Below are 55,821 nucleotides of genomic sequence, written 5' to 3' on the forward strand. Positions count from 1 at the left end.
GGCCCAGGGTTCATTGGAAGAGATCTTTGGGACAACGGAGTCGGTAGCGGAGATGATGCAGATGATTCGTCATGCCGCAGAGGAGCAGTCACAGGGGATCCGTCAGGTGAACCAGGCGTTGGAGGAGTTGAACCAGATGACGATGGAGAATGCGCAGTTTTCAGAGGTGAACGCGAAGTCGAGTTCACAGTTATCCCAGCAAGCCGAAGAGTTGTTGGAGGTGGTACACCAGTTTCGTTTGTGGGAGGGAGAAGAGGAAGAAGAAAGTGAAAGTCCAGCTGCCTTGCCCAAGCCTGAAGAATTAGAAGCTATGGAAACAGCACCGGTAAACTAGACCTTCCTGAACACCACCACCGCTAATCGACCCGACCCATTGAAAATCCTCGAGTGAGATGACGACGTACCAGGATGACAATCAGAATTCCTGGAATCAACGTCAAGACGCCGGCTGCTGAGAGAATCGGCACGTTTGCAGTAAAAACACTGGACACCCGCGACATGATTGCCCCGATTGGCTTGACATCAATTGTTGTCAGCGCGTTGGAGAGAATGACTTCGGTCCAGGAAAACAAGAAGCAGAAGAAGGCAGTGACAGCAATTCCTGGGGCTATTTCAGGCAGTAGAATCTTTCGAAAATACGTGGCCAGATTGTAGCCATCAATGCGCGCCAATTCATCCAACTCAGCTGGCACGGATGAGATGAATCCTTCAAGAATCCAGATTGCAATCGGTAGATTAAAGAAACAGTGGGCTAGTGCCACTGCGATGTAGGTGTCGATAAGATTGAGATCAGAAAAAATCTGGACGATTGGAATCAGTAGAATCGCCGGGGACATCATCCGGAAGGCAAGCAGGCCAAAGAAGAGAGAACGACTACCAAAGAAACGGTAGCGAGAGAAAGCATAGGCCGCTGGAATGGCAGCTACCAGGCAGATGGCAACATTCATCAGTACATAGACCGTTGCATTGAGATAGCCCAGGTACCAGCTCGAATCACTGAAGATGACTTGGTAGTGATCCAGAGTTGGGGACTTTGGATACAAGGTCAGCTGACCAGCGAGTTCCTTCATCGGCTTGAAGCTCATCGTCAGTAACCAATAGAGAGGAATCAATAGAAAGGCCAGATAGAAAACGGGTACAATCGAAAATCTCTGGTTCATGTACCCTCCTGAGACTTCATGCTTTGTGATGGAATAATCCGCGAGAAAAATAACCAAGCTACGACTACCACGATTGTGGCATAGATGACGGCCATGGCGCCTCCTTCACCCAAGTCGAACTGGATCGTAGCAGTTTGGATCAATTCCAGAGAAAGAAAGTTGGTGCTGACGCCAGGTCCCCCTCGAGCCAGCACATAAGCTTCTGTGTAGATGATGAAGCTATCCATGAAGCGGAGAAGTCCAGCAATCAGTAGCACCAACCGAAGCTTGGGCAGTTGGATATGCCGGAAGATTGCCCAACGTCCAGCACCATCAATTGCTGCTGCCTGGTAATAAGCATCTGGAAGCGTACGCAGTCCAGCAAAGCAAAGCAGCACCACTAAACTGGTCCAGTGCCAGGTGTCCATCAGAATCAGTGTGATCCACACAACAACAGGATCATTTAGGTCATAATTCCATCCCAGCAACGCCACGAACTCGCTGAGGAGCCCAATTTTTGGTAGAACCAGAAACCTCCAGATATAGCCCACCACAATCACTGGCATCAGCAATGGGATGGCAAAAATGATGATGTATAATTTGGAGAGCAGTCCCTGGGCGGGTAACTTCAGCGCAATGTAGATCCCCAGGGGCAATTGAATAGCCAGAGCCAGGATCGAAAATCCAAGACTCCGCAAGAGAGCAGCATAAAATTCAGCAGATCCCAGCACCTGCTCGTACCAAGTGGTGCCCACCCAGATATAGTGTTCCCCCGCAAAGGTGTCATGTAGAGAAAAATAAATCACTATTGCGAAGGGAATCACTCCGCTGAGGATCATTAATACTAGGGTTGGACTAAGCAGTCCATAGGCAAGGCGGTGCTGTGCAGTGGAAGCCATGGGTGCCTTAAAATTGTAAAACAATCAGGGGAAAAGAAAGAAAATAGTGCGCTTGCTTTGGAGGTTCAAGAGCAGATCTACTTAAAAACAATTGGTACCATTCTTGCGGAATGTTTCCTCCAAAACATCTCTTTCGGATCAGGCTCTTGAAGAGTTCTGAAGGATAGGGAGCGTTTTGTAAAACTGGTGTCTGAGAAGACACGACTGGGTAAGGAGGAAAATGCCAGATAAAAACACAGAGGGTCAACCGAATGTCTTGCTCCGTGAAGCCAACCTACGTCGAGAAAGGGAAAAAAACCAGGACTGGAACGGGGAAGTGCGAGAGACGATGCTGCGTAAATTTCTAGAAGGAATTGTAGAAGCTGATTGAACAGAAATGAGGGATCGACACTAGTCCGGTCCCTCAAACCACCACTTACTTGATGGACGCAGAGGCTCCAGCTTCCTGCAGCTTCTTAACGATCTCTTCGGCTTCTTCTTTCGGGCAGCCTTCCTTCACGGTTTTCGGTGCGCTCTCAACGAATTCCTTGGCTTCCTTCAGGCCAAGTCCGGTGATTGCGCGGATTTCCTTGATCACGTTGATCTTCTTCTCACCAGCAGCATCAAGGACAACATCAAATTCGGTCTTCTCTTCGGCTGCGGCCTCCCCACCACCAGCGCCACCAGCTGTAGGCGCAACAGCAACCGCTGCAGCGGCAGCGCTCACACCAAACTTCTCTTCCAACTCCTTGACTAACTCAGACAATTCCAGCACCGTCATGTTGGCAATATGCTCGATCAATTGCTCTTTGGTAATTTCAGACATTTCGATTTCCTTTCAATAACTTGGATTAGGCAGCAGACTTTGATTCGGCAACAGCTGCCAACGTACGAACAAACTTGGCTGGAACCTCGTTGAGTGTGCGAACGAACTGGGTTGACGGTGCCTGCAACACAAAGAGCACCTTGACAATCAGCTCCTCCCGACTTGGGAGTTTGGCCAGCGCTTCGACCTCTCCTGCATTCAGCAGAGAGGCACGATTGGCGTCGGATAGCACACCCGCCTTGATTACCAACTGAGGATTGGTCTTGGCGAATTCCGTGAGAATCTTTGCCTGACCCACAGGGTCAGATGGCGAGTACACCAAGGCACAGGTCTCAACAAACTCCTTCTCCAAAACACCGAAGGGAGTTCCCTCGGAGGCAATGCGAGCCAGAGTGTTTTTGAGCACCTTCATGGTCGAAGCTGAATTGCGCAACTGCTGTCGCAGCTCCACGATCTTATTAGCTTCCAGACCTCGGTAGTCAACCAGTACGCCAGCGGCGGCGTTGTTAAAGATCTCCCGGATCTCGTCCACGACCGTTTCTTTTTGAGAACGATCCACGAGAACCTCTGATGGAAATTTCACGAGTGAACCGGGCTTCCAAAGAAGACCGGAAGGGTGCATCAGGTCGTTACTACACTACGCAGAAACTACTGATGATCGGGCAGGACAGTTCTGAAGAGAGCAAGGTAGGACTTGCTCCAGCACCACAATTGTCTCGGCGGGGAAGATTAAGCCCGGCAGGGCCCCAGCTGTCTTCAACAACTGCTTGCCAGATTCGTAAAGGTGGGCTTTTAGACCCACCAGAGACTCCCTATCAGGAGTCAATTCAACAAAATTTTATAGACTTACGCGCAGTCCAGGTCCCATCGTGGAACTGACACAGCACTGGCGCATGTAGACCCCTTTGGAGGTCGAGGGCTTGAGCCGCTGAACCGAATCAATGAAGGAGCGGATGTTTTCAGCCAGCTGGTCCAAATTGAAAGATATCTGGCCAACAGGTGCGTGTAGGTTACCTTGTTTGTCGACACGGAATTCTACCTGACCTGCCTTGATGTCTTTCACAGCGTTGGCCACATCCATGGTGACAGTTCCCACTTTCGGGTTTGGCATCAAGCCACGAGGTCCCAGGATTTTCCCAAGACGACCTACAATATTCATCACATCAGGGGTAGCAACAACACGCTCATAATCGAACCAGCTTTCTTTCTGGATTCGTTCAGCGATGTCTTCGGCTCCAACATAATCAGCTCCAGCCTCTTCGGCTTCACGAGCTTTTTCTCCCTTGGCAAATACCAGTACGCGTACCTCTTTACCCAGTCCGTGAGGCAAGGAGCAGGTTCCACGAACCATCTGGTCCGCTTTGCGCGGATCCACACCAAGTCGGAGGACAACATCGACAGTTTCATCAAACTTGGTTGCTTTCACTTCCTGCAGGAGTTGCAGGGCTTCTTCGAGTGAATACTGCTTTTCCAGTTCCACTTTTTCACGAATCGCCTTCTGGCGCTTACTCAGCTTCTTCATTGTTCTCTCCTTAATCGCCGATAGCCACACCCATACTACGAGCTGTCCCAGCAATGATCGCTTTGGCAGCTTCAATATCGTAGCAGTTGAGGTCTGGTAATTTAGTTTTGGCAATTTCCTCTAACTGGGCTTGCGAGAGGGTCCCAACCGTAGCGGTATTGGGTGTAGCCGAACCCTTGCCAAGCTTTAGGGTTTCTTTGATCAACACCGAGGCAGGTGGGGTCTTTGTGATGAAACTGAAAGAGCGATCCTTGTAGACCGTGATCACGACTGGAATGATCGTATCAAGTCCCTGCGTGCGAGCATTGAATGCCTTGCAGAACTCCATGATGTTGACGCCATGTTGGCCAAGAGCTGGTCCAATTGGCGGCGAGGGGTTAGCCTTCCCAGCAGCAACTTGCAGCTTGATGAAGGCCTTGACTTCTTTTGCCATGAAAACCTGTTGGAGTAGTCAGCGTTGGGTAGAACTCCCAACTCCTACTGTTTAGGCCTTGACCACCTTGTCGAAATCGACTTCGACAGGGGTTGGGCGGCCAAAAATACTGACAAGCACCTTGAGCTTGCCACGTTCGTGGCTGATCTCATCGATCACACCACTGAAGTTGCTGAAAGGACCTTCGGTGATCATCACCTTCTGCTCCCGAACAAATTCTTCTTCCACACTGGCTTGCTGGAAACCGCTGTCGATCTGTTCCTTGATCGTCATCAGTTCTTCATTGCTGAGCGGTATCGGGGGAATGTAGTGATTTTCATCACGATGCTTACGCCCTACGAAGCCGTTGACTCTGTTAATGTTAATAATTAGATGCCAGAGATCTTCCTGCAGGTCCATGTGCAGCAGCAGATAGCCTGGGAAATATTTCTGCGTGACAACACGCTGCTTCCCACCTTTGCTACGAGTGACTTCTTCAGAAGGAATAAAGATTTCCCCGACCAAATGCTGAAGTCCCTTGATCTCCAGTTGTTTTTCGATCGTTAGCTTGACTCGCTTCTCATACCCTGTGTGGGCCTGGAGAATGTACCACTTGAAGTGGCTGTTCTCGGCAGGTACAGGTTCAGCAGGTTCGTCTGTTCCAGGTGGAATAATTGGAATTTCGGGATTCAGTTCACTATCGCTCATCGCATATCTCTTAGCCGGAAATCAGGAGTTGCATCAGGTTGGAGAGTCCAAGATCAGCCACCCCCAAATAGATCGCAATGATCAGCGATACCAGAACCACGATGGAAGTTTGCCGGATCGTGCGCTCACGGGTCGCCCATTGAATACGTTTAAATTCGGCTTGGACGTCAATAAAAAATTGCCGGATTCTATTGAACATGACCTTGTTTGGATTGGACGTGATGACGAGTCTGCCAGAACCGAGACAGGGCGGGAATCATGGCTTGGTGCTGTGCAGGCCAGACAGGGGTCGAACCTGCGACCTGCGGATTTGGAATCCGCTGCTCTACCAACTGAGCTACTGGCCTGTACAAGGTAACGGTTCAATGTCACTGGAGCCCGAGAGCAGGATTGAACTGCCGACCTTTTCCTTACCAAGGAAACGCTCTACCACTGAGCTACCCGGGCCCATCGCTGGTGGTGGGGAGAGAAGGATTCGAACCTTCGAAGGCTGAGCCAACAGATTTACAGTCTGCCCCCTTTGACCGCTCGGGAATCTCCCCACATAATCGTTCCTGGAGCTGGCTGACGGATTCGAACCCCCGACCTGCTGATTACAAATCAGCTGCTCTACCAACTGAGCTAAGCCAGCCAAGGAAAGCCGCTAATAATATGCAAAATTTACAGTGATGTCAACTTTCTTTTCTGGACCAATCCACCTGATTTGACTACTATTCTCGCTGTTGACAACAGGTTTCTCACTTGCAACTTTTTTGACCCTCCGTACCTTGATCTAATCTTTGAGCCTCTGTTGTACGCCACTCCCCAGCCTCATTTGTCGATGTCCCAGCCGGCCAGTGAAACCCCGATGATGCGCCAGTTCCATGATGCCAAGCGGCAACATCCGGACAAGATCCTCTTCTTCCGCATGGGAGACTTCTACGAAATGTTCGGGGATGATGCAGTGAAGGCTGCGCCCATTCTCCAGATTGCGCTGACTTCTCGGAACAAGCAGCAGGAAGGGGCGATTCCAATGTGCGGTGTCCCCTATCGCGCTCATGAGAGCTATCTCAATCGTCTGACTGCTGCTGGATATAAGGTCGCTATTTGTGAGCAGACCGAAGATCCTGCCAAAGCAAAGGGCCTGGTCAATCGAGAAATTGTCAGGATTGTCACACCTGGAACCACTGTTTCCCCCGAACTTCTTCCCCCTGACGACAACCACTATCTGGTTGCCTTGCTTTGGCAGGCGCGTCCTGCTGGTATTGGGCTGGCCAGGGCCGATCTTTCCACGGGTGAACTGGAAATCACAGAGTTTGAAGAAAGTGAAAAGTCATTGTGCCTAGACTTTTTGCGTCAGCTACAACCAAGCGAGGTGCTGCTGCCAGAAGCTCGAACTGAGGGTGAAGCTGAGTTTGTGCAGAGTGTCCTACAGCTACTGAAACAGCTCCCGAAGGTTGGGGAGCAGGCAGTGACTATTCGCTCAGCCTATGATTTTGACACGCAGACTTCACGGCAGCGACTTCTCGAACATTTTGGCACCCTGAACCTTGCTGGGTTTGGCGTGGAGGAATTGGCACGTGGCATTCGGGCTGCTGGAGCATTGCTACAGTACATGTGTCAGACACAGCAGTGTAGCTTGTCGCATCTGACCAGTATCCGTCAGTTACGACGTAGTCAGGCAATGCCACTGGATGAAACAACCATCCGGAACCTGGAGATCTTCGAAACCCCCACCGGACAGAAGCGGCATACACTCTTTCATGTGCTCAATCAATGTGTGACTCCGATGGGAGCACGCCAGTTGCGACAGTGGCTGCGCTACCCACTATTGGATAAAGGACCGCTGGAAGCTCGCTATGATGCAGTTGAAGAGTTCCAAGAGCAGGGTCGAATGCGACAGGAACTACATCAGCAGCTGTCTCAGGTTCAGGATCTACCCAGAATTGCAGGACGGATTAGTTTGCCGGTTGCAGGCATCAGTGACTTTCTCACTTTGCGCAGTTCGTTGGAACCTCTGCAATTGCTACCAGAGTTGTTGACGCCCCTGTCCACACCATTGCTGGTCGAGGTAGGTGCTTCCTTTGATCCCCTGAATGACCTGCTCACCTTGCTGGAACAACGGTTGCTGCCAGACCCTTCTTTGAAGTTGGCAGAGGGTGGTTATATCGCCGATGGAGTGTCACAGGAGTTGGATGATCTGCGACTCTTGACCACAGATTCCAAAGAGTTTCTCAATCGAATGCTGCAACAGGAGCGTGAACGAAGCGGTATTGCCAGCCTTAAGCTAGGCTTCAACAAGGTGTTTGGCTACTATTTGGAAGTCAGCAATGCTCACAAAAATCGGGTTCCTGGCCATTATCTTCGCAAGCAGACTCTGACTAATGGAGAACGCTATATCACGCAGGAACTCAAGGAATTTGAAGAGAAAATTCTTAGCGCAGAAGAACGTAGTGTGGAGTTGGAGCAAGTACTGTTTGCGGAACTAAGGCAGGAGGTTCTTCAACAACTTGGACGCCTTCAGGAAAGTGCTCGCAAATTAGCTATTTTAGATGTTCTGGCTGGTTGGGCAGAACTGGCTTTGGCAGCTAACTATGTTCGGCCCTGCCTACTGGAAACTGGACATTCAAGAAAGCTTCGTTTGCAAGCTTCTCGGCATCCAGTGATTGAGCAACTGGATCTGGGTGAACCTTTTGTCCCGAATGACATTGACTTGGAGGAAGAAAAGCAACAGGTTCTGCTGATTACCGGCCCTAACATGGCTGGTAAGTCGACATTCATGCGCCAAGTTGCTCTAAACGTGTTGATGGCCCAAACTGGCTGTTTTGTAGCAGCTGCTTCTGCTGAACTAACGCTAGTAGATCGAGTATTTACCAGGGTTGGGGCTTCTGACAACCTCAGTCAGGGGCAGAGTACCTTCATGGTGGAAATGAACGAGGCAGCAGCAATTCTTAACAATGCCTCAGAAAACAGTCTGATCGTATTGGATGAGATTGGGCGTGGCACGAGCACCTTTGACGGAATCAGCATCGCCTGGGCGATTGTCGAACATCTCCACGAATTGGGCTCACTGACACTTTGCGCAACGCACTATCATGAACTCACAGAACTAGCGCAGCAATTGGCCGGAGTTGTGAATGCAAGCGTGCGCATAGAGGAAGATGGTGAACGCATTGTCTTTTTACGCAGAATTAGTCCGGGAGAAGCTGACAAGAGCTACGGAGTGCAGGTCGCTCGACTGGCTGGACTGCCACCCTTGGTGATTCAGCGGGCTCAGCAGATTTTGCAAACTATTGAGCAGGCCCATACTTTGGGACATGTGGTGCAAGAGGTCCCGCCCGTGTATGATAATTCAATTATGCATCAGGCAGCAGCAACTCAAGAACCTATCAACGGCTCCCAACTGCAACTTTTATTGTTTGCTGAAGATTCCTGGCTAGTTGAGGAATTGCGAGCGCTCAATTTGTCGCAAACCACACCGCTGGAGGCACTAAATCTGCTGCATGAGTTGCAGCAGCGCCTGCAGTGATTCCTGTTTCCTTGTTCTTTGGAGAAGCGCTCCATGGCCCCAACCCGTGTGGCTATTTACCCGACAAGTTCTAATCCTCCGACCCTCGGGCACGCTGATATCGTCACACGTGCTGCCCGGCACTTTGAGCACGTCTACTGGGCGGCTGCCGTGAATCCAGAGAAGGAGTATCTCTTCACTCAGGAAGAACGCAAGGAGATGATGCAGGCGTATGTGGATCATCTCCCTGGCTTGGGGAACGTGAGTGTTGATGCCTACCAGGGTCCCACCGTACGCTATGCACAGAGTAAAGGTGCAAGTGTGCTCATCAAGGGACTACGCAGTACAAACGATTTTCATGGAGAGCTGCAACAGGCGATTGGTAATTTGGGGATTGACCCTCAACTGGAAACCTTCTGCCTGTTTGGGCGGCCAGATCTTTTTGTGGTTAGTTCCACGCTGGTGAGGGAGGTGGCTTTGTTGGGAGAGCGCATTGATTCCTATGTCATTCCTCCAGTAGCAGAACAGATCTATACAATTCTGAAAAATCAGGGACTGCTACCTGCCAAGTAATTTTGGATTGCTCACCTAGGATGGGTGGGATGTTAGGAAAGGATTTTCGCAGTGGATACGATCAATTTGGAAGCGTCGCCACGCTTACGTTGGCGATCTGACTGGTTTTTCCTCGTACTGGCGCTGCTCGGTGGAGTAGCTTTGGCGACGGCTGAATTTGTTGATCCCACGGTATTTAGTCCATTGACTCCGCCGGAGGGAATACACAACTGGTTAGGGTTGCTAGGTGCACTGATTGGGGGCTCACTGCTGGAAATCTTTGGGCCACCGACTCCTTTACTGTTCTGGTTTCTAATCCCCCTGAGTAGACCACATTGGCATCGCTTTTCTCTGCTCAGCGGATGGTATCATGCCCTGTTGCTCTGCTGGCTCCTTTCCATTTTGCATGTGTTAGTGTTGACACTGGAACACAACACAGTCCCATTCCAAGGGCTCTGGAGTTACGGTTACCTCGGATTGTTGGGTTCACAGTGGATCTTGCAGCATCTGCCTCACCAAGAGGCTGCCGCAGTAATTGGTGCGGTTTGTTTCTATCTGAGTGTGCGTATCTACACTGCTCTGCCTTTCCTGCCAATCCTTCGAGGTCTTGCATTGCTGACTGTTACCGCTTTTGGGTTAGCGCATGGGTTGCCATGGCAAGCAATCCTTAGAGGATTGTACAAAGTTTGGGAGCAGTTGAAGCGCAACCTGCGGATCATGGTGCTGATGCCCGAAACGGTCCCGGTGAAGAAGCCATCAACAGCAACCGCACAGGAAGTAGAAGAAGATTTCTTGCTGACCGAAAATCCTTTGATGCTGGATCAATTGGAACGTAAGGATCCGAACAACCTGAACGAAGCAGCCATGCTCTACGAGCAGTGGTTGCAGTATCAGGAGGAAGAAGTTATTGAAATTCCAGTTTTGACTACCATTCCGAGACGACTACCCAACCCGGTTGGACTCTCTGTGGGGCCCACCACTTTCCCGAAAAAACCTCAACCGTTTCCCTGAGTTTGCGGAGTCCTGTTGATGAAAGAACTGCTAGCTAAGTTACTTGAACGAAAGAATCTGAGCCGGGAAGAGGCTCGGGAGATGATTCTCTGGGTCATGAGTGAAGAAGCGGTTCCTACACAGGCAGCTGCGTTACTTGCCCTACTCCAAGCCAAAGGTGCAACGATTGATGAGATTGTCGGTGCAGCCCACGCCATGCGAGTGCGCTCAGAGAAAATCCAGGCTCCAAGTGACGCAATTGATACTTGCAGTACCGGAGGCAATGGCATCAGTACCTTCAATATTTCCACCTGCGCTGCGTTGATCGCTGCTGCTGGAGGGGCTGTTGTGGCCAAGCACGGAAATCGGAGCAACACACGACGTAGCGGTAGTGCAGAAGCCCTACAGGCACTAGGAGTAAATATTGATTTGGATCTTTCGCAAGTTGAGGCTTGCCTACAGGAATTACAACTCTGCTTCTGTTATGCGATTAAGCACCATCCTGCAATGCGATTTGCGGGGCCAATTCGTCGAGAGCTAGGAATCCCGACAGTTTTCAACATTCTTGGACCATTGACCAACCCGGCTCAAGCTCAGCGCCAGCTGGTGGGTGTACCCAACGTAGAATGGACTTTCCGAATTGCTCAGGTGCTTGCGGAACTTGGGGCAGAAAGCGCGCTGGTGGTTCACGGTGCGGACGGTCTCTGTGAATTAACCACAACAGCCAAAACCCATGTTGCAGAGCTTCGAGACGGTAAGGTCGAACTGTATCAACTGGAACCTGAAGAGGTAGGCTTGCCGAAAGGCAATTTGGAAGAGATACGCATTGACAGTCCAGAAGAGAGTGCCCAAATGATCCGAGAGATTTTCCAAGGAAAAAACCAAGGCACCCCACGACATGTTGCTCTTTACAATGCTGCGGGTGCCCTAGTAGTCGCAGGAAAGGTAGAGAATCTCAGGGATGGTGTTGAGCAGGCAGCCCAACTGGTGGACTCTGGCAAGGCTTGGCAGCGCTTGGAAGAACTAGTCGAATTCACGAATCAGGCGGCATAAGCTATGGATTGCTCTTGATTGAGCACCCCATAGCTTTTCTGAAGATTTTGTCAGGGAATCAGAACAGTAGATCCTGTTGTTCTGCGGCCTTCGAGATCAGCGTGAGCCTGCGCAACTTCACGTAAAGGATAACGTTGATTGATTGAAATCTTGACCTTCCCACTACCGATAGCTCCAAACAGTGCCTGGGAACTGTCCAGCAATTCGGCACGAGTAGCAATATAGGAAAAGAGTGTTGGACGCGTGTAGAACAAACTCTTTGGACTGAAGACTCGCAGATCCACTGGAGGCACTGGTCCAGAAGATTGACCAAAGCTCACGAACAAACCTCTTGTACTCAGACAGCCGATCGTCCCCTCGAAAGTGTCACGCCCTACTGAATCATAGACCAACCGAACGCCCTTCCCGTTGGTGATTTCCATCACCTGATCTAAGAAGTTTTCCTGCTCATAATTAATCACGAAGTCACATCCGTTGTCTCGAGCCAAAGATTCCTTGGCAGGCGAACTGACCGTGCCAATTACCGTACAACCCAAGGCTTTTGCCCACTGACACGCAATCAGTCCAGTCCCTCCAGCAGCAGCGTGGAAGAGAATCACATCATCTGCCTGAACTCTTCCGATACGGCGGAGCAGGTATTCTGCGGTCATCCCTTTCAGCATGGAGGCTGCGGCGACTTCATCTTTCACGTCATCTGGAATGGGAACCACCAAGTTGGCCACAATCTGAGAGGCTTCACTATAAGCGCTGGTCCCACTGGCATAGACAACCCGGTCTCCTTTCTTGAATTCCTTGACTGCACTACCAATCTCTTCCACAACACCAGCGGCTTCCTTACCCAGTCCACAGGGTGGGTTGAGAGGATAGAGACCGCTCCGCTGATAGGTGTCAATGAAGTTCAGGCCAATGGCGGTGTGGCGAATACGGATTTCTTCAGAACCAAGCTTAGGCAGATCGACGGATTCCCAGCGCATGACTTCCGGACCTCCCTGTTCGTAAATACGAATCGCATTCAGCATGATCTCCTTAAAAAAATGATGGGTTAAATGAGTTCCTTGAGAATAACGATCAGAAATTTTCTGGCAAGTGGGAAACGTACATGTAATTCGAAAGTTTTACTGTAGTTGTTTGGTGAGTTGTTCGAATAATTGCTCGGCAACAGTCTGAACAGCTAGAGAGAGGACAACAGTCTGATAAATTTGTTCGACTTAAATCAGCCGCTATTCACGTTTTGTTTTGCAAAAAGCATTATCGGTTTGTCGCAGTAAATTCTGGAATCCTTTAGTTTTGATTTGAGGAGGCTTGCCATTTGTAAACAATTAAAATGGATTGATAATTTGTAGGTGAAAACTCACTTTGAGTGTATCCATAGTTAACAGACTGTGAATCCTGTACATAAACTGTTGAATAACCCAACCACAAACGGTCAGTTAGCTCCAGAATCAGATTCGTGCCATAGCTGGTCATATCGGAATAAGCGTGCTGCTCTTCGAAATTTTTCGACCACGTCTGTTCTTGTTGCAAGGCTACGCTGAAGCGAGTTTGGCCAATTCCGTAGGATACAAATAACTGTAGGTGCACAAAATTAAATAGATCCCAATTCCATCCGAAATGGTACTGTAGGTTGAGCATTTCTAATCTAAGATCGTGTGAAATGTCCCTACCATCAATTCCTGTTCCTGAAAGTTCCAATTGGAGTAATTGCAGCCCATCAAAAAAACCTGATTTCTCTCTGTCCTGCCAAAACATGATTTCGAGTGCATCACCAGTCAGACTAATAGATTTATCACCACTTTTTGTAACATAAGAACCTTCAACACTTCCCAATCCAATCCAACTGATAGTTGTCTGATTATCAATGCCTTGAGCAGCGAGTGGGGTAGAGAGGAGAATCAACCAAGTGACACTTACCAAAAAATGGCACGGGGGTTTCATGAGAATAGTTATCAAGCAATGCAGGGTTTCTTGCACTGATCTCCATGTTCAGTATAGAAGCACCACTGTGATTGGAAGAAATCTCCAGCTAGCAATTGATAAACCACTTAAACTAAAGCCCTCAATAATTTTGGAGAACACTACAAAGCTGAAAGATTTAAAGAACTTTGCATCAGCATGTTTAATGAACAGTTTTCAATGGGTAGTTGAATGAAAAACGGGTTGTGGTTACTGAGCCTACCACTGCTGATAGGTTGCTCATCAAACGGCCATGATCTCTATTTTCCTCAAGGAGAGCGAGAGGTCCTGGGTCTTCAGGCATTTCAGAGCTGTGGACATGAAAACTACCAAGTACTGCAGGAAGGCCAGGCTGGACCGTACGATCATGCCTTGATTGAATGTGGTGAGCATCCACGGTGAGCATCAGCTAGTCCTGGAACAGTTAGCCAGTCAGATTCCAACTGCTGGAGACTGCTTAATTTGCCAATATCCCGCCAATAGGCGGAACCAATATCTACGGTTCGGATTTCCTCACCTCGGGTGACCTGCCCTAGGTACACGGGGATAATTCTGAAGATTTCCTGCTCAGGTAAAACTTCAAAAATCCTTGGGGCAACCAAATGAATCCCACAAAAGCCTACTTCTCGCAGGCTTCCAACGGGGTCTCGTAGGATGCGGTGATCCTGTTGTTTCACATAGTGAACACCACAGAGAAGATCAGCCTCATCAACGAGTAGGCGATTATTGGTGGGGCGTTGTTTTATGAGCAGAGTGGCTAGAGGATTGGTCTCAGAGTGAACTTGCCAAGCGGTGGTCAAATCGGCGTTGGAGAAGACATCTGCATTGTGCAGTAAAATCGGCATGTTCACTGACCAAAAAGAATGACTTTGCCGCAGTCCACCACCAGTATCGAGAAGGGTTGGTTCGTGTGAGATTTGTAGGTTCAGAAAAGAAGGAGTACGAACTTCAACAAAGCGATGGATCTTTTCTGCGTGCGCATGTGTGTTGATCACGATCTGGCGGACTTGCTGCTGTTCGAGTCTTCGTAAAATCCACTCAAGAGCAGGAATGCCGTGAATTGGGGCGAGAGCTTTGGGAAGTTGTTTTGTCAAAGGAGCCAAGCGGGTGCCGAGTCCAGCGGCAAAAACCAAGGCTTGTGGAGTCACTCGAACTCAGAGTCTTGATCCAGGCGACTCGGTGTTGCCCCACGTTGATTTAGGTACTTACCAGCATAAGGTTGCTCTGCTGTCTCGAGCATCTGAACAAACACGATTTGACAGATACGCACTCCAACTTGCAGAACGATTGGAAATGGTGACTGGTTTTCAAGTTCTAGAGTGATCTGACCCTCAAAACCAGCATCGATAAAGCCTGCGTTTTGGACCTGTAATCCGAGTCGACCAATACTTGAACGGCCTTCGACGTAAGCAGCCATGTTGTTGGGAATCCGAATACTCTCACACGTTGTGGCTAGGACAAAGTGATTGGGTAGCAACTCATAGCTGTCAGCTACTTCAGAGGCATATTCGACAGGTTCACCCAGCACAATTTTTCTTCGAGAGGGTGCCAGCCAACTGAAGCTATTGCCCAAGGTTAGATCTACACTGGAGGGACCAATTTTGACTCCCTCTGGCAGATAGCCCTGGGCTATCATCTGGCGGAGGTGAGTATCAGGAACGATCATAATTTTGATTTATTAACAGATTTTTTTTAGGCAGAGCATGCAACCGAACCAACCACCAAGTTTACTCGCAGATTTCAAGGAGTCTTGCAAAGTTTGTGAGGGGAGCGGTCGAAAATTAGGATATTTGGAAATCGATACTTTGCAGCCTCATCTTTCACAGAAATGCTTCCAATGCCAAGGACGAGGCTACACGTTGACGCAGTTGGGTGAAGACCTGCTAGAACTCTACCGCCCAGCTATCCAACAGTGGATTTGTGAAGAGCTCTCTCGTGCAGGCACACGCTAAACTTAGGCCGCTAGCCAAAACGCGCTGTTGCGCTGCTCGGAACGTTCTAGCAGTTTCCAGCGTACGATTGGAATTTCTCGAAGCAATTCTGAGTCACTGATCTTGTACACTCGTGAGTCCTTAACCGCTCTCATCAGGAAGCGACGCTGTTGTCCGAGAATCGTTTCTTCACCACAGAATTCCCCTTCTTCCACAATCTGTGGAGTCTTCCCTTCCATTAACAACTCAACCTGACCTCGACGGACCAACACCAGAGAGGGTTGAGTGAGTTCGATCTCACTTCCTTCAGGATAGAACTCCTGCTCCATCACCTGGGCGATCTTGGTCTGAATTGGATAAGAGACCGACTCTCCGAATAAAGGGGTGGACCGCATGAACTCAATGCGGTCCTGCACTCGCTGGATTTCATTGAAGATCCGGTTACGCGCAACAAACTCCTCGAAGAGATGACTGGGAATCTGGAGAGTCTCAATGTAGCTGGCAGCCCGGTAGGTACCGAAGTTGATCAGCCCAAATAAGGCACCCATGTCACCAGCCAATGAGCCTGCAGAGAGGATGTTGTTGATTTTACTCTCAGCGCGGATGAACTCCACACTGCCGGTCAGAATCAAATAAACGTGGGCCGGAGCCTCGTTATTCTTGAGCAGGATGGTCCCTGCGCTAAACGATACTCTTGGGCAGTTCAGCAGCATGTTGATCTCACTCTCAGGAACCATCGGGTAGTAGGCGTGGAGATACTTTGCTGCGTACTTCAGGTAGTAGTCGATCTTCCCTGGGATCAGAACGTCTGTCATCCCAAAAGCCAGACCGGAACCGATCTCTTTTTCCTGATTTGACAGAGGACCAGCGGTGTGAGAGAGCACGATCTTTGTTGAATTGTCCGCTCGAAAATCAGTCGCCAAGCCGTGGATCATCCCTCCCCCAATATCAATCTTTTTCAGATTTACCTTGGTCAGGTAATGGGATCGGGTGCGCTCATAGAATTCACGAGAAATTCCAGGAGCTTTGGGGTCGTCACTGATCATTCCTTCTAAAACACTGAAGGCAGTGATGTCTGCGAGATGAGCGTAAGTGACATGGCCCTCCTTCCAAAGAGTACGTAGGAAGAGGATGTTGGTCTCTACCGGGTGAGGTGAAAATACTGGGAAGACTTCCAAGCCATTGACGTTGTTCCAAGTATCAAACTCAAGGTCGTGTACCTCAAAAAACTCATTGAACTGATTCTCATCAATTGACATCAAGGCTGCCAATTTCTTGGTGACGGATTCACGAACGAGTCGAGTCGAGTAGTATTTAATGCGGTGGTCAGAACGAATTAATGAGGTCAGCCCAGCAAAGTGGTCATCATGCGCATGGGTGTGGAAGATACCTTCGATCTCATTGACATTGATGCCCAGCGCGTTGAGGCTGTGAGAAATGTTGGGTCCAGCGTCAATCAGGTAGATGCGTCCCTGAAATGTGACGATGCTAGCCATGCAGGGACGGTTGGTATCCCATCCATCTCCCTCTCCAGAGTGTGTGATTGCGAAGTAATCGCGACTGACCTGGTGTGCTCCAAGTTCATAGGGTGTTTCATAGGCCTCTCCCTCACTCAAATTCAGATCGACCTGCACCGAGTCTCCTTCATAGCTGAACTCGTAGATATTGAAGCCAAGTCTACGAACAAGAACCCCATTTCGAATCTCTGCTGCCTGATCACGAACAATGCAGTCTTCAAGCAGATCCTCCGTTGGACGGATATTGCCGAAGGCAAAGCGGAGCTTCATTCGCATCATCTCATCAGCAACATCAGGAGAGATACCAGCTGCTTCGATCTCCTGCAGGGAAATCAGGCCGTAGTTACCTCGATAGATATAGTTCATTTGTGAGCGAACGATCTCTTCTTGGCCGATCAGGATCGGTTTGTGTCCGGTGTTGTTAGGATGATTGGGGATGATGATACCTTGGCGATAGAGCATCTGAAGCACTGGGAATTCCGCAAGATTGGCGAAATGTCCGTTCTGCAGTGAGAGATCTGAGAGCAGGATGGCGTTGGGCCCGGTCTCATAAGTTACTCCGTTCTTCTCAACCCACTGAATCAAGCCCTTTTTCATCAAGTGCTTGACGCTATCAGCTGGGCAACCGCAAAGAATACGAAGTTGGGCCTGTGGAACAGCAACCCAGTAGACTCCCGTAGTAATCTGGGTTTTTTCGATCAAAACATACCTCCCTGACGAGGATTCATGGGCAAAAAGACAAAAAGGTACCCCAAGCTAGCGATGCTCTGACTCGATGACAAGATGAAAATCCTTGGTTTGGATTTGGCTAATAAGCTGGAATTAGCCTATTTGTTGGATAGGTAGGTAGACCTGGAACAGAGCCCCACCTCCAGGGATCGGTTGGTAATTCAGGAGACCAGCATGAGATTGAATGATGCGGTAAGAAATCGACAAACCAAGCCCATGTCCAGTTGGTTTGGTTGTAAAGAGGGGTTGAAACAATTGTCCGATGTGATTGTCAGCTACCCCTGGTCCTTGATCCTGTACTTCGATCAGCATGTATTTTCGCTGGGGAGTGAGATGTTTCCCAGCTAGCTGCCATTGACTACAGAAAGAACTACAGATTGTTACTTCCCCACCTTCGGGAGAAGCTTCAATGGCGTTTCTGATCAGGTTTAAAAAGACTTGGTGCAACTTATCGCGATCGCCTTCAATCTCAGGCAGAGATGGGTCAAAAATACGGTTCAGCAGCAATCGCCGATTGCCTCGGTTTTCTTCAAACCAAATGACGGTCTCCAGTACTTCGTGGATATTAAAAGGCTGGGCCGATAAGGGTAGGGGGTCGGAGTGCAGAAGCAACTCTTCCAACAGTCGCTCAATTCGATTGATTTCCTCCAAAACCATCTCCGAAGGCTCTGTGGAGATCCCCAGTTCCTCCAAATCTCTCATTTGTAACTGGGTAGCCCCCTTGATCCCACCGAGAGGATTTTGAATTTCATGAGCCATCGAGGAGGCCAACATCCCGATTGCGTTGTTGAGATGTAACTGCTGCTCCCGCTCCTGCTTGTCGCGCTGCGCTGATATGTCATAGAGGGTGATGAGAGCACTAACGATTTTGCCATCTTCGTAGACCGGACTGATACTAAGTTGAAAGATTCCTTGTCGAAGATTTGGGGCATCAATCTGATACTCTTTTGCATTGAATTCTTTCCCATGCCGTAAAGCTTGATAAAGCTTAGACAGAAGGGTTTCGTCACCTAGAAAAAGTAGATCAAAAGGCTTTTTGCAGAGTTTTTGTGGGTCTTTCTGCCAGAGCCTGGAGGCTGCTTCATTTACATAAGTGACCTGTCCACGCTGATCACAAACGAGTAATACCGAAGGCAGATGATCTAGAATGTTGTGAGCAAAATCTTTCATAGACTTATCTGTTTATCAGCACCTTGCCAAAGGCGATGAGCCAGCAAAACATTGGCAAGAAAAATCAGTGCAGCCCCCACCCAGCCACCTAGTGAAAGCACTTCCCCTACAAGTAGGATGGGGCCAAAGGCTGCGGCAATCAGGATACGTGTTGAGGAGATAATGCTTCCTTCCACAGGATTCACATAGCAGAACCCTAGGGTCAGAGCATATTGACCGATAAAACTGAGCGCTGCACTACCAAATAAATATTGGGCTTCCTGCCAGCCTGGCCAGAAAACTCTTGATAGAACCCTGCCAGGCAGATCACAGCACCCGTGCCAAAAACGTAAAACAACAAATCTGTGGCTGTATTGCGCTGTCTGGCTCGATTGAGTGCAAGCATGCCAAAAGCAGCAATGAATCCTGAGGCAATTCCCCAAAAATTACCCTTCTGCCAATAAAATTCTCCCGGAAACATCACCAGCACAATGCCAATAAAGGCAAGAACGGTTAGCCCAGAGGCCAGCCAGTCCCGTTCTCCTAGACCTAACCAACTGAGCATAACAATAAAAACCGGATAGGTCATATTGAGAATATTGGCCTCAGCCAGTCCAGTCTCTTGGACGGCTTGGTAGAAACAGAAAACAGAGAGCAGGTTGGCAATAGCACGAAGGGCAACCCAGCCTCTATCTTCTATTTTGGGGAGCCTTCGAGCTCGGCACAAAACACAGGAGATAATTATCCAGCTGAGCAAAAAGCGGACAAAGAGATAGAAAGTGGAAGTCAGCTCCGGTACAGCTTCTTGTCCCCAGCGCATGACAACCGTGTGGAGGTACAGCAGGAAAGCCGAACTGAGAACGGCCAACATGCCCCAGCGTTCGTTAGACAAGGACAAGTGTGGCCGATGAAAGAGTTGAAAAGTGCGGGGACTCAAGAAAAGGAGTGGACTTGCTGCTGAAGTAACCGCGCAGCGGCAGGAGCAAAGTAAGTGAGGATCATGTCAGCTCCGGCACGACGAATTGAGAGCAGAGTTTCTATCATGGCACGCTCCTGATCAATCCAACCTTTTTCTGCAGCAGCACAGATCATCGCATATTCACCAGAGACGTTGTAGGCAGCAATCGGCACATCAAAGGCTTCCCGCAGACGGGTGATTACATCGAGATAGCCCAAGGCAGGTTTGACCATGATCACGTCGGCTCCTTCGGAGATGTCCAGTTCGGCTTCTCGTAGAGCCTCACGCCAGTTTGCGGGATCTATCTGATAGGTTTTCTTATCACCCTTTTTAGGTGCTGAATCCAGAGCACCTCGGAAGGGACCATAAAAGCAGGATGCGTACTTTGCGGTGTAAGCCAAGATGCTAACTTGCTCAAACCCAGAAGCATCAAGTGCTTCACGGATTGCTCCTACTCGACCATCCATCATGTCGGAGGGGGCAATCCAGTCGGCTCCAGCTTCAGCATGAGAAACTGCCATCTTACAAAGGACCTCAACGGTCTCATCGTTGACGATCTCTTCTCCCACCACCAAGCCATCGTGGCCATGGATAGTGTAGGGGTCGAGGGCAACATCGGTCTGAACACAAAGATCGGGCAGCGCAGCCTTGATGGCCCGAATGGCTCGTTGCACTAGTCCTTGTACATCATAGGCCTTGGTAGCCTTGTCGTCCTTTTCTGTGGAGTAACCAAATAGGTTGACAGCACCAATTCCCAGTTCGTATGCCATTTGGCACTCTTTGACCAATTCATCCACAGAAAGTCGATGTTGACCTGGCATGGTACTGATTGGCCCACGCAGCCCTTTCCCTTCGGCGACGAAGAGTGGGTAGATCAACTGCTGTGGAGCCAGCAAGGTTTCACGTACCAAAGACCGAATCGGAGCATTCCGACGTAAGCGCCGTGGACGATACGTCAACTCCATTTCAACCTTCGTGGAAGGATTTGAGTAGTTTGCTCCGTGTCGGATGGCGCAACTTTCGGAGTGCCTTGGCTTCAATCTGGCGAATTCGCTCCCGTGTTACGTCAAAGTCCTGTCCAACCTCTTCAAGGGTGTGATCCTTGACTTCATCGATCCCAAAGCGCATGCGCAGCACCTTTTCCTCTCGTGGAGTGAGGGTTCCTAAGGCAGTCCGTGTCAGGTCCCCCAAATTTGCCTTCGTGGTCGCATCTGATGGATTACTGGCTTTTTCATCAGCAATGAAGTCCTTGAGTTGTGAATCTTCATCGTCTCCGATAGGTGTGTCGAGGGAAATCGGTTCCTTGGCAATCTTGAGAACCTTTCGCACCTTGTGAAGTGGCATACCGATGTGTTCGGCCAGCTCATCTGGCGTTGGTTCTCTCCCAAACTCCTGAATCAGGGAACGAGAGGTGCGGGAGAGCTTATTGATGGTCTCGATCATGTGCACAGGAATACGGATGGTTCTCGCCTGATCAGCAATCGCTCGGGTAATCGACTGACGAATCCACCAGGTGGCATAGGTTGAAAACTTGTAGCCTCGGCGATACTCGAACTTGTCCACGGCCTTCATTAACCCAATGTTTCCTTCCTGAATCAGATCCAGAAACTGTAGGCCACGGTTTGTGTACTTTTTGGCGATGCTGATCACGAGTCGAAGATTTGCTTCCACCAACTGGCTTTTGGCAAACTTCACATTGCGCTCGGCTTGCCGCAATTTCTTTACTTCCAATTGGAAGGCGTCCCAGTCTAGTGCAGTGCGCTCAGTCATCGTCGCAATCCGCTGTCGGCAAGCCTGTATTTTCTCGTAGACACGTCGAGCGATATTGAAAGGCTGTTTGGCTCGTTCTTCAATCTGCTTTCGAATTGACGCTTCTAGCTCTTCATTCTCAGTTTCATGAGCTCGCTCCCACTCTGTAAAGAGTTCGTCGGCAGCATCCAAATCGAGAACCAGATTTTGCCGATATCGATCCAACTGACGATAGGTCAAATCAATCTTGCCCTTGTGCTTGAACATCAAGCTGCACATGTTGTCGATTTGTCGAGAGTTGAAGTTGATACTGCGAATCGTGTTCTGGTAATTCTGCTTGTGCGTGGTCATCAGGGCTTGTTCTTCCTCAGTCAGCTCTCGCTCCTGGGATTGTTGCCGAAGGCCAACGACAATGTCATAGTCTTCTCGGGCTCGATCCAAGTTCTGGATCAGTTCTCGTGTTGCCTTGGATTCATCTTCTATGACATTGTCGTCTTCATCGAGTCCTGAAATGATATGACGAGCACGCAGTTTCTCAGAGCGCAATTTTTTGGCGACATCAAACAGATGTAGCAGTACAAGATTGGATTCCACGAAGATTTCGATCAACTCCTGATGGCCTTCCTCAATCTGCCGAGCAACAGAAACCTCTCCATCCCGGGTGAGCAGTTCAATACCACCCATCTCCCGCAGATACATGCGTACGGGGTCATCAGTGTTGTTGTCAACTCCCGGCTCCAGATCCAATTCCTCTGCAGGCTCAAAGTCCATGTCATTACTGCTTTCCTGCTTGCCAAGGCTGACATTTTTACTTGAATCAAGGACCTCAATGTCCATATCAGAGAGAACGTTGAGGATGCGCTCCAACTGTTCAGGGGTTGTGGTACTGCTGATTTGAGCATTGATTTCGTCAAGAGTGACGAATCCTTTGTCGCGTCCTTCCGCAATTAGTTCACGGATTACCTTGTCCAAAATTTTTTGTTCGGCTTGGGCTTGCGAGGAGGAGTGGGCATTTGCGTTCATGGGCTCACACTTAGCGAGGTTTGAAAATGCGGTTCAACTCTTCTTCCATCTGACGTAAGTTGCGTCCCAACAGAGCATGTTCTGTTGAATTGGGCGCTACCGACTGCAAGCGCTCCTGGCGATATTCTCGCAGGTGACGTTCCTTGAGACGGCGCAGAGAGAGACGGAACTGAGACTCAAGATGTTCGTGTAAGAAGTCGGTGGCGTACAAAGCTGCCAATTCCCGTGCTAACTCTGGTTGCTCCTTGGCAAATTGTTGTGGAAGGTGGGCGCTAGATGCGTCGTCTGGGAGCTGCAACAGTTGTTCATACAGTTGCCGGTAGAGGGAGTGTCGGAAATCTTCTGGACGCAAAAACTGCTTTGCAAGAGACATCAATTGAGCCTCGGTCAGCAGCGCTTGCAGCAAAAACCGCTCGTCTGGTGAATGCGGTGATTGACGCATCGCAGAATTTGAAAAACCAAGGATAATATTATTTTGTGAGAAATTTGTCAAGTTTTTTGCTGCAGCAAAAACTGTTTCGTTAGGTAGGCGTAGTGCCTCAGCAATTTGCACCCAAACCATCTGGCGCTGTTCGAGTTTATGAATCGGCTGAGCTGCGACGAGCAACTCACGAAGAGCTTCCTGACGTCCAGGGACAGTTTCAGGATATTTTGCCAAAGTTTGGCGGATCAAATACTCTAAAAGAGGTTGCTTCCTCGCTAATAATTTGGAGAATGCTTCTTCGCCTTTATTCTGTAAAAAGCTGTCAGGATCTTCGTTTTCAGGGAGTGTTAGGATGTAGGTGTCGAGAGGAACAGGCAGAAACAACTGACAATTCTTCAAAGCTGCTTTTTGACCTGCAGCGTCACCATCGAACAGTAAGACCACTGAGTTGGCGTGGCGTCGAATCAGTTGCAGATGTTCAGGAGTCAACGCGGTTCCACAAGTAGCGACTGCTTGGGTGAAGCCGCACTGATGCATCCGGATTACATCCAGATACCCCTCCACAAAGATCAGTTCCCGGCTCCGACGAATCGTCTCCAAGCCTTCGTAAAGACCGTAGAGGACCTGGCTTTTACGGTAGTATGGGGTCTCAGGGCTATTCAAATACTTCGGTTGATCTTCGCTACGGATGACCCTACCCCCAAAGCCGATACAACGTCCCCGAGCATCCCGAATGGGAAAGATCAGTCGGTTGCGAAAGCGATCATAGCGACGCTCTTGCTGTTCTGCCATTTTGACTAGTCCACACTGCTCTTGAATCTGAGCAGGAATTTTTTGGGCAAGGAGATACTGGTGAAGTCGCTGCCAATCATCTGGAGCAAAGCCAAGCTGAAAGCGTTCCTGCCATTCTGCTGGGACATAACGCTGATCTAGGTATGCACGAACATCTTGTCCCGTCGGCCCTTGCAGTTGTTGTTGATAGAAGTCGCTAGCGAGTTGTAAGGCATGCAGACCAGCTTCCTGGTCAGGTTTGTGCTGATTCGATTTACCCTCATGACGCAACTCTACGCCCACCTTATTGGCGAGGTCGGTGACCGCTTCGGCAAAGGTCAAGCGTTCGAACAACATCAGAAAACGAATGGCATCACCGCTAGTTCCGCAGCCAAAACAATGAAAGAAGCCACGCTGTGGATTGACGTTGAAGGATGGAGTCTTTTCAGAATGGAAAGGACAGCAGGCTTTGAAGGTGCTACCTGTGCGGCGTAGAGCGACACCTCGTTCTTCCATTAACTGGACGAGGTCAGTACGATTGACTACCTCACGAACAAAATCATCGCTGAAGCGCATTGGAATAGCTTAGCAAAAGGTCAGACGAAACTGGGGTTGGTGTTGCCATGCGGGTACCTTATAACGAACTCGTTCTGGTTCCGTCAATGAAATTGTCCCGTAGAGATTACAAGGAGTCTCTCCAGCCTCTGCCAGAATTTCTCCCCAAGGAGAGATGATCAGGCTGTGGCCATAGGTTGCTCGGCCATCTTGATGTTCACCACACTGAGCCGCAGCAATCACAAAGCAACTATTTTCAATGGCTCGAGCTCGCAGTAGCGTATGCCAGTGGGCTTTTCCAGTAGGGCGTGTGAAAGCTGCGGGAATGGCTAATAATTGGGCACCAGCCTGACTGAGCGCACGGTACAAATGTGGAAACCGCATGTCATAGCAGATACTCATTCCGTATCCTCCCCAAGGAGTTTGTAGCAGGGCTGCCTCCTTGCCAGCTTCAAAACTCGCTGACTCACGGTAGGATTCCTGATCACTGAGAATGGCATCAAAGAGATGGATTTTATCGTAGCGGGCTCGAATCTTCCCCTGATCATCGATGACAAATCCACGATTCAGCAACCGTCCGTCGCAGGTTGAGTTGCGGAGAATCAGGGAACCGACATGAATCCAGACTCTTGCTTGTACAGCAATATCTAAGCAGCACTTCAGCACAGGATCTTCTTCTTCAGTAACGGCTGTTGCTCGAGCAAGAGGATTTTTCTGCTGCAGCAGGTTGACGGCTTCTGGCAGAACGATCCACTGTGCTCCGTTTTCAACCGCTTCCTGCAAAGCAACTTCCACCTGTTGGCGATTGTATTCGAGGTCAATGCCAGAGGTTAGCTGTACACAAGTAACCTTAAGCTCGCTAGGTGTATTTGTCATGAAAAATTCAACTTTTGTAGTTTGGGAGTGATGATGACTTGGCAATAGGGATTTTCTGGATGCCGACGATAGTAGTTTTGATGATAGTCTTCTGCGGGATAAAAGGAGCCTAAGGGAACGATCTCAGTAACGATTGGCCTTGAGAACTTTGAGGATATTTCCTGTTTTGATTTTATAGCCAGTTCCTGTTGCTCTTCGGAATGATAAAAAATTGCTGAGCGGTATTGGGTGCCAACGTCATTGCCTTGACGATTGAGTGTCGTGGGATCGTGCATCCTCCAGAACCAATCCAAAACCTTGGAATAGCTGACCATCTCTGAATCAAAATCGAGTTGAACAACCTCCACATGTCCTGTCATTCCAGAACAGATTGAGCGATAATCTGGATTGTTGGTATGTCCGCCGGTGTAGCCGCTCACAACGCGGTGGATGCCTTCAATACGCTGGTAGGCTGCTTCCAAACACCAGAAGCAGCCGCCAGCTAGGGTAGCTTTAGTCAACTCCATACCGTCACTCCTTTGTGAAAAATAGATGCTTTCGACACATGGCTGTCAAGATTTGGCGATTCCCTCAATTTAGCAATGGGCAGTGAGAAAGCCGACTTGAAATTGCCCTTTCGACTTGAAGAGTCGTTCGAATTCCGTAGGGATATTTTCCTCATTCAAGGGACTGTTCCAGAGATCTTCCGTCAGAGCGCCGATCTTGTAGTTCGGATGGTTCTGGAGTAGTTCAAGCACCATCCAGAAGTATTCTTGATGATCGGTTTTGAAGCGAATTTCTCCACTTTCTCGAAAGAAAATCAGCAATCGATCCAGGAATTCTCTGGAAAACAGCCGGTGCTTTCGATGAGCCTTCTTGGGCCAGGGGTCTGGAAAGTTTACATGGAGGATGTCCAGACTTTTTTCAGGTAGATATTCTCCGAGCAGTTCCCCCCGATCTTTTACAAGCAGAGCATTGGTCAACTGAGCTTGAGTCAGTTTACGAGCGGCCAGTGTTAGGCGTTTGAAGCGTAACTCAAAGCCGAGGAACGAGTCTTGTGGATGTTGGCTAGCCCAGGCTTGCAAATAACCACCAGAACCACAGCCGATCTCCACATGCACTCGTTCTGAGCGCTCACGCAGAGGCTCCCAATGCTGCTGGATCTGATCCAAGGTGGGGTGAGGTAACAGCAGATCCGGATAGTCGTGCACCTGCTTCAGATAAGGATTGGTGCGGGTCATTCGCTCGTAGACCTGTTCTGGCAATTCCCGATGGTCTCGTATGCGGAATTTTTTTAGTTGCTCTAGATTCATATTTGTATGTTGCAGTTAGAGCAGATTCAATGGCAAACAGATGGGAGCGCACTGCTTCGATTCTCTGATAGTGAGGAAGTTCGCACCTTGGCGCTCTCCGTGACAGAGCTATCCTTATACGAAGGACAGCAACTTTCACCCGATCTGCTGGAACAAATTCAATCTGCTGGCCGATTCCGTGAGATATATAAAAAATCTCTGGACTTGCTTGCCCGACGCGAACACTCGATCGGGGAACTCCGACAAAAATTACGACAGCGTTTTCCTAGATTCAGGGAGGTGGAGCCTGTCTTGTTGCAACTAGAGGAGCAAAAGTTTCTTTGTGATGAACGCTTCTCTCTGAATTTTGTTCGTTCCCGTATGGCCAATCGCTCTTGGGGCGCTTATCGGTTGCGTGCTGAACTACAGCAGCGTGGCGTTGCAGGGCAGTGGATCGAGCAAGCCTTGGCCTCAGAGGTAGATGAATCTGTCTTGAGGGAAAAAGCCGAAGCACTCGTACGAAAGTCCGGATTTCCCACAGATCCTGCAGCGAAAAGAAAGTTGGCTCAAAAACTCTACCAACGAGGTTTCTCACAAGAATTGATCAACCAAGTGCTTTCGCAAGATTCTCTGTGATACGGATTCTCTCATTTGTAAACCTCCGATAGGTCATTTATGTTCCCCAAGCGCATTACCAAGGAAGAGGTTGGTGAGTTGCCTCTAGTTAGCTATTCTGGAAGAATTGAGTTAGTGGCAAATCATGAAAGTCTCAAGGCCTGTCTGCCAGCATTATACGCTGAAAAACTGCTTGGGTTTGATACAGAGACCCGTCCCTCTTTTCGTAAGGGAGTGATGTTCCCGATTGCCCTGCTGCAATTGGCGACCCAGGAAACAGTCTACTTAATTCGCCTGAACCAGCTTGGATTTCCCGAAGAACTGCGTGAACTATTGGCATCACCGGATTCACAGAAAGTTGGGGTAGCCATCCGAGATGACATCAAGAGCCTTCAGCAATTAGGATTGTTTATACCACAGGGCTTCGTTGAACTTAGTCAACTCGCTCGTCAGTTGGGAATTGTCACCTGTGGACTACGAAATCTTGCTGGAATTTTTCTCAATGTGCGAATCTCAAAGAAAGCCCAACTCAGTAACTGGGAGCAGGAAGAACTGACAGAGAGTCAGCAATATTATGCAGCGACTGATGCATGGATCAGCAGGGAAATTTATGGTTTCCTTGACCAAGGTGGCTGGTTACAGAATACCCCAAGCTTTGAATCCTGACATGGAAGTTCAAAAACAATGGCTATTTGCAGCTAGTGCAGACGAGAGTATCTGCCAATCTCTAAGCCGAGAAACAGGCTTGCACCCGCTTGTTGCTGATATCTTGTATCGTCGCGGCTATTGTACACCGGATGAAGTAGGAATCTTTCTGCAACCAGAACTTCGTCAGCTTCGAGATCCATTTTTGCTCCGGCATATGCAGGAAGCAGTTGAGTTGGTGCTGCCTTGTCTGCGAGAGAATCACCGCATTCTGATCTTGGGAGATTATGATGTCGACGGAATCACATCGACAGCGCTGCTACTGAGTTTTTTACGTGACGCAGGATGCAGTCAACTCGACTACTTTATTCCACAGCGATTGCAGCACGGCTATGGTTTGACCTCAGCTAGTGTCGATGTAATCTTGTCGCGTCAACCAGAGTTGGTGATTACTGTTGATAACGGCATTACTGCTCGCAAAGAAGTTCAGGAACTCCAGAATGAGGGTGTTCGTGTTTTAATCACGGACCACCACCTAGCTCTCCCAGATTCTCTCCCAGAGACTGTTACCGTCAATCCCAACCATCCAGCTTGTTCCTATCCGTTTAAAAAAATTTCTGGCTGTGGGGTGGCCTTCAAACTAGTGATGGCTTTGCGCAAAGCCCTACGAGACGTTGTTTGGTGGAATGAAGGACGGCCAGAACCAAATTTAAAGCAGTTGCTTGATTTTGCTGCGCTGGGGACAGTTGCAGATGTGGTCGATCTGCGTGATGAAAATCGTTTGCTTGTCCATGCGGGACTACAATTAATGAACAATCAACCGAGGCCTGCAATCCAAGCGTTAAAGCAGGTCAAAAGAGTTGATGGAGAGATTACCGCCACAACACTAGGATTTAAGTTTGCACCCCTGATGAATGCTGCGGGTCGTCTTTATGATGCTTCATTGGCAGTAGAACTATTGCTGAGTCCAACTCTGGACCAAGCTTTGCCACTCGCCCAGCAACTCAATGACATGAATGAAGAGCGGCGCAACCTAGAACAGGGGATGTTGACCATTGCCTTTGAGCAAGCGGCTCAGCAGGAAGACCAAAAAGGTTTGGTGCTTGCCTCAGGGCAGTTTCATGAGGGAATCAATGGAATTGTTGCTGCACGTTTAGCTGAAAAAACCTTCAAACCAACGATTCTGTTGAGTACTGCCAATCCTGAACGATACACGGGCTCAGGACGGTCAGTGATTCCAGACTTTCACCTCAAGGAAGCGCTGCAGGATTGTGCTGACCAGCTAGTTCGTTTTGGAGGTCATGCGGGTGCTGCAGGGTGTACAGTTGCTCCTGAAAATCTTGAGGCTTTCCGCACTGCTTTTGCAAGAGTTTGTGAAGACTGGTTGCCTAAGCAACTGAGGCCCCAGCTACTGCTGGACGGAAAGCTGCCGCAGCAAGGACCAGATGTGCTTTTGGTAGAGCAAATTCAACAACTTGAACCCTTTGGCGCGGCAAACCCAGAGCCACTCTTTGCGTTACCAATTCCACAAGAGGAATTTCAGTTACTTAAGGAGCATCATGTGAAGTGGATACTTTCTCGCTCTACCGAAGTCATTGGATGGAATTTTGCTGAGCAATTGCAGGGAGTCAAACCACATCAACTAGCGGTGACAGTCGGCTTCAATGAGTTTAGAGGACAGCGAAAAATTCAAATGCTGCTTAAGGAAATCCAAGCATGAATCCAGAGCCAGTGTTGCTTTGACAGCATCCAGTCCAGAGGAGGCCGAGTGTCTTGTAGAACTGCTATCACAGAAGGGATTGGTGGCTTGTGCCAATTTATCCCAAGAGAAATGAAGTCGATCTTCTATTGGCAAGGCAACCTATCACTCAAAAGAACATTCAATGCTTGTGAAAACTACGCAGAGTCACCTTTCAGTCATTCAGCAGCTTCTTGGTGAAAATCACTCCTATGATTTTTCCTGTCTGTTAGCCTTTCCCATTCTGCGGGGCAATCTGGACTTTTTAAATTGGATCAAGGAGGAAACCCATCCTCAGGAGTCGATTGGATGAGTAGTGTTCGGACAAAAAGAATTGTGCTGCTATGGCTGGGCACAACTTTTTTGATTTTGGGAGGAGCAGCTTCTGCTGTGATGAGCTTGGTTGATCCCAAGAGCCATGTGAGTACTCAGATTCAAACAGTCACAATTGAAGAACTTCAATCGATCCCTTTCGGGGTTGATTCTTCAGAAGTATCAGGTGATAACGCAACCCAGGTTGTGGAACCAGCATTGCCCCTACCGCAGGGAGCTGTCCGAGCAGCTCTGCTAGAAGTTGATCAACCCTATTGGGAAGTGATCGATCGACAGCGCTTGGGCATGGTTACTGAGAATTGGCAAACGGTCCTGATTCAGAACCACCACAAGCTGGACTACACGATCATTCCCGAATATGCCCGTGACTGGGAATGGATTCAGGATAGCAGGAAAATCAAGGTTCAGTTTCATACTGAGGTTGATGCAATGAAGGATATTCTGTCACGCAAAAAACTGGGCAAATTTGCAGTACAGATGACCTCTTTACCGGTCACTGATTTTCCAAAAGCATTGGAGTTGTTACAACTGCTGGTGCAGGATGGTCACTATGCCTACATACACCGTACCGAAGACAAGTTTGAGGGAATGGTTTGGTACCGCGTGAGAATCGGGTTTTTCCAAGATGCAGAAGAAGCACAGTTGGTAGGCCAGGAGGTGTTTGAGAAATATTCTAAAGGCGGTGAGTTTACCGGAGATTACTGGGCGGTGGCGCCAACTTCTCGAGAATTGTCCCGTAATTTAATTGATCTTCAACAACCGATTACCAAACCCTGGACTATCGAATTGCCCATCGAGGAGGACTTGACGACAGCGAGCGCTCTGTTACCCAAGTTCATTGAGCACACAGACTTCAGTTACCTATCCCAGCGATTTGATAGAGAAACCAATAAACTGCAATTCCGTATTCGTGTGGGATTTTTTGAGACAACTGGGGAAGCTCGCTCCACTATGTATTCACTGCGTAATCATTATAGCGGCTTCCGAAATGCCCGCATTGTCAAACTTTAGGATGCCAACTCTGCAGACGTTCAGCGAGTAGCGCTGGTTCTAGTTGAAAAGCTGGTCGACGAGTCGGTACCAGCACCTCGTGCTCCAGAAAAGATAACGCACAGATTTCTGAGAAGCAAAAATCTCCGCTTACATAGGACGGCCGAATCTCCAGAACCTTTCCCCCTACCGGCATCCAAAGAGCATTCGTCAATCCTGCTCCATGCGGAGCTACTACGTGAGTCACTCCACTAAAAAGCTGCATCTGCCTTTCGATCGACCAATCTTCCAGCTCGACTATCCTATAACCATAACGATCCAGTACCGGCAGTAACTCCTGCTCATTCTGCAAGTGCCGACGCTTTACACGTCGACGAGAAATATAAATTCGGCTAGTAAAACCAGTGCAGGAATTGCTGCTACTGAGATAATTCTGACGAAGGTACTCTACAGAGCGTGTGATGCCTTGAAGAGATGGCTTATTAGGAATAGTGAGCGAGTCACATTGAAAGATTCTTGGGTTTAAAACCGTCAGCCTGATTCGGAGTTGCTGAAGAAAAGTGATGTAATTTACTGGTAACCACCAAGGCAGTAACCAGTGACTTCCCCTTTGTGTGAGCACTTGGGGAATGAGTTCTGTCCAGAGATGGTAGTAGCTGTGAAAGTGAGGATGGATACCGAGATGAAAGTGCCCTGAGAGTCTTTGTGTTTTTGCAGTGGGATCAGGGATTCTCCCAGAAAGACGCTGGGTAAAGCGGTTGAAATTTTCTCTGTTTGTAGGATTGCTGTGGGGATCGATCAAGTTCCAGCGAAAGTGATTCCCATGGAAGTATAGCCAATCACTGGAGCGGACGAGTCCATCTTGTGCATCAAGGTAAGCCTGCTGAATCTGCATTCAGACATTGTATTGCTGACGATAGTATTCTCGATAAGATCCCGAGGTCACTTGCTCCACCCACGCTTGATTATTGAGATACCAGCGAATGGTTTGTAGGAGTCCCGTTTGGAAATCCAACTCTGGGGACCACTTCAATTCCCGTAGCATCTTCCGTGGATCAATTGCGTAGCGCTGATCGTGGCCTGGTCGGTCTTTGACAAAGGTAACTAGTTTACGGCAGGAATCGTCTCCATTTCGGCCTAGTTCCTTGTCTAACAGATCACAGATAAGATGCACTACATCCAGATTGCACCATTCGTTGGAGCCTCCGATGTTGTAACATTCCCCTGCTCGCCCCTCGTGGAAAACTAGGTTGAGAGCTCGGCAGTGATCCTTGACGTACAACCAGTCCCTGATGTTGCCACCATCGCCATAGACGGGCAAAGAGCGTTCTGCCAGGCAGTTGTGAATCAGTAGTGGAATTAGCTTCTCAGGAAACTGAAATGGACCATAGTTGTTCGAGCAATTGGTCGTGACAACATTCAGTCCGTAGGTATTATGGTATGCTCGAACCAGATGGTCGCTACTGGCTTTACTGGCAGAGTAGGGCGAGTTTGGTGCATAGGGAGTTTCTTCATGAAAAGCGCCCTCTGGGCCGAGTGAGCCAAAGACTTCATCCGTGCTCACATGATGAAACCGTGGGTCAGCGCTATTGCCCCAGTAGGCTCGTGCAGCTTCTAATAAGTGAAAGGTGCCTAAAATATTTGTCTCAATGAAGTCTGCAGGTCCACTAATACTACGGTCAACGTGGGACTCTGCAGCTAGATGAAGAACTCCTTCGATTTTGTTTTCAATGAAGATCTTCTTGACAACATCAGATTGCCGTAAATCTGCATGAAGGAAGTGATAGTTTGAATGCCCCTCAACTTCTTTCAGGTTGAGCAAATTTCCAGCATATGTCAGAGCGTCAAGGTTGAAGACGTGATCTTGTGGGTGATGTTGTAGCCAGTGGAGAACTAGGTTGGAGCCGATGAAGCCGGCCCCACCTGTAATCAAGATTCTCATCAGGTTTCAGAAAGAAATGTGCAAGAGGGATAACGTGGTTGAATGCTCCCCACTGAATGATCGTTGGATCAGGCTGTTTGCCAATGGGGTTGGGTTGATGGCTAGGGTATGCTTAGCTCGATTGTAATCGAAAATACTTGGCGTAGTTTCTTGCTGGGCATTGAACATGTCATCTTGGACACTGCCACCTTGGCCAATCTCATAGAGGCCAAACATCATTCCCCCGAAAACGCCAACAGCAGCTCCACGGGCGATCATGCTGGTAACTTCAGTTGATTTCTGATCTTTCCAAGCCCACAGAGCCAGTCCACTAACAGCGCCAATTCCTCCTCCCCAGAGAGAATCAATGAAAACAATTTCTAGATTTGCTTGAGCATGGGATTGCTGGGGGGCTGCAAAGATGAGAGTGATAGCGCCTACGGTAGCGCAGAGAGTACTTTTAATCCATTTACGAACCATTCAAACCTCCTGTTTGTGGTGAAAAACTCAAAATGTTTTTGCAAGTACTGTTCTAGTTGTTTTTATTCCCACCAGTTCTGACGAGGATTCCTACCCTTGTCCTGATAGGGCGGTAGGCATTCAATAACAGCGCTATCTGTATCGTATTCGACTACGCGATAGTGAGGGCTCTGGTCGACCCTCAGACAGGCCCGATATGCGTCATTCTTGAACTGCTTGGCATCGTGGTAGCCCACACGGGTAGTGCTGTTACATCCTGCCAAAATCCCTAAGGCACAAACCAAGAACAGTGAGCGCATTTCAAACCGGTCTACGAGTCGCAGTCGGACGATGGAGCGAGAGCATTTGCTCTGGGGAGAGATACCTGGCCATATATCCTAAGACCATGGACCAGCTTTTGAGATGAGAATGCAAAATCTTGGCACCATAGCGGTACTGTGTACTGGGATGAACTAAACCGTAGTTTTTGACCAATTCGTTGAGTTCAGGTTTGTTGAGTTGTTCTTCTAATCCATATATTTCAACCAACCTTTGAGTACTGTTGGTACTTTTGTTGTGAAGTAGCCCAAGCAGTTCAGGATCAATTTTCAAATTTAGTTCCTCATAGGTATCAAAGATTAGTTGTCGGACACACATGGCGAGAATGTTCTCATCATCCTGAGGTCTTGACCAAAGAATTTCTAAGCGAACGATAGCATTAAGTGGATCAGCTTCAGGATGTGCCTCTGTTTGAACCTCCATTGTTAACAGATCACCCGGGTGGTAGATCACATCACTACATAAACCAGTGCCTGTATCATGAAATTTGATGAGAATACCTTGATTGTCGGCAGTTACTTCGACAGTCTCTGGGACATCATGAGACATACGGATGATTTCTGTTAGACGTCCATTGATTTCAGGAATCGTAGCGTCACCAGAATCTGGTCGAGCGAAAGAATACATGAGCTTCATTACACAAGAGGATGCCAGAAAATTTAGTGCCTCAGAATCATTGATTCTCCCTCAACTTGCAAGGATCGTGTGTCTTTCTCACATTCCTGCGTTGTGGAAGAACGTCATCCTAGTGTGCTTTCTTGTTGCACGAGATCTTCATGAACAGAAAATAGGATGATTTTTTGAGAGTTTTTCATTCTATCCTGTCAACAATTACAAACAATTTGAAAAGTAAGAATATTGTTTGGCACCTATTAAGATAATGAATTGGGCTCAGCATTGGATATATAAGACAACCAGTACAACGCTGGTCAACATTGCGTTTCTGGAAGACTGTGTCAACCAGCAAATCCCAGTAGATCTAGTCTGTAAATCTGAGAACTGGATCACTGCTTCTGGTGTGCTAGCTACTATCACAAAGCGTCAATATGTCGTTTCGTCAGATCAGACGTTGGCGGAAAACCTTTCACCCAAAGAAAATCCGCTTATTTATTGGCATCTTCTGCAATTGGAAGAGTCCGATCCTGTTATTCCGCTAAAAACTGAGAGAGCAGCGGTGATTGCTGTAAAATCTCATCAGTTATGTGTGCCGAGGAGTAAAATCAGGTGGGGTGGTTCTATTAGTCTAATGTGTGGAGAATTCTTCAGGGACGGACAAGCTGTTGACGTTGATTGGCCTTCAGAAGAGGAGAGAATCTATCGGGAACTTTCTATAGTCTCAGAACCCTACTAACCGACAGCCTTTTGTTTGTTTTTGTTGTGTGACTTTTCATTATTTTGTTCTTTGCTTTCAGAAGAAGATACAGACTGTTCACCGAAAAGTGGATGGCGAGTGTTGTATTTCCCATCAGGAATCACTAACTGCATCCCGATACGTTTTTCCAGATTCAGCAGTATCGGGCCTTGTAAGTTGATGGTAATATTCGATAGTTCCCGAGCCATAGTCAAAATACAACGAACCTCAATCTGATCAGCTGATTCCGCTTCCAATTTCCGAAGGTGATCTTCATTCAGGTTGATGTGATAATCTGAGTAGGCGTAGGTTGGAGCCATGACAACGAAAGCAAGATCTGGCGTGTCCATGGAGTGCAGCCACTGAAAAGGAGACTCTGGCTCTTCATCATTAAGCAGAACGAAATGCCGCTCATTTGAGAAGCCGAGTAGACCACTGGGTAAGGTCAGTACCTGACTATCATCAATTTCGACCTTACCGAACCGGGTGGTTTGCATACTCATGAAGCCTCTTTGATCGCTGGCCTGAAAGTTGGGTAGTTGGGTTTGATTTCTGGAAGTACATTTTGTTAAAACAGGTAATAGCTTTACCGTCCGCGGGCTAGGAGATCTCGCAGATTCTTTAGGGAAACTGGTGATTTCTCTGCAGCACGTTTGTTTTCTTCCTGAATGCGGATGTACACTTCCTCCCGGTGAATGACGTAGTTTCGCGGAGCCTCAATTCCAATCCGGACTTGCTTCCCCTTGATTTCTATGACCTGGATCTTGACATCATCACCGATCGTAATGCTCTCACCCGACTTCCTTGTCAGTATAAGCATCTCGCCTTTCCGTTATTGGGAGTAGGGCGCTCAAAACATTTGATGGCATTTGTATGCGATCCTATGCTGGCAGGGCGCTTGGAATCCAGTTCTGCGAACAATGTAGGCTTATCGCAAAAAATCTGTCAATGATGGCTGAATGAGGCGACTACCGGCGTCTAAAGAAACGCGGTTATTCAGTTCAGCAGTTTTCAGATGCAGGGCAGATTCCGCCAAATCAGCATCGCGAATCTCAGAGAGTCGGCGCTCCTGATCGAAGATCTGAACTTCCTGTTTCTGTTGCGCTTCTTGCAGATCTCGCATCGTGTTTCCTATAAAAGCACGTTGCTTTAGGACCTGCTCCAAGGCCAATTCTAATTCCTGCAATTTTTCTGCAAGAACAGAACCATCATTAGTTTCCAAGGCTCTTTCGAGCGACATCAGCAGGGAGAAAGTGTCTACTTCGATTTCTCCCTCTCCCAACAACAGTTCGTTCGCAGTGACAGTCACTGGAACAGTAATTCCGTCTGCAATCAGAGTCTCTTTCTTTTGAGGACTGCCGATGAAAGAAATGGGTGGGTTAGGTGTAAACATAAACTCCATTCCTTCCGGAAACACTGGGCCCAACTCTGAAATGTCAAAATCTTCAACCTTCTCACTACTGAAATCAAAAGCATCTGGCAGTAGGTTGACCTTGTTCTGTAATTCTCCTCGATCATCAGAGAATTTTAATTTGACCTGGTCGCTCTCCTTCCCAGATGGATTGATCATATCGACCACAGGCCGAAGGCTCAGTTCTGGTCCCCAATTCTGCCCACCATCATCAGAAATTTGGTAGCGTGCCCGACCCCAAGGCCCTGACTCCGTAATCCTCAATACATATGGATTGTTCGAAAAGCCTTCAAATTGAGCCTGAAACTGGGTGACATCAACTAAGTCACGAATGTCACTCTGGACAATCTTTTCAGTTTCAACCTTAGCTGGTTGGAGGATGTGGTTGTGTTTGATTGCAGGAGTTAGTGATTTGATCCCTGAGAAGAGATATAGTTTGCCGGAACGAGCGTTGCCTGCATCGAATAAGGCATCTCGGATATCCTTGATTTCACCTGCTGTTGCATTGCGTGTGTCCTCATTTGCAGAACTGGTCGATTGTGACATGACCAGCGTTTTTGCTTTGTCAAGAAACTCATTGATCTTGATCAACTCAATCTCTGAGCGTTCCAACCAAGAAATGGAATCTGCCAGGTTTGCTAGGCGTTGGTGTTGTTTAGAGATGTTGGTCACGATGTCCTGGGCCATCGTGGCACCAAGTGGGTCATCAGAGGGCTTGTTGATCCGCTGCCCTGTTGCCATCTCTAGTTGCAGATCCTGCAGCTTCTGGGCGTTTCTTTGAATGTTGCCGAGGACTTGATCCCGCTTGATGGTTTCAGTCACACGCATGAGGCGATTCTCTAACTATGAAATGAGTGCGGCTTACATGCGCACAAGAGTTTCCATCATTTGGTCGACAGTACCTACGAAACGTGCGGATGCCTCATAAGCTTTTTGATACTGCATCATCTTGGCTAGTTCTTCGTCCATGTTGACTCCGCTGATTGAGCTGCGGATCTGACTGAACTGATTCACTAAGCTATCTTGTTGAGCTTTTTCTGTCTGGTTACGTTGTATCCTAAGACCAAGGTCAGCAAGAATCGTGTTGTAGAATTCATCGAAGGTCATCGTGTCGTTGCGCATGTGTGGATCAGTCTGCAACTTGGCAATGTCTAGTGCTACTCGATTATCACCAGGATAGAGATCACGGCCTGTGGAAATCGTGTTTGGATCCAGCATGATTCGGTCACTCAACCTAAGGTCTTCGGCGCCTTTGAGTGTTTCAAAAAAACTATTGAAGCCCAGCACTTGGGTCAAATCGGTTTTGTCATCACCAAAGATGAATTTGTAGTCTGTGCCCGTCTGAATGAACATCGAGCCATCTTCTTCAACAGAGGCGTAGAGTAATTCTGGGGCGTTTACGGTCTGATTGATCCGCTGTACAATATCATTTAGTGTATCCTGACCAGCTTGGATCTCAATTTCGTAAGTTTCTACGAATTCATTCTCACGATCGACCAAGTGTAATTGGAAGATGCCATCTTTTAGAAAAGGCAATGGCTGAAGTCTCGCCTCTGCATTTAAGCCGTAGGCGCTTTTCATCATATTGCTGGCAGACTTCAGACCTGTTCCGGTAGCATGCAATTGGTTGATTTTGCTAGTTAGGCCAAAAGCTAAATCATTCAAATCATCCATGTACTTGACAATGGTTTTGTCTCGAACCTCTGTCAATTCTTGCATTTCACCAGCCCGGAAAATCTCGGTGATGTCACGTCGGGATTCTCGAGAAAGCTTCCCCTCCACACGGTACATGCCAATCTCACCACCCTTCAGTGATGCTACCAACTCATTCGCTTTATTACCCTGGACCAGTGTCCAGTCTCTACCAATGAAGACTGTCAACATTCCATCTTTGCCTTCTACCCAGTTGAGATCGACTAGCTTCGAAAGACTCTCCAGTGTTCGGTCTCGCTCATCTCGGGCGTCGTTAGCGTGGCGACCTCCACCAGCTTCGTAGGAAAAGATTTGGCGATTTAGCTCCTGAAGTTTTCTGGCGTGCTCATTGATAGTTTCGACGGTGGCCCCAATTCGAGAATTAGTTTCGTTACGTAGGCTACGAAGTTGAGCGTTGGTGTCTCGAAATCGAGTTGCTAGTCGGTCCCCCATGTCTCTTGCTTTTGCCCGAGCAGAGTCAGATTCTGGATGATTGGCGAGCTGTGCCCAAGAATCCCAGAAATCATTCATTGAACGACGAAGACCATTGTTGTTCATTTCATCAAAGATGACTTCCAACTTCGTTAGAGCATCTTCGCGAACTCCATAACGGCCTGACCGCGGTGACTCTTGTAGAATTTTGCGCTGGAGAAACTGATCGTATACACGTTTAGTGGGGAGTGCTTCAGCGCCTGCGCCAAGTCCTGTAGGATCAGCTTGTGCGGCTCGAGTACTGACTTCCTGACGTGAAAAGCCCTCTGTATTCTGATTGGCAATGTTGTGGCCAGCAGTCGATACACCTCTTTGTTGTGCAGAGAGGGAACGGCTGCCCATATTCAGGGCGTGGGTCAGGGACATAATAGTCTGCTGGGGGTCGTTTTTAGACAGAGGTTCGAGGAACTTTGCCACCAGAATGCTGCAATTCTCCAGAACCAGAGTAGGTCGCTTGCTGTCGACCGGAGCCTTCTGTCAGAAATCGCATAGAGGCTTCCACAGATTTTAATCTGGCCGAGGATTCTAAACTGTTGCGTTCGGCTAAGATGCGTATCTCTGATAAGATGTTTTGCAACTCATCAAAACAATATTGCAAAGCTTTAGCCGGATCAGTGGGTGCCAGTTGAATGATCACACTGAGGGTGAATGGGCTGGGTTGCTGCGGCCAGAGCTGAGGGAATTGGTCAACCAGAGAAATCCGCTTTTCTTCCTGCCGAATCACCTGTTCAACAATCTTGTCCTTCACTCTCTGAATCCTGAGCAACTCATTTCCACTGAGAACACCAAACCCACTGGCTTCCTCCTGCAGTTGTTCCCAAAGTGCTTGGTGCAACTCAATCTCTGTTTTCAGGATGTCCTGCAGAGAAACTAGCGCATTTTTTTGGGAACTGACTTTAGTGGTCAGGAGAGTTCCTCGTTGAGTGCTTCTGTCAACATCTTGTCGGCTAGCCGGGCTGTGTCGACTTTATATTCACCGTTGCGCAGCTGATCACGGAGACTGGCAACCTTATCCATTCGAATCTCTGGCTCAGCAGCAATGCGTTGCTTGAGCTTGTCGATTGTGAAGGATGAGGTTTTAACAAAGTTGTCCTTGCGTAACTGCTGGTCACGCCGAGCAGCTTCCTGACCCTCTGTTCGGAGTCCACCGCGTGCATCCTGCAAAAGGGGTTGCGGCTGGTTTGTTACCTTCATGGGCACCTCGTCGGGCTAAGATGATCGTGATCAACTTGAAGAGGTTGTCACGATAGTGTGATTACAAACAAAGAAAAATTGGATTTCTCGCTGAGGGATCAATCCAAAAACTTGCTTACTCAACATATCGGCAGTTTTGCCAGAAACTTGAGTGAATTTTCAGAATTTTTTTGCTGGGGGCTTTAATTGGCGCAATAGTGCTTCTGCCAAAGATCCTTCAGACTGAGCCATCGATTGTGCGTACTGTTCATCCAACATAGAGCGGAAGATTTTTTCACCATTGGACTCCGGCAGCAAGTCCGACTTGAATCCAGCTTCTCGCATGGTTTTGAGCATCTGCTGAGTGAGTAGTGCCTCGAAGTCCTCTGCAGCTTTGCGCAGCCGGACATCATCATTGTTCAGTTTGCTCGTCTCTTCTGTTTGCATGGTGCGCTGCATCAAAGGCATCAGCGCAGGATTGAGCTTCATGGTTTCCTTACTGAATGATGAGTTCTGCGTGCAAGGCACCGGCTGCTTTAACAGCCTTGAGCATCTCGATCAGATCTTTACTGGAGGCTCCAATTTTGTTGAAGCCATCCACAATTTCTTTCAAGTCTGCTCCTCCCTTGAACATGAAGACTCCCGACTCAATGGTATTTCCCTCTGGGTTGGCTTCAGGGTCAGCAGCAGGGGTTTTGACCTGAATGCTCAGTCCACCCTGAGAGATTGCGATTGGTGAAATTCGTACCTGACCACCCATGACCACGGTGCCGGAGCGTTCATCAAGTACTACCTGTGCCACACTGTCTGGAGTAATCTCCATATTTTCTATACGGGAAATCAACTCGACAGTCTGTCCAAGATAACTATCTGGTACAAGAATCTCGACAGTACCTGCGTCTTTTGCTCTTGCAGTGCGATACCCCAAATTCTGGTCAATAAGCTTTGCGAGCCGGAACGCTGTAGTAAAATCTGGAGATTTGAGGTTTAGGAATAGCCGAGCCCGACTATTCAGATTTAAATTAATCTCTCGTTCAACCAAAGCCCCACCTGGAATTGCTCCAACAGAAGCAACCATGCGGGCTCCCACCGGTAACCCAGCTAGTTCCTCCGGAGGCAAGGCTTCCGCACGACTGACACCTTGTGGGATACCGGAGATCGGGCCTTGAGCTACCGCATAGACCAAGCGATCTGGACCTCTTAGCGGTGCCATCAGCAAGACACCACCACGTAGAGATACTGCATCTCCAATGGTAGCTGCTGTCACATCCAGACGTTGGCCAGATTTGGAGAATGCAGGCAGCGTGGCCGTCAACCAGACTGCGGCAATGCTCTGACCATTGATGTCTTCACTAGCTAGACTAATTCCAACTCGCTCCAAGGCGTTAACGATTGGCTTACGTGAGAGTAAGCTCCCTGGACTGTCTCCAGTGCCATCTAGACCCACAACGAGCCCAAAGCCGATCAGTTGGTTATCACGGGCACCACGCAGATTTGCGATGTCTTTGACTCGCACTCCCCAGGCTGGTGAGGCTATGGTTAGGAAAAGTCCCCAGATCAGTAGTAGCCGAAATCCCTTACGAAACATGATTGCCTTTTGCAAGTAAACTCGCTGTGTGCTGCCAGAGTGGGTAGCACCAGATTCAAGTTCGGTGCCAGTCAATTGGCCTGTTTCCAGCCGTCTAGTTCTCTTTGATGGCTTTATTGCGGTAGAATTGCAGATCCCCTGCTTCAGTGCCCACGATTAAGTCCAGATCTCCATCGGAGTCGTAGTCAACAAAAACTGGTACACCCCCAACAGGCATGCTCAGCTTGGCGAGGGGTCCATCATTCAGTTTCCACCCCCATGGGGTATCTTGGGTAGCATCTGCGGGACGAAATTCGATCAGTCGGCCTCCATCAGAACCGACAACCAACTCATTTTGTTGATCATTGTTAAAGTCAGCAAAGACTGGTACGGCACCCAGCCCAACGTCTAGATCAAGAAATCGTCTATGGTAGAGCCGGAATCGAAAACCTGTACCATTGGCTTCTTGAAGATACAGTCGCATATTGCCGCCGAAGTTGCCAAGGAGTAAATCAGCCCGACCGTCCTGATTGACATCATAGATGGCAGGGATCGAATTACGTCCGCTGGTCACACCATTCATAGGTCGTGGATCTCGGAAAAATTCTGGGAATTCCGGAGTGCCACGGTTTTCCCAGAATAGCACGCTACCGCTTTCATTGCCGACCAAGAGGTCTTTGTCACCGTCACTGTCTACGTCAGCAAAGAAGGGAGCTGCATTAGCTCCACCACTATACTTCAGAAAGTTCTCATCTATTAAATTCCAGCGATCCGATCCATTTTCTGGGTCATTTTGGAAACTTCTTAACTCTCCTCTACGGTTCCCAACGATCAGATCTAAGTCTCCATCTCCATCCAAATCCAATAATGCTGGTACAGCACGATTCCCAAAGTTTTGCCCTGCGAATCTCTGACTCACAAGTTCATAAATGGGCTCACGAGGTAAGATTGGAGTTGGTGGAGAAACTACCTGAATTGTTGGTTCTGGGGGTAGATCAGCGAAATCCTGGCCTTCTACAATTCTTGGTTGCTCCAAGGTGTTTGCCGTCATCACTGGTTCTGGTGGAGCGATGTCTGTAGGTTGCTGCTTACCAATAAACAACCAACTCAGCAGATGTCCATCTTCATCTCCAACTAGTAAATCCTGCTGTTGGTCGCCGTTCAGATCAACCAAGAAGGGTGCACTACTCCCCGCAGTTTCGAGGTCTTGCCAAATCTGAGCTTGTTGCTGCCAACCAAGGCTGACGGGATAGTTGGGTTGTGGTTGGTGAGTCAACAGTTGCAGCGTGCCACTGCTTTCGCCAATCAGTAAATCAGCATTCTCATCGTCATCCCACTGAAAAATTGCAGGGACTGCGTTACCGGAGGAAGACTGCGCATTCGCAAACCGAGCACTTTCCAATACAAAATTTGCCTTTTCAGAACTCCCCTGATTTTCAAAGTAGATCAGAAAGCCTTGGCTGTTGCCCATCAGGAGATCTAAGTCAGAATCCCCATCCAGATCACGAATCAAGGGTGTGCTGCGACTGCCAATATCAATTTTTGCAAAACGGACTTCAGCCATCTGCCAGTCTGGGCTTTCCTTGCTACCTTCATTACGCAACATGTCCAAGGTACCATCCTCACGGCCCACGAGAATATCAAGGTCTCCATCTCCATCAAGATCAGCGAGGGAAGGTGCACTGAAACTACGACCGTTCGGTGCAAGCGGAGGGACTTCCACTCTAGACCAATCAGGATCCTCAGTTCCTCCTTGATTAACGTAGGCATAGAGCGCGCCAGAGCGGCTGCCCAAGAGTAGATCTGGATCTCCGTCTCCATCCCAGTCACCAGCGGTGACCAAGGTGTGTCGATCCTTGGGGAGCAGTTCGCCAATATTGAAGAAATTGTCGGTGACGGGCCAGTAACGATTCCGGCTACGTGCTTCTCGAGAAATGGGTGGCTCAGCTGTCTCTGTTGTTGTCTCCTCATCATTGACCACAGGTGCGTTGACCTGCATTGTGTACATGTTGCCTGGGGCTGCAGCATTGCTGGATGCCTGAGGATCAGGCACTACGTCCGGCCCAATTTCTGTTGACAGAAAGCTTGGACTTGGACGCAGGCTGCGTTCAACAATTTCCTCAAGTGTGGTTACTTCTAAGGGGAGTCCAAATCCTTCTAGCAGCGGCGGGAGGCAGTTTGGAAAAACATCAATTTGAGCGCAGGCTTCTTCCATCAAGGCCAGCGGTGCTTTCCTTGGATCGAGGTTGACTCTTCGCAAAGCCGCTACTTGCTTAAGTCCAGTAGTGATTGGATCTCGATTTTCGTAGTAAAGAATGCGAGAGGTGCGAGTGCCAATCAGTAGCTCGGGATAACCATCTCTATTGACATCGAAGAAGCGAGGAGCAGCGAATCCACCAGTGTTGATGAAGAGGAAGCGACTAGATTCTAATTCCCATTCGGGCTGAAGCTTAGTACCTCGATTTAGGTAGAAATCAATGCGCCCTCTGGACTTGCCTACTAGAATATCTTGGTCCCCATCACCTTCCCAGTCCACGAAAGTTGGGGTTGCATCCACTTCTGGAGCAATATTACCGATCAGTTGTGTCCTAGCTTTTTCACAACCCTTGATCCGAGAACGTTGAGAAGTCACATCTGGGCAGAAGAGTGCGCGGGTAGTAACTCCTTGATTGTAAAAAAGTTTTGTGTCTCCTTGCTGATTTCCGAGCAGCAAGTCTGCTGCTCGGTCTGCGTTGACATCACTGAAGTTAGGGACACTGTTGCCATTGACCTGAATGTTCATGTAGGCTGGAGTGACCAGTTCCAGCACAGGTAGTAGGGCGTTACCCCGATTTTGGTAGAAGAAGATGGTGCCGTCCCCAGAGCCAACAAACAAATCAAGGTCGCCGTCATCATCAATATCAAACCAGGTAGGCGCTGCATTGGAGCCAACATCAATCACACGCTTAACGCGAACCTTGCGGCTATTTTGAACATCTTCCTGAAACGCGCTGAAATCCTCAGTTTCTAGACGGAATTGGTTGTCACCTGGATTACGAAACAGAGCGATTCGGCCATCACTTTTCCCAACGAAAAGATCTTCATCTCCATCACCATCAAAATCTGCAAAGCTTAGGATGCTACGTTCAAATCCACGTGTGTAGAGTAATTGCTCTTGTCCATTCAATTTGCCGTAGTATTGACGTTGCCATTGGTAGATAGGGGCATTGTCTTCTGCAGCAGGAAGAGTGTTCGCCCCGCTTAGGCCCAAAATTCCCAGTAGGGCAGTGGTCCAGCATTGGCGGAAAGAAAGGCGGCGTTGCATAAGATGAAACGGTAAGTGGGGGTTGTTTGGTGGGGGCAGTGTTGCAAGACCTACGCCCGTTATCGGCGCTTTTTACAGGTCAATTTTTGATATGGATGCGGGTTGTTTCAGCTGTGATGGCTACGGGCAAGTCAGGCGGCCACGGAACGCTTTTCCGTCGAAGAGAGCAACCTTAGCTTGTTGGGGTAATGCGACCATCAGGTCCAACCTTCCATTACCATCAACGTTTTCAATGATTATGTCTCCGGGAGTGTCTCCCTGCAGATGGTGGGTTGCGGCAAATAATTCCGGACTTTTGTAGGCCCCAGTTCCACGAGCAGAAATGCCATTGCTGAGGACCAGTGCCATGTCTCCGGAGAGCGTCGTGACCGAAGTGAACACAACAACAAAGCGGTTGCTGATTACGAAATCAAGAACTCCATCCTCATTGAAATCAGCTACGTCAAAAGATGAGGGACCGCGTCCAGCCGGCAGGTCAAACTGGTTTCCAAAATTTCCAGACCCATCACCATACCAAATCCGAAGAACTTCTGCACTACGACTACTAACTGCCAGATCCTGTCTGCCATCACAGTCGAAATCAGCTACCTCCAATTGTTGAGGAGAACTGGGTGTATCTAAATCTGTAGCTTTTTCGAAGGTTCCATCTCCCTTGCCCCTCCATAGTTGGAGGAGGTTTTCACCGACAGAGAGGGAAGCCAGATCGGCTACATTATCTCCATTCCAGTCGCCCTGTACTAATTGCTGAGGAAAGTCGGCAGTGTCCAAAGAAGAAGCTGTCGTGAAATTGTCATAACCGTTGTTGAGCAGTATCGAGATAGAATCTGTCCCACGATTGGCAACGGCAATATCTTTTCGCCCATCATTGTTCCAATCTCCGGCTTGCAGAGAGATGGGTGTTAATTCAACGAATTCAGTATGGTTGTCATCCAACCAATTTGGGCCCTTGAGCAGTTGCAGATAGACACTTTCAGATTGGGTCAGCATTAAGTCATTGTGGCCATCAAGGTCAAAATCTTCGATGACGAAAGACTGGTGCCAGTGGGGTTCGTTTGGGATCCAAGACGGCAGGTCGTCAGCTTGCAGCCATTCACTGGATTGAGGTTGCAGGGTAAAGGCTTGAATCCTCCCATCATCTGTGGTGCCCGAACCCTCGCTGCGTTGTGGGACAGGAACGAGTAGCTCAATATCTCCATCATTGTCCCAATCGCTCCGAATCAGCTGAGCAGAACCAACCGGGAGAGATTGTTCTCTGGGTGCAGAAAATTGATCATTCATCACTGTTGAGGGAGGAGCGTCCTCTTCAATAAGATGATCACCAGAGCGACAGGCGAGTAGGCTCAGCAAACAGAGAAAGGACAGCGCATGGAGGAGTTTCATTCTTGCAGCAAACCTTTGAAAAAAAGCCCATAGTCTTCGGGCAGATAGTCTTGAATCATACCGAAGTAGCGATCCCAAGGAGGTAGGGGCAACCGTTCACGGCTCTGGTAGTAGAGAGCGGTCTCGGAGTTATTCCAATTCTCTTCGAGGAAATACTTGAGTGGGGAGGTCTCTCCAAGACCTTCGAACACGATCACGGGTGAATTATTTCCTCGACAGTAGTTCTCGTAGTGTTCCAGCAGGCGGTTGCCCAAGCCCTGTTGCAGGTAGTCTTCCAGCACTCGAGTGGCCTGAAAATCAATCTTGATCCAATCTGCCAAGTCAATCAGCCCGTTGTGAACATCCTGATTCATCTTGTTTGAATCATCCAATGCCAGCCGAATGCCCAGATCCTGAGAGAGGTTACGAATTGTTGGTAGATAGTCCGGAGTGATCAATTCGTTGACCTCAAAATAGAACATGCTCTGATATTCGGGAAAGAGCTGGAGCAGGTTCTTCAGTGCCCGTGGATAGTTAAGATAATCTGCATCCACATTTTGGGTGAACATCAGCGCTGGCATGGGCTGATTATCCATCTTCATCTGTCGACGTAAGAGCCGGATGGTTAGAAACGTGGCAATCAGCGAAGAGAAGCGCAATAGCACTGAGGGAATCTCTAGTTCCTTGCATTGCTTGACAATCTTGCCAAAGCTCTGTCCAGAACGATCCATGGCTAACAATTCGAATCCCTTGGTTGGGGACTGGGGAGATTTCGGGGCCAGAGCGTCGATCGACTCGGCTTTGATTGCTAGCCATTTTAGATATTGTCGAGCCCGTTCACTCAGAGAACTCCATTCTTCTGCCAGCAGTGTCCCCAATAGTTCTGCAACCACATCTGGAAAGCATGGGAAGGGCAGTGAAGGTGGCAAGGGAGTCACCACACTACAGGCAAGATGCTCGGGTTCCACTGCCTGCCAAGCGGTTTCAGACCAGAATCCATCGGAGATTTGGTTCATGAAGGAAATAACTGGGGGTTAGGACTTGCCGAGGGCCAAGTTGGCGAACTTGGTATATTGTCCGATAAAGGCCAATCGGCGCACACCACACTCACCATTCCGGTGCTTGGCAACAATGATCTCCGCAATGCCTTTAGACTCAGAATTTGGATTATACACCTCATCCCGATAAATGAACATGATCAGATCAGCATCTTGCTCAAGCGCACCAGATTCTCGTAAATCTGCCATGATTGGATGCTTGTCAGCTCGACGTTCCAGATCACGGTTTAATTGAGATAGAGCAACAACAGGTACAGAAAACTCCTTGGCGATAGCCTTGAGTTGCCTTGAAATATCAGCAATCTCCTGTTCACGAGATTGTAGACGTCGGCCTCCAGCCATCAGCTGTAGGTAGTCGATAACAATCATGCCGATGGGTGTGTCTCCATACTCTTGGGTAACTTGCCTAGCCACCTTGCGTACATAACCGGGAGTGATTCCAGAAGCATCATCGATCAGCAGGGGTGCTTCCAGCATTTGTCCAGTCGCATCCACCAGCTTCTCCCAATCGTCTGGTTCTAAATTTCCAAGCCAAAGCCGCTGGCTGTCAACCCGGGCTTCGCTACAGATTAGACGCATTGCGATGTGTTCCTTGGGCATTTCCAGGCTGAAGATCAGGATGGGCTGCTTGGACTGCAGCGCAGCATACATCCCCATGTTCATTGCAAATGAAGTTTTTCCCATCGAAGGTCGGGCTGCCAAGATAATCAGATCGCCACGCTGTAGACCACGGGTTAGTTCATCAAGTTCTGTGAAGCCAGTCGGGATACCGGTGATGACCTGTGGATTTTCTGAAAGAGCCTCCAGGTACTCGAAGTTGCTGAGCAATACCTCACGTAGTGGCGTGTAACTGCGAGTGCGGACTCTGTTCTCGATTTCACGAAATTTTTCAGAGGCTTCTCCCAGAAATTCACTGATGCTGCGTTGGCCTTCCTGTCCCTCGCGAGCCAGTTCATAGGCAGTGGAGATAATTGCTCGAAGCTGGCTTTTCTCCTGAACGAGCTGGGCATAATACTCAGCATTGTCCGCCACTGGTGTGGTCTGAGTCAGCAAGAGCAGGTAGTCCACGCCTCCAGATTCATCAAGAAAGTTGTGATCTCGGAGCCATCCAGAAACGGATACTTCATCAATCGGAGCTTCTTCTCCCGCTAACTCCTGCATGGCCGTAAAGATCTTTTGATTGGCTGGGGAGAAGAAATCTGTGGGCTGCAAGTAGTCCTGAATTTGAGCCAGCAACTCATTGCGGTAGATGATGGCTCCAAGGACAGCTTGTTCAGCAAGCTTGTCGTTGGGCAGCAGTTCTTCAGGTTTCGGTTTCGTGGGCGCACCGGGCATAGGCAACGCTGTGATAGAAGGTCACTGAGGAACGCAGACAGTGGAGGGGACAGGAGGCCAGAACCTCCTATGATAATTGACAGTCAGGAAGCTTCTGCTGCTTCGGCGGATTCTTCTTCCGCAGTCGCTTCAGTTTCCTCAATTGCTTCTTCTCCAGCCTCGGTGGTTGCAGCCACTTCGGCTTCTGGAGGTGCGGCGTTTGGATCGAACTCTGCCAACACACGGATGCTCATTTCAATCGAGACTTCGGTGTGAACCCGAACAGTGAAGGTGTGAGTTCCAACGTTGCGGATCGGTACTGGTAGCAGGATTGCTCGACGCTCTACAGAGTAGCCCGCGGCTTCGAAGACTTCTTGAATGTCTCGGTTGTTTACGGAACCGAACAGGCGACCACCTGGGCCAGCCTTACGGGTGACTTCAAGATCCAGCACTTTCATCAGGGCTGCCTTTTGCTGAGCTTGGGCAATCTCCCCTTTGCGCATCTTTTCCAGATACTGCATGTGATGCCGGAATTCATTCGACTGCTGACCAGTAACTGGCAACGCCAAGCCCCGAGGCAACAGGTAGTTTCGTGCATAACCGGGCTTGACGTCAACGACGTCACCGAGTGTGCCAAGATTAGGCACTTCTTGTTTCAGGATCAGTTTCACTGGATTACCTCAACGACAGGGTGCGTTAGTTCTGGGGGATGTAGCCCGCGGTGAAAGATAACAGAGCCAGATTACGAGCTCGCTTGATCGCGATCGCCAGCTTGCGTTGATATGGCGCTGATACGCCAGAAATGCGGCTCGGAACAATCTTTCCACCCTCGGTCACATAGGACTTCAACAACTCCAGATCTTTGTAATCAATCTCTTCGATGCCAGCTTCCTTGAAAGGACAAACTTTGCGCTTGCGACGTAGAAGGATGCTGTTGGGGACACTGCGCATCGGGCGTTTTTTCTTTTTCTTGGCCATCTCTCGTTCCTGATTGGGGTCTTAGTCTTCGTTGGTTTCAGTGGGTTCTTCTTCAGTCTCAACCGCATCAGAGTCATCGTCTTCTTCAACTTTCTCTTCTTCGCTGGCTTCCTCCACCGGTTTCAATTCAACGAGACTCTCAAATTTGGCTGCTGCGCTTTCCCAGTCTTCAACTTTGATGATCTGGGCTCGGATCACTTGCTCTGAATAACCGAACTGGCGCTCCAACTCTTCCAGCATTGCCCCATCACCACTGAGGTACCAGAGATGATAGATGCCATAGTCCTTCTTCTTAATTGGGTAGGCCAACTTACGTTGTCCCCAAAGATATTCACGGCAAATCTGCCCCTCAAAGCGTGCTACAAAACCGCGTACACGGGCAAGCAACTCTGCTTGTTCTTCACTATTTAAATCGGCGGAAGTGATGAACACCGCCTCGTAGTCTCGCACCATGGATAATTTTCCTTTTGAGCGTTAGGCCCGCTGATACAGGCAAGGAAAGTAGACGTTAGACATTAAATCGAAAGTGCATAATGTCACCGTCCTGAACAACGTAATCGCGTCCTTCCAGACGCCAGCGTCCGGCTTCACGGACCGCTGTTTCCGAACCGAGGGAATCTAAGTCATCGAAGTGGTAAACTTCGGCACGGATGAAACCCTTCTCGAAATCGCTATGAATTTTACCAGCGGCCTGGGGGGCAGAAAATCCACGTTGAACCTCCCAGGCTCGAACTTCCTTTTTGCCCGCGGTGAAATATGTGATCTGATTCAGCAATTGGTAACCAGATCGTGCGAGTTGTACGGTTCCAGAGTGACGAATGCCCATCTCTTCCATAAATGCCCGGGCTTCCTCTTCTTCCATTTCTGCCAACTCTGATTCCACCTGAGCACAGATTGGAATGACTTCGACCTGTTCTCGCGCAGCCAACTCTCGCAGAGCAACTTCAAATTCTGAGGCCTCACTCAGTCCCTCTTCGGAGACATTGGCGATGTAGAGGGACGGCTTACTGGTGATCAAGCTTAGCTCTGCAAAGATCACTAACTCTTCCACAGACCAATCTCCGGAGCGTGCTAGTTTACCATCTCCCAGATGGGCTAACATTTTTTCAAAAACTGGAATTGCTGCTGCAGCCTCTCGATTGCCCTTGGCCTGTTTACGCAGTCGTTCCAATTTTCGCTCAACCTGCTCTAAGTCAGACAAAACCAATTCAGTTTGGATGACCTCGATGTCTCGTATCGGATCTGGTGACCCATCAACATGAACCACATTCTCATCAGCAAAGCAACGAACGACGTGTGCAATCGCGTCAACCTGACGGATATGACTGAGAAACTGATTGCCTAATCCCTCTCCTTGGCTAGCTCCTTTAACCAGTCCCGCAATATCTACCACCCGTAACATAGCTGGGATCGTCTGGTTTGGTTCAACCAACTCGGTCAAGCGCTGCAAGCGTGGATCTCGAACCGGCACCATCCCTACGTTGGGTTCGATCGTGCAGAAAGGGTAGTTGGCGGCTTCTGCTTCAACGCGTGTAAGCGCTCGAAAGAGCGTGGATTTGCCAACGTTGGGCAACCCAACGATTCCAACTTCCAGAGCCATGTGGAGCCAACTTCAGTGAGGTGCGTTAAGTGAGGTCTGAGGAAAGTTTGCACCGCTGATGAACTTTTCCAGCAGAGGAAAAACCTGGCGAATCAGTGTCTGACATTGTTGTCTGGCTTCTTGGCTCCAGCGTCGCAAAACATAATCAACAGTTGGTACGTCCGCAGGTGGTCGACCAATGCCAAGTCGGACACGCCGAAAGCTGTCAGAATTCAAGTGCTCCATCACGGAGCGCAAGCCATTGTGTCCCCCGTGCCCTCCACCAGAGCGCAATCGCGCTTTGCCAGGAGCCAGATCAAGATCATCTGTACAAATGACAATGTCAGGAGGGTCTATCTTGTAGAAGCGTGCGCATGCTGCAACCGCCTGGCCGCTATGATTCATGAAAGTGAGGGGCTTCAACAGAATCACCGATTGATCTCCACTTCCGTGGCGACCCATCATCGCTTGAAACTTCTCAGAACCAACCTCACAGCGCCAAGCCTCCGACAAGGCGTTGATCAACCAGAAACCAGCGTTGTGTGGTGTCTGTTCATACTGCAGTCCTGGATTCCCCAGTCCCGCGATCAATTTCACGGATTGTCGGCCGTAGCGGCAGCTTGTGCAATACGAACTGCACGACCAACAATGGAGGCAATGCTATAGTTGGCCTTGGCCCTCAGTTCCACTTGCTCAGGCAAGCGGACGTCCTGGATTCTCAGGTTGCCACCAAAATCGAGAGTGGAAACATCCACCTCAACATAATCGGGGATTGCATCTGGCTTACAATTGACAGGAACATCTCGTGCGACCAGTTGAAGAACACCTCCTTTGCGAACTCCTGGACTCTCTCCCACGGTTTTCAAGGGAACACGCAGGTTGATCGAATGTTCCGGATCCAACTCACGGAAGTCAAGATGGATCAAGAGGGGCTTGTAAACATGTTTTTGCACATCCTGCAGCAGTACCTGACGGACTTCTCCTTTTTTGGCGTCAGGTTCCCTGATTTCAAGTTTCAAGAGCTTGTGGGCGATGGTTAGTCGGCTCAATAGTTGGCGAGTTTTGACCTCATCCATTTCGAGGTTCAGGTTGTTCTCACCTCCATAAACAACTGCGGGGATGCGATTTGCACGACGCAACTGCTGGATGGCTTTCTTGCCCATGTCGGTGCGCTTGTAGGCGACCAAAGTTTCTTCAGACATGTCGGTTTGCCCGAATGGGGTTGCAAAAAGAAAAACGACCTTTATAGCATCGTACAGAAATAAATTCAATTGATTTTACAGGAATTCAGAATGATTCGACTGATCTGGTGTACTTTGATCGGGCTACTGATCTGGTCGCAGAGTCTCTCAGCACGGGAGCGTCCACGCTGGGAACTAGGGATTATCCACGCTGCAGGACAGCTACCGCACTACACCGGTTCCAATCACTATTACCAACGGAGCATCAATCTGCCCTATGGCATTCTCCGTTCAGAGCAAGTTGATGTGTCGGGGGTCCCCAGGCTATTCACAGATTTTACCCCAGATCTGCGCTTGGAGATGGCTTTTGGAGCAGAGTTGCCCGTGGAATCGGATGATCTGAATGAATTGCCTCCACCTGGAGCGGATGGTTCTTCCGATAAAGTCATTCGTACGAAGAATTACACGCGTCGTGGTATGGAAGATATCCAAGCGCTGATTGGTATCGGGCTGACACTCGATTGGTACCTGGGAGAGCGCGTGACTGTCGATTTTCCATTGCTCAGCAAAAGTACTCTGGGAGGTGGCTTCCGTTATGCTGGGAATTCTTTTGCTCCAGGGATTTCAGTGGACGCTTTTGATCGAGATTCCAACTATGCACTGGCCCTCGGAGTATCATGGGAATACGGAGATGAAAACTTTAACCGTACCTACTATGAAGTGAAAGCAGACAATACTTTGCCAGATCGTCCTGCCTACACACCTTCTGCCGGCTTGATTTCCTTCAATGAAAATCTTCGCTTTACTGCTCAATTCACTCGCAGTCTATATCTTTTTGTCCTGCGGTATCGCCGGGTACTCGAAAACAGTGTGGTTAAAGACAGTCCGCTGGTGGTTGCAAACAAGAACGAAGGATGGGTTTTAGGAATCATTCTGGCTTTGGCTGCCAGTGATGCTTCAGTGACTCGTAGAAAATGATTTCTGAAAAAATTCAAACTTTCTTGGAATGCTTGAATGACTTACTTCAGGAGAGATCCGAAGCAACTTTTGGCAAAGTTTCCTGCTGCAGCTGAATCCAATCATACCACTCCTCCATTCCTTCTCCTGTTGTTGCAGAGACCTGTAAAATCTTCAGAGTAGGGTTGATCTCCAAGGCTGCTGTGAGACAGCGATCCAAATCAAATTGTAGGTAGGGCAGTAGATCTACCTTGTTCAGCAGCATCAATTGAGCGGCCCGGAACATGTGTGGATATTTCAGCGGTTTGTCCTCCCCTTCGGTGACAGAGAGGATGACGACCTTGGCCCATTCGCCGAGGTCAAACAAAGCAGGGCAAACCAGGTTGCCCACATTCTCCAAGAAGAGCCGGTTGCTTTCGTGCAAATGGAGCTTATCGACTCCCCTACGTAACATGTCTGCTTCCAGATGACAGCCCGTGCCCGTATTGATCTGGATTACCTCACAACCAGTCGCCCGAATTTGTTCAGCGTCGTGTAGGGTGGTTTGTTCTCCTTCCACTACTGCGATCGGTAGTTCTCCCTTCAAATCAGATAGAGTTTTTTCCAAGAGAGTGGTTTTGCCCGAACCGGGAGAGCTGACCAAGTTCAGTACACAAATTCTTTGCTCTGCAAACCGGGCACGATTCTCGGCAGAAAGTTGGTCATTCTTAGCCAGTAAATGAGTGCCTAAAGGGATGACACGGCCTTGCTCGTCATGGATGTGCTCATGGGTGTGATTGTGATGCTCATGGCCGTGCTCATGGTGATGATGGCTGTGTTCGTGACTGTCAGCAGGGCTATGTGGTGAGAGTGAGCTTGGAGTCCGTCAATCATGATTGGTGAACGTCCCTTCTGTAGATGAGTCATCATCACTGCTGCTCCTTCGGAACAGCCACAAGTCTAACAAATTAGCTAAGCTCCATTTCCTTGATGTTGAGTTGGTCTCCGGAGCGAACAGCCAGCGAGGCAGATCCGCAGTCACAGACGTCGTAAAGTTGCTGCACGGTGAATTCGAGACCACAACGGCGATAGGTAACTTCACCCTCTGGTTCCAGTATTTCGAGTTGTGCTCCAGCGAGCAGTGTATTTTCGGTACAGGCTCCGAAACAGAAGTGGATTGCCTCAGCCATGACGCCGCTCAGCTTGCCAATTTCCAGAGTGACCCTCTTGACTCGTTGTCCTTGGGCGTGTTCTTCAACAATGGCCACCAGGTTTTGAGTGATGCTGAGTTCATGCATTAGCAGATTCGTGGAAGCTGCTCACCGTAGAGCACATCGACAACCCGTTCTCCTCCAAAGGCAGTCTGAAGAATGACACGTCCCTTAGGAGATTCTGAGACAACTCCTATCTGGCAGCTATGCTGGCCAGCTGGGTGAGCACACATGGCACTTAGTACGGCCTCTGCCTGATCAGCAGGAACGAGAGCAACGAGAGTTCCTTCATTGGCCAAGTAGAGCGGATCTAGTCCCAGGATTTCGCAGACCCCCTGAACTACTTCACGAACTGAAATCTGTTGTTCCCAGAGGTGAATGCAGACTCCAGAATCCTGGGCAAATTCGTTCAGAACGGTCGCGATTCCTCCCCGAGTGGCATCACGCAGGCAATGAATCTCTGGGCAAACTGTGAGCATCTCAGCGATCAGGCCATTCAGTGGCTGGCAGTCACTCTCTACGGGAATTTGCAAGGAAAGCTCACCCCGTGCATCAACGATGGCAGCGCCGTGATCTCCGAGGAAATGATTGACTAAGACAGCATCACCAACTTCAGCTCGCCACGAAGTGATGTTTCGATTTTCTGGCAAAAAGCCAATTCCAGCCGTATTGATGAATAGCTGATCTGCCGCGCCTTTCTCAACCACCTTGATATCTCCTGTGACGATCTGTACTTGGGCCTTGGTTGCGGCAGTAGCCATAGAGGCTATAACCTGCTCCAGTACCGACAATTCCAGTCCTTCTTCGAGAATCAATCCGCAACTCAATACCTGAGGAATCGCACCACTGACAGCCAGGTCATTTACGGTTCCATTGATCGCCAGTTTGCCGATGTCACCACCCGGAAAGAAGAGCGGTTGCACAACAAAGCTGTCGGTTGTGAAGGCGATTCGATGTCCTGGTGGGGGTGATAATTCTGCATGATCTTGCAATCCCTTGGGATCAGGTTTGCCAAAGTGTCGGAGGATTGTTCCTTCAATCAAGCTACGAGTAGCGCGTCCACCACCTCCATGTGCCAGGGTGATCGTATCCCGGGCGTCACTCATAAGGTGGCTTCCACCTCGGCTTGTTCACGCCAGCGAGAACCATAGTTGTAGTAGGCGGCACAGGCACCCTCAGAAGAGACCATCAAGGCCCCGATTGGATTATCGGGTGTACAGGATTTGCCAAAGACCTGGCATTGCCAGGGTTTGAGCCGCCCCTTGAGTACCTCACCACACTGACATTCAGCAGGATCAACAACGGGAACATCCCGAACGGCAAAGACCTTCTCAGCATCAAAATCTACAAATTCTGGTCGCATCTCCACCCCCGATTCAGGGATCGAACCCAGGCCCCGCCACTCGAATTGTTCACGTAGTTGGAAGACTTGATCCATGGCCTGTTGCGCAGCCAAGTTGCCTTGGGTAGGAACAACTCGGCGGTACTGATTCTCTACCTCACAGCGTTGTTCCTCAAATTGTTTGAGTAACATCCAGACCGACTGCAGGATATCCAAGGGTTCAAAACCAGCAACAACAAAGGGTTTCCGATGTTCAGAGGCGATAAAATCGTACCCTTCGGTACCAATAATCATGCTGACATGTCCAGGCCCAATGAAACCATCGAGGCGTAGATCCGAATCAGCGAGAATTGCCCGCAA

General features: G+C 49.0%; 63 protein-coding genes, 4 tRNA genes and 1 pseudogene (1 of these 68 only partly in view). 15 read left to right on the forward strand and 53 right to left on the reverse strand.

Annotated features, from left to right (window positions below; all coding sequences use genetic code 11):
• Positions 1-334: hypothetical protein (locus P8O70_11995; GenBank protein ID MDG2197583.1), on the forward strand; the 334-nt coding region annotated here is incomplete at its 5' end.
• A 22-nt stretch (positions 335-356) separates the two neighbouring features.
• On the opposite strand, the gene P8O70_12000 is transcribed toward P8O70_11995, so the two are convergent.
• Entirely contained in the window at positions 357-1,160 is an 804-nt protein-coding gene (locus P8O70_12000; GenBank protein ID MDG2197584.1) for a carbohydrate ABC transporter permease, read from the reverse strand.
• On the reverse strand, positions 1,157-2,038 hold the full coding sequence (locus P8O70_12005) for a sugar ABC transporter permease (protein MDG2197585.1): 882 nt from the start codon (positions 2,036-2,038) through the stop codon (positions 1,157-1,159). The genes P8O70_12000 and P8O70_12005 overlap by 4 nt, the downstream gene beginning before the upstream one ends.
• A 220-nt stretch (positions 2,039-2,258) precedes the next feature.
• Here P8O70_12005 and P8O70_12010 point away from each other — a divergent pair, with 220 nt between their 5' ends.
• On the forward strand, positions 2,259-2,408 hold the full coding sequence (locus P8O70_12010; GenBank protein MDG2197586.1) for a hypothetical protein: 150 nt from the start codon (positions 2,259-2,261) through the stop codon (positions 2,406-2,408).
• A 45-nt stretch (positions 2,409-2,453) separates the two neighbouring features.
• On the opposite strand, the gene rplL is transcribed toward P8O70_12010, so the two are convergent.
• Positions 2,454-2,843 carry a 50S ribosomal protein L7/L12 gene (rplL, locus tag P8O70_12015; protein ID MDG2197587.1) on the reverse strand — a complete coding sequence of 130 codons (390 nt, stop codon included), beginning with the start codon at positions 2,841-2,843 and terminating at the stop codon, positions 2,454-2,456.
• A 25-nt stretch (positions 2,844-2,868) separates the two neighbouring features.
• The gene (gene rplJ / locus P8O70_12020; GenBank protein MDG2197588.1) at positions 2,869-3,402 is read right to left on the reverse strand and encodes a 50S ribosomal protein L10; all 534 of its coding nucleotides are present in this window, start codon (positions 3,400-3,402) and stop codon (positions 2,869-2,871) included.
• Between the two features lie 11 nt (positions 3,403-3,413).
• Here rplJ and P8O70_12025 point away from each other — a divergent pair, with 11 nt between their 5' ends.
• The gene (locus P8O70_12025) at positions 3,414-3,722 is read left to right on the forward strand and encodes a hypothetical protein (protein MDG2197589.1); all 309 of its coding nucleotides are present in this window, start codon (positions 3,414-3,416) and stop codon (positions 3,720-3,722) included.
• Here the strand turns inward: P8O70_12025 and rplA are convergent.
• From rplA to P8O70_12065, 8 genes are all read right to left on the reverse strand, one after another.
• The gene (gene rplA / locus P8O70_12030) at positions 3,682-4,365 is read right to left on the reverse strand and encodes a 50S ribosomal protein L1 (protein ID MDG2197590.1); all 684 of its coding nucleotides are present in this window, start codon (positions 4,363-4,365) and stop codon (positions 3,682-3,684) included. The two genes, P8O70_12025 and rplA, sit on opposite strands and share 41 nt — an antisense overlap.
• Positions 4,366-4,375: 10 nt before the next feature.
• Complete coding sequence (gene rplK / locus P8O70_12035; GenBank protein ID MDG2197591.1) at positions 4,376-4,798, reverse strand: 50S ribosomal protein L11; 423 nt, start codon at positions 4,796-4,798, stop codon at positions 4,376-4,378.
• Between the two features lie 51 nt (positions 4,799-4,849).
• Positions 4,850-5,485, reverse strand: a complete 636-nt coding sequence (nusG, locus tag P8O70_12040; protein ID MDG2197592.1) for a transcription termination/antitermination protein NusG — start codon at positions 5,483-5,485, stop codon at positions 4,850-4,852.
• A 10-nt stretch (positions 5,486-5,495) separates the two neighbouring features.
• Positions 5,496-5,684, reverse strand: coding sequence for a preprotein translocase subunit SecE (secE, locus tag P8O70_12045; GenBank protein MDG2197593.1), 189 nt, complete (start codon positions 5,682-5,684; stop codon positions 5,496-5,498).
• Positions 5,685-5,759: 75 nt separating this feature from the next.
• Positions 5,760-5,832, reverse strand: a tRNA-Trp gene (locus P8O70_12050).
• Between the two features lie 25 nt (positions 5,833-5,857).
• Positions 5,858-5,932 (reverse strand) — tRNA-Thr (locus tag P8O70_12055).
• A gap of 10 nt (positions 5,933-5,942) precedes the next feature.
• Positions 5,943-6,027, reverse strand: a tRNA-Tyr gene (locus P8O70_12060).
• Between the two features lie 13 nt (positions 6,028-6,040).
• Positions 6,041-6,116 (reverse strand) — tRNA-Thr (locus P8O70_12065).
• Positions 6,117-6,275: 159 nt separating this feature from the next.
• Between P8O70_12065 and mutS the strand changes: the two genes are divergently transcribed.
• The 4 genes from mutS to trpD are packed head-to-tail and all read left to right on the forward strand — an operon-like array spanning position 6,276 to position 11,567.
• Positions 6,276-8,993: a DNA mismatch repair protein MutS gene (mutS, locus tag P8O70_12070; GenBank protein MDG2197594.1), complete on the forward strand. Its 2,718-nt coding sequence runs from the start codon at positions 6,276-6,278 to the stop codon at positions 8,991-8,993.
• Between the two features lie 33 nt (positions 8,994-9,026).
• Positions 9,027-9,545: a pantetheine-phosphate adenylyltransferase gene (gene coaD, locus P8O70_12075; protein MDG2197595.1), complete on the forward strand. Its 519-nt coding sequence runs from the start codon at positions 9,027-9,029 to the stop codon at positions 9,543-9,545.
• A 51-nt stretch (positions 9,546-9,596) separates the two neighbouring features.
• Positions 9,597-10,535 carry a hypothetical protein gene (locus P8O70_12080; protein ID MDG2197596.1) on the forward strand — a complete coding sequence of 313 codons (939 nt, stop codon included), beginning with the start codon at positions 9,597-9,599 and terminating at the stop codon, positions 10,533-10,535.
• An 18-nt stretch (positions 10,536-10,553) separates the two neighbouring features.
• Positions 10,554-11,567: an anthranilate phosphoribosyltransferase gene (gene trpD / locus P8O70_12085; protein MDG2197597.1), complete on the forward strand. Its 1,014-nt coding sequence runs from the start codon at positions 10,554-10,556 to the stop codon at positions 11,565-11,567.
• Between the two features lie 50 nt (positions 11,568-11,617).
• Here trpD and P8O70_12090 read toward each other — a convergent pair whose 3' ends face one another.
• Positions 11,618-12,586, reverse strand: a complete 969-nt coding sequence (locus P8O70_12090; protein MDG2197598.1) for a quinone oxidoreductase — start codon at positions 12,584-12,586, stop codon at positions 11,618-11,620.
• A gap of 262 nt (positions 12,587-12,848) precedes the next feature.
• Positions 12,849-13,502 (reverse strand): hypothetical protein, encoded by a 654-nt coding sequence (locus P8O70_12095; GenBank protein ID MDG2197599.1) that lies wholly within the window; start codon positions 13,500-13,502, stop codon positions 12,849-12,851.
• Positions 13,503-13,712: 210 nt separating this feature from the next.
• On the opposite strand from P8O70_12095, the gene P8O70_12100 reads away from it, so the two are divergent.
• Positions 13,713-13,922 carry a hypothetical protein gene (locus P8O70_12100; GenBank protein ID MDG2197600.1) on the forward strand — a complete coding sequence of 70 codons (210 nt, stop codon included), beginning with the start codon at positions 13,713-13,715 and terminating at the stop codon, positions 13,920-13,922.
• Here the strand turns inward: P8O70_12100 and P8O70_12105 are convergent.
• Positions 13,886-14,668 carry a sugar phosphate nucleotidyltransferase gene (locus tag P8O70_12105; protein ID MDG2197601.1) on the reverse strand — a complete coding sequence of 261 codons (783 nt, stop codon included), beginning with the start codon at positions 14,666-14,668 and terminating at the stop codon, positions 13,886-13,888. The genes P8O70_12100 and P8O70_12105 overlap by 37 nt on opposite strands.
• On the reverse strand, positions 14,665-15,186 hold the full coding sequence (gene dcd / locus P8O70_12110; protein MDG2197602.1) for a dCTP deaminase: 522 nt from the start codon (positions 15,184-15,186) through the stop codon (positions 14,665-14,667). The genes P8O70_12105 and dcd overlap by 4 nt, the downstream gene beginning before the upstream one ends.
• Before the next feature lie 37 nt (positions 15,187-15,223).
• On the opposite strand from dcd, the gene P8O70_12115 reads away from it, so the two are divergent.
• A complete protein-coding gene (locus P8O70_12115) occupies positions 15,224-15,472 on the forward strand; it encodes a hypothetical protein (GenBank protein MDG2197603.1) in 249 nt (82 codons plus the stop codon).
• Positions 15,473-15,474: 2 nt separating this feature from the next.
• On the opposite strand, the gene P8O70_12120 is transcribed toward P8O70_12115, so the two are convergent.
• The 10 genes from P8O70_12120 to trmB form a co-directional block, all read right to left on the reverse strand.
• Entirely contained in the window at positions 15,475-17,670 is a 2,196-nt protein-coding gene (locus P8O70_12120; protein ID MDG2197604.1) for a cyclic nucleotide-binding domain-containing protein, read from the reverse strand.
• Positions 17,671-17,790: 120 nt separating this feature from the next.
• A complete protein-coding gene (locus tag P8O70_12125; GenBank protein MDG2197605.1) occupies positions 17,791-18,867 on the reverse strand; it encodes an ATP-binding protein in 1,077 nt (358 codons plus the stop codon).
• Complete coding sequence (locus P8O70_12130; GenBank protein MDG2197606.1) at positions 18,864-19,043, reverse strand: hypothetical protein; 180 nt, start codon at positions 19,041-19,043, stop codon at positions 18,864-18,866. Before P8O70_12130 ends, P8O70_12125 begins: the two co-directional genes overlap by 4 nt.
• 26 nt (positions 19,044-19,069) lie before the next feature.
• Positions 19,070-19,783, reverse strand: a complete 714-nt coding sequence (locus P8O70_12135; GenBank protein MDG2197607.1) for a DMT family transporter — start codon at positions 19,781-19,783, stop codon at positions 19,070-19,072.
• Entirely contained in the window at positions 19,780-20,769 is a 990-nt protein-coding gene (hemB, locus tag P8O70_12140) for a porphobilinogen synthase (GenBank protein MDG2197608.1), read from the reverse strand. The genes P8O70_12135 and hemB overlap by 4 nt, the downstream gene beginning before the upstream one ends.
• A gap of 1 nt (position 20,770) precedes the next feature.
• A complete protein-coding gene (rpoD, locus tag P8O70_12145) occupies positions 20,771-22,576 on the reverse strand; it encodes an RNA polymerase sigma factor RpoD (GenBank protein ID MDG2197609.1) in 1,806 nt (601 codons plus the stop codon).
• A 10-nt stretch (positions 22,577-22,586) separates the two neighbouring features.
• Positions 22,587-24,347 carry a DNA primase gene (gene dnaG / locus P8O70_12150; protein ID MDG2197610.1) on the reverse strand — a complete coding sequence of 587 codons (1,761 nt, stop codon included), beginning with the start codon at positions 24,345-24,347 and terminating at the stop codon, positions 22,587-22,589.
• A 9-nt stretch (positions 24,348-24,356) separates the two neighbouring features.
• Positions 24,357-25,202 (reverse strand): carbon-nitrogen hydrolase family protein, encoded by an 846-nt coding sequence (locus P8O70_12155; protein ID MDG2197611.1) that lies wholly within the window; start codon positions 25,200-25,202, stop codon positions 24,357-24,359.
• Positions 25,199-25,702 carry a peptide-methionine (S)-S-oxide reductase MsrA gene (gene msrA / locus P8O70_12160; GenBank protein MDG2197612.1) on the reverse strand — a complete coding sequence of 168 codons (504 nt, stop codon included), beginning with the start codon at positions 25,700-25,702 and terminating at the stop codon, positions 25,199-25,201. The genes P8O70_12155 and msrA overlap by 4 nt, the downstream gene beginning before the upstream one ends.
• Positions 25,703-25,777: 75 nt before the next feature.
• Positions 25,778-26,494, reverse strand: a complete 717-nt coding sequence (gene trmB / locus P8O70_12165; GenBank protein MDG2197613.1) for a tRNA (guanosine(46)-N7)-methyltransferase TrmB — start codon at positions 26,492-26,494, stop codon at positions 25,778-25,780.
• A gap of 6 nt (positions 26,495-26,500) precedes the next feature.
• On the opposite strand from trmB, the gene P8O70_12170 reads away from it, so the two are divergent.
• The 4 genes from P8O70_12170 (at position 26,501) to P8O70_12185 (ending at position 30,815) form a co-directional block, all read left to right on the forward strand.
• Positions 26,501-27,109, forward strand: a complete 609-nt coding sequence (locus tag P8O70_12170) for a regulatory protein RecX (protein MDG2197614.1) — start codon at positions 26,501-26,503, stop codon at positions 27,107-27,109.
• Positions 27,110-27,148: 39 nt separating this feature from the next.
• The gene (locus tag P8O70_12175) at positions 27,149-27,754 is read left to right on the forward strand and encodes a 3'-5' exonuclease domain-containing protein 2 (protein MDG2197615.1); all 606 of its coding nucleotides are present in this window, start codon (positions 27,149-27,151) and stop codon (positions 27,752-27,754) included.
• A complete protein-coding gene (gene recJ / locus P8O70_12180) occupies positions 27,699-29,453 on the forward strand; it encodes a single-stranded-DNA-specific exonuclease RecJ (GenBank protein MDG2197616.1) in 1,755 nt (584 codons plus the stop codon). The genes P8O70_12175 and recJ overlap by 56 nt, the downstream gene beginning before the upstream one ends.
• 327 nt (positions 29,454-29,780) lie before the next feature.
• The gene (locus P8O70_12185) at positions 29,781-30,815 is read left to right on the forward strand and encodes an SPOR domain-containing protein (GenBank protein ID MDG2197617.1); all 1,035 of its coding nucleotides are present in this window, start codon (positions 29,781-29,783) and stop codon (positions 30,813-30,815) included.
• Here P8O70_12185 and P8O70_12190 read toward each other — a convergent pair.
• The 5 genes from P8O70_12190 to P8O70_12210 form a co-directional block, all read right to left on the reverse strand.
• Positions 30,805-31,689, reverse strand: coding sequence for a glycosyltransferase family 61 protein (locus tag P8O70_12190; GenBank protein ID MDG2197618.1), 885 nt, complete (start codon positions 31,687-31,689; stop codon positions 30,805-30,807). The two genes, P8O70_12185 and P8O70_12190, sit on opposite strands and share 11 nt — an antisense overlap.
• Positions 31,690-32,736, reverse strand: a complete 1,047-nt coding sequence (rfbB, locus tag P8O70_12195) for a dTDP-glucose 4,6-dehydratase (GenBank protein MDG2197619.1) — start codon at positions 32,734-32,736, stop codon at positions 31,690-31,692.
• Between the two features lie 6 nt (positions 32,737-32,742).
• Positions 32,743-33,195, reverse strand: a complete 453-nt coding sequence (locus tag P8O70_12200; GenBank protein MDG2197620.1) for a hypothetical protein — start codon at positions 33,193-33,195, stop codon at positions 32,743-32,745.
• Positions 33,196-33,257: 62 nt separating this feature from the next.
• Positions 33,258-33,494: a hypothetical protein gene (locus P8O70_12205; GenBank protein MDG2197621.1), complete on the reverse strand. Its 237-nt coding sequence runs from the start codon at positions 33,492-33,494 to the stop codon at positions 33,258-33,260.
• A gap of 1 nt (position 33,495) precedes the next feature.
• Complete coding sequence (locus P8O70_12210; protein MDG2197622.1) at positions 33,496-34,140, reverse strand: hypothetical protein; 645 nt, start codon at positions 34,138-34,140, stop codon at positions 33,496-33,498.
• 253 nt (positions 34,141-34,393) lie between these two features.
• Between P8O70_12210 and P8O70_12215 the strand changes: the two genes are divergently transcribed.
• Positions 34,394-34,864: a hypothetical protein gene (locus P8O70_12215; protein MDG2197623.1), complete on the forward strand. Its 471-nt coding sequence runs from the start codon at positions 34,394-34,396 to the stop codon at positions 34,862-34,864.
• On the opposite strand, the gene fliW is transcribed toward P8O70_12215, so the two are convergent.
• The 18 genes from fliW to P8O70_12305 all read right to left on the reverse strand — a co-directional run bounded on the left by fliW (position 34,861) and on the right by P8O70_12305 (position 51,993).
• Positions 34,861-35,367 carry a flagellar assembly protein FliW gene (gene fliW, locus P8O70_12220; protein ID MDG2197624.1) on the reverse strand — a complete coding sequence of 169 codons (507 nt, stop codon included), beginning with the start codon at positions 35,365-35,367 and terminating at the stop codon, positions 34,861-34,863. The genes P8O70_12215 and fliW overlap by 4 nt on opposite strands.
• A gap of 83 nt (positions 35,368-35,450) precedes the next feature.
• Positions 35,451-35,684, reverse strand: a complete 234-nt coding sequence (gene csrA, locus P8O70_12225) for a carbon storage regulator CsrA (protein MDG2197625.1) — start codon at positions 35,682-35,684, stop codon at positions 35,451-35,453.
• A 108-nt stretch (positions 35,685-35,792) separates the two neighbouring features.
• The gene (locus tag P8O70_12230; GenBank protein MDG2197626.1) at positions 35,793-37,103 is read right to left on the reverse strand and encodes a hypothetical protein; all 1,311 of its coding nucleotides are present in this window, start codon (positions 37,101-37,103) and stop codon (positions 35,793-35,795) included.
• Positions 37,104-37,136: 33 nt separating this feature from the next.
• On the reverse strand, positions 37,137-38,825 hold the full coding sequence (gene flgK / locus P8O70_12235; GenBank protein MDG2197627.1) for a flagellar hook-associated protein FlgK: 1,689 nt from the start codon (positions 38,823-38,825) through the stop codon (positions 37,137-37,139).
• A 22-nt stretch (positions 38,826-38,847) separates the two neighbouring features.
• Positions 38,848-39,315 carry a flagellar export chaperone FlgN gene (flgN, locus tag P8O70_12240; GenBank protein MDG2197628.1) on the reverse strand — a complete coding sequence of 156 codons (468 nt, stop codon included), beginning with the start codon at positions 39,313-39,315 and terminating at the stop codon, positions 38,848-38,850.
• A 47-nt stretch (positions 39,316-39,362) separates the two neighbouring features.
• Positions 39,363-39,653, reverse strand: a complete 291-nt coding sequence (gene flgM / locus P8O70_12245; protein ID MDG2197629.1) for a flagellar biosynthesis anti-sigma factor FlgM — start codon at positions 39,651-39,653, stop codon at positions 39,363-39,365.
• 159 nt (positions 39,654-39,812) lie between these two features.
• Positions 39,813-40,121 (reverse strand): rod-binding protein, encoded by a 309-nt coding sequence (locus P8O70_12250; GenBank protein ID MDG2197630.1) that lies wholly within the window; start codon positions 40,119-40,121, stop codon positions 39,813-39,815.
• A 7-nt stretch (positions 40,122-40,128) separates the two neighbouring features.
• Complete coding sequence (locus tag P8O70_12255; GenBank protein MDG2197631.1) at positions 40,129-41,295, reverse strand: flagellar basal body P-ring protein FlgI; 1,167 nt, start codon at positions 41,293-41,295, stop codon at positions 40,129-40,131.
• A 19-nt stretch (positions 41,296-41,314) separates the two neighbouring features.
• A complete protein-coding gene (locus P8O70_12260; protein ID MDG2197632.1) occupies positions 41,315-44,503 on the reverse strand; it encodes an FG-GAP-like repeat-containing protein in 3,189 nt (1,062 codons plus the stop codon).
• A gap of 120 nt (positions 44,504-44,623) precedes the next feature.
• Positions 44,624-45,883 (reverse strand): VCBS repeat-containing protein, encoded by a 1,260-nt coding sequence (locus P8O70_12265; GenBank protein ID MDG2197633.1) that lies wholly within the window; start codon positions 45,881-45,883, stop codon positions 44,624-44,626.
• Positions 45,880-46,878 (reverse strand): hypothetical protein, encoded by a 999-nt coding sequence (locus P8O70_12270; GenBank protein MDG2197634.1) that lies wholly within the window; start codon positions 46,876-46,878, stop codon positions 45,880-45,882. The genes P8O70_12265 and P8O70_12270 overlap by 4 nt, the downstream gene beginning before the upstream one ends.
• Positions 46,879-46,896: 18 nt before the next feature.
• On the reverse strand, positions 46,897-48,255 hold the full coding sequence (gene dnaB / locus P8O70_12275; GenBank protein MDG2197635.1) for a replicative DNA helicase: 1,359 nt from the start codon (positions 48,253-48,255) through the stop codon (positions 46,897-46,899).
• A gap of 83 nt (positions 48,256-48,338) precedes the next feature.
• Entirely contained in the window at positions 48,339-48,905 is a 567-nt protein-coding gene (gene rplI, locus P8O70_12280) for a 50S ribosomal protein L9 (protein ID MDG2197636.1), read from the reverse strand.
• A gap of 25 nt (positions 48,906-48,930) precedes the next feature.
• Positions 48,931-49,212, reverse strand: coding sequence for a 30S ribosomal protein S18 (rpsR, locus tag P8O70_12285; protein ID MDG2197637.1), 282 nt, complete (start codon positions 49,210-49,212; stop codon positions 48,931-48,933).
• A 21-nt stretch (positions 49,213-49,233) separates the two neighbouring features.
• Positions 49,234-49,665, reverse strand: coding sequence for a 30S ribosomal protein S6 (rpsF, locus tag P8O70_12290; GenBank protein MDG2197638.1), 432 nt, complete (start codon positions 49,663-49,665; stop codon positions 49,234-49,236).
• A gap of 55 nt (positions 49,666-49,720) precedes the next feature.
• The gene (gene ychF / locus P8O70_12295) at positions 49,721-50,812 is read right to left on the reverse strand and encodes a redox-regulated ATPase YchF (GenBank protein MDG2197639.1); all 1,092 of its coding nucleotides are present in this window, start codon (positions 50,810-50,812) and stop codon (positions 49,721-49,723) included.
• Positions 50,813-50,824: 12 nt separating this feature from the next.
• Positions 50,825-51,388 (reverse strand): aminoacyl-tRNA hydrolase, encoded by a 564-nt coding sequence (gene pth, locus P8O70_12300; GenBank protein ID MDG2197640.1) that lies wholly within the window; start codon positions 51,386-51,388, stop codon positions 50,825-50,827.
• Entirely contained in the window at positions 51,385-51,993 is a 609-nt protein-coding gene (locus tag P8O70_12305) for a 50S ribosomal protein L25 (protein ID MDG2197641.1), read from the reverse strand. Before P8O70_12305 ends, pth begins: the two co-directional genes overlap by 4 nt.
• 90 nt (positions 51,994-52,083) lie before the next feature.
• On the opposite strand from P8O70_12305, the gene P8O70_12310 reads away from it, so the two are divergent.
• Positions 52,084-52,950: a MipA/OmpV family protein gene (locus P8O70_12310; protein MDG2197642.1), complete on the forward strand. Its 867-nt coding sequence runs from the start codon at positions 52,084-52,086 to the stop codon at positions 52,948-52,950.
• A 46-nt stretch (positions 52,951-52,996) separates the two neighbouring features.
• Here P8O70_12310 and hypB read toward each other — a convergent pair.
• The 4 genes and pseudogenes from hypB to hypD form a co-directional block, all read right to left on the reverse strand.
• Positions 52,997-53,752, reverse strand: a pseudogene (hypB, locus tag P8O70_12315) (hydrogenase nickel incorporation protein HypB).
• A gap of 124 nt (positions 53,753-53,876) precedes the next feature.
• Positions 53,877-54,206, reverse strand: a complete 330-nt coding sequence (locus tag P8O70_12320; GenBank protein MDG2197643.1) for a hydrogenase maturation nickel metallochaperone HypA — start codon at positions 54,204-54,206, stop codon at positions 53,877-53,879.
• Entirely contained in the window at positions 54,206-55,225 is a 1,020-nt protein-coding gene (gene hypE, locus P8O70_12325; GenBank protein ID MDG2197644.1) for a hydrogenase expression/formation protein HypE, read from the reverse strand. The genes P8O70_12320 and hypE overlap by 1 nt, the downstream gene beginning before the upstream one ends.
• Positions 55,222-55,821, reverse strand: partial view of a hydrogenase formation protein HypD gene (gene hypD, locus P8O70_12330; GenBank protein MDG2197645.1) — the 3' portion only. 543 nt of this gene lie beyond the right edge of the window; 600 of the gene's 1,143 nt are visible here — the last part of the coding sequence; its start codon lies beyond the right edge, outside the window — the gene reads right to left on this strand; the stop codon is at positions 55,222-55,224. The genes hypE and hypD overlap by 4 nt, the downstream gene beginning before the upstream one ends.

The organism is SAR324 cluster bacterium, from assembly GCA_029245725.1.
Lineage (GTDB): Bacteria > SAR324 > SAR324 > SAR324 > NAC60-12 > JCVI-SCAAA005.

Coding starts and splice junctions, on each gene's coding strand:
- rplL (MDG2197587.1), bottom strand. CDS start 2,843: ATGTCTGAAATTACCAAAGAGCAATTGATCGAGCATATTGCCAACATG.
- P8O70_12305 (MDG2197641.1), bottom strand. CDS start 51,993: ATGTCTGAAGAAACTTTGGTCGCCTACAAGCGCACCGACATGGGCAAG.
- flgK (MDG2197627.1), bottom strand. CDS start 38,825: ATGTCCCTGACCCACGCCCTGAATATGGGCAGCCGTTCCCTCTCTGCA.
- P8O70_12215 (MDG2197623.1), top strand. CDS start 34,394: ATGAATTGGGCTCAGCATTGGATATATAAGACAACCAGTACAACGCTG.
- fliW (MDG2197624.1), bottom strand. CDS start 35,367: ATGAGTATGCAAACCACCCGGTTCGGTAAGGTCGAAATTGATGATAGT.
- P8O70_12185 (MDG2197617.1), top strand. CDS start 29,781: ATGAGTAGTGTTCGGACAAAAAGAATTGTGCTGCTATGGCTGGGCACA.
- P8O70_12005 (MDG2197585.1), bottom strand. CDS start 2,038: ATGGCTTCCACTGCACAGCACCGCCTTGCCTATGGACTGCTTAGTCCA.
- P8O70_12310 (MDG2197642.1), top strand. CDS start 52,084: ATGATTCGACTGATCTGGTGTACTTTGATCGGGCTACTGATCTGGTCG.
- rplK (MDG2197591.1), bottom strand. CDS start 4,798: ATGGCAAAAGAAGTCAAGGCCTTCATCAAGCTGCAAGTTGCTGCTGGG.
- ychF (MDG2197639.1), bottom strand. CDS start 50,812: ATGGCTCTGGAAGTTGGAATCGTTGGGTTGCCCAACGTTGGCAAATCC.
- trmB (MDG2197613.1), bottom strand. CDS start 26,494: ATGAATCTAGAGCAACTAAAAAAATTCCGCATACGAGACCATCGGGAA.
- hypE (MDG2197644.1), bottom strand. CDS start 55,225: ATGAGTGACGCCCGGGATACGATCACCCTGGCACATGGAGGTGGTGGA.
- P8O70_12100 (MDG2197600.1), top strand. CDS start 13,713: ATGAAAAACGGGTTGTGGTTACTGAGCCTACCACTGCTGATAGGTTGC.
- P8O70_12000 (MDG2197584.1), bottom strand. CDS start 1,160: ATGAACCAGAGATTTTCGATTGTACCCGTTTTCTATCTGGCCTTTCTA.
- P8O70_12205 (MDG2197621.1), bottom strand. CDS start 33,494: ATGCGCTCACTGTTCTTGGTTTGTGCCTTAGGGATTTTGGCAGGATGT.
- P8O70_12230 (MDG2197626.1), bottom strand. CDS start 37,103: ATGCGTGTGACTGAAACCATCAAGCGGGATCAAGTCCTCGGCAACATT.
- P8O70_12170 (MDG2197614.1), top strand. CDS start 26,501: ATGTTGCAGTTAGAGCAGATTCAATGGCAAACAGATGGGAGCGCACTG.
- P8O70_12250 (MDG2197630.1), bottom strand. CDS start 40,121: ATGAAGCTCAATCCTGCGCTGATGCCTTTGATGCAGCGCACCATGCAA.
- P8O70_12200 (MDG2197620.1), bottom strand. CDS start 33,195: ATGGTTCGTAAATGGATTAAAAGTACTCTCTGCGCTACCGTAGGCGCT.
- P8O70_12265 (MDG2197633.1), bottom strand. CDS start 45,883: ATGAAACTCCTCCATGCGCTGTCCTTTCTCTGTTTGCTGAGCCTACTC.
- P8O70_12090 (MDG2197598.1), bottom strand. CDS start 12,586: ATGCTGAATGCGATTCGTATTTACGAACAGGGAGGTCCGGAAGTCATG.
- rfbB (MDG2197619.1), bottom strand. CDS start 32,736: ATGAGAATCTTGATTACAGGTGGGGCCGGCTTCATCGGCTCCAACCTA.
- P8O70_12010 (MDG2197586.1), top strand. CDS start 2,259: ATGCCAGATAAAAACACAGAGGGTCAACCGAATGTCTTGCTCCGTGAA.
- P8O70_12025 (MDG2197589.1), top strand. CDS start 3,414: ATGGAAATTTCACGAGTGAACCGGGCTTCCAAAGAAGACCGGAAGGGT.
- P8O70_12125 (MDG2197605.1), bottom strand. CDS start 18,867: ATGAAAGATTTTGCTCACAACATTCTAGATCATCTGCCTTCGGTATTA.
- P8O70_12270 (MDG2197634.1), bottom strand. CDS start 46,878: ATGAACCAAATCTCCGATGGATTCTGGTCTGAAACCGCTTGGCAGGCA.
- P8O70_12210 (MDG2197622.1), bottom strand. CDS start 34,140: ATGTATTCTTTCGCTCGACCAGATTCTGGTGACGCTACGATTCCTGAA.
- dnaG (MDG2197610.1), bottom strand. CDS start 24,347: ATGCGCTTCAGCGATGATTTTGTTCGTGAGGTAGTCAATCGTACTGAC.
- hemB (MDG2197608.1), bottom strand. CDS start 20,769: ATGGAGTTGACGTATCGTCCACGGCGCTTACGTCGGAATGCTCCGATT.
- rpsF (MDG2197638.1), bottom strand. CDS start 49,665: ATGGTGCGAGACTACGAGGCGGTGTTCATCACTTCCGCCGATTTAAAT.
- P8O70_12115 (MDG2197603.1), top strand. CDS start 15,224: ATGCAACCGAACCAACCACCAAGTTTACTCGCAGATTTCAAGGAGTCT.
- rplA (MDG2197590.1), bottom strand. CDS start 4,365: ATGAAGAAGCTGAGTAAGCGCCAGAAGGCGATTCGTGAAAAAGTGGAA.
- P8O70_12320 (MDG2197643.1), bottom strand. CDS start 54,206: ATGCATGAACTCAGCATCACTCAAAACCTGGTGGCCATTGTTGAAGAA.
- coaD (MDG2197595.1), top strand. CDS start 9,027: ATGGCCCCAACCCGTGTGGCTATTTACCCGACAAGTTCTAATCCTCCG.
- rpoD (MDG2197609.1), bottom strand. CDS start 22,576: ATGAACGCAAATGCCCACTCCTCCTCGCAAGCCCAAGCCGAACAAAAA.
- dnaB (MDG2197635.1), bottom strand. CDS start 48,255: ATGCCCGGTGCGCCCACGAAACCGAAACCTGAAGAACTGCTGCCCAAC.
- recJ (MDG2197616.1), top strand. CDS start 27,699: ATGGTTTCCTTGACCAAGGTGGCTGGTTACAGAATACCCCAAGCTTTG.
- csrA (MDG2197625.1), bottom strand. CDS start 35,684: ATGCTTATACTGACAAGGAAGTCGGGTGAGAGCATTACGATCGGTGAT.
- P8O70_12260 (MDG2197632.1), bottom strand. CDS start 44,503: ATGCAACGCCGCCTTTCTTTCCGCCAATGCTGGACCACTGCCCTACTG.
- secE (MDG2197593.1), bottom strand. CDS start 5,684: ATGTTCAATAGAATCCGGCAATTTTTTATTGACGTCCAAGCCGAATTT.
- nusG (MDG2197592.1), bottom strand. CDS start 5,485: ATGAGCGATAGTGAACTGAATCCCGAAATTCCAATTATTCCACCTGGA.
- P8O70_12190 (MDG2197618.1), bottom strand. CDS start 31,689: ATGCAGATTCAGCAGGCTTACCTTGATGCACAAGATGGACTCGTCCGC.
- P8O70_12095 (MDG2197599.1), bottom strand. CDS start 13,502: ATGAAACCCCCGTGCCATTTTTTGGTAAGTGTCACTTGGTTGATTCTC.
- dcd (MDG2197602.1), bottom strand. CDS start 15,186: ATGATCGTTCCTGATACTCACCTCCGCCAGATGATAGCCCAGGGCTAT.
- P8O70_12155 (MDG2197611.1), bottom strand. CDS start 25,202: ATGACAAATACACCTAGCGAGCTTAAGGTTACTTGTGTACAGCTAACC.
- trpD (MDG2197597.1), top strand. CDS start 10,554: ATGAAAGAACTGCTAGCTAAGTTACTTGAACGAAAGAATCTGAGCCGG.
- flgM (MDG2197629.1), bottom strand. CDS start 39,653: ATGAAGGTAACAAACCAGCCGCAACCCCTTTTGCAGGATGCACGCGGT.
- P8O70_12175 (MDG2197615.1), top strand. CDS start 27,149: ATGTTCCCCAAGCGCATTACCAAGGAAGAGGTTGGTGAGTTGCCTCTA.
- rpsR (MDG2197637.1), bottom strand. CDS start 49,212: ATGGCCAAGAAAAAGAAAAAACGCCCGATGCGCAGTGTCCCCAACAGC.